Origin of the sequence: Cryobacterium roopkundense, from assembly GCF_014200405.1 — a bacterium.
Classification (GTDB): Bacteria; Actinomycetota; Actinomycetes; order Actinomycetales; family Microbacteriaceae; genus Cryobacterium; species Cryobacterium roopkundense.
The window spans coordinates 1-55793 of sequence record NZ_JACHBQ010000002.1 but is presented as its reverse complement, the minus strand read 5'-3'; the positions used below and the strand labels follow the sequence as shown (position 1 = coordinate 55793).

Annotated in this window: 57 protein-coding genes (1 of these 57 running past the window's edge); 37 read left to right on the top strand and 20 right to left on the bottom strand. The window is 62.8% G+C overall.

Features of this window, described 5'->3' with window-relative positions:
- A protein-coding gene (mobF, locus tag BJ997_RS21010) for a MobF family relaxase (RefSeq protein ID WP_052542036.1) crosses the window boundary here: on the top strand, window positions 1-3806 show its 3' portion. The gene continues 88 nt to the left of window position 1, outside the view; 3806 of the gene's 3894 nt are visible here — the last part of the coding sequence; the start codon falls outside the window, past its left edge; the stop codon is at window positions 3804-3806.
- 76 nt (window positions 3807-3882) lie between these two features.
- Here the strand turns inward: mobF and BJ997_RS21005 are convergent, their stop codons facing one another.
- The gene (locus BJ997_RS21005) at window positions 3883-4377 is read right to left on the bottom strand and encodes a hypothetical protein (protein ID WP_152602101.1); all 495 of its coding nucleotides are present in this window, start codon (window positions 4375-4377) and stop codon (window positions 3883-3885) included.
- 288 nt (window positions 4378-4665) lie between these two features.
- On the opposite strand from BJ997_RS21005, the gene BJ997_RS21000 reads away from it, so the two are divergent.
- From BJ997_RS21000 to BJ997_RS20990, 3 genes are all read left to right on the top strand, one after another.
- Window positions 4666-5436, top strand: coding sequence for a hypothetical protein (locus BJ997_RS21000; RefSeq protein ID WP_035835698.1), 771 nt, complete (start codon window positions 4666-4668; stop codon window positions 5434-5436).
- A 184-nt stretch (window positions 5437-5620) separates the two neighbouring features.
- Complete coding sequence (locus BJ997_RS20995) at window positions 5621-6190, top strand: hypothetical protein (protein WP_035835699.1); 570 nt, start codon at window positions 5621-5623, stop codon at window positions 6188-6190.
- A gap of 465 nt (window positions 6191-6655) precedes the next feature.
- On the top strand, window positions 6656-7051 hold the full coding sequence (locus tag BJ997_RS20990; protein ID WP_035835700.1) for a hypothetical protein: 396 nt from the start codon (window positions 6656-6658) through the stop codon (window positions 7049-7051).
- A 31-nt stretch (window positions 7052-7082) separates the two neighbouring features.
- Here BJ997_RS20990 and BJ997_RS20985 read toward each other — a convergent pair whose 3' ends face one another.
- From BJ997_RS20985 to BJ997_RS20975, 3 genes are all read right to left on the bottom strand, one after another.
- On the bottom strand, window positions 7083-8267 hold the full coding sequence (locus BJ997_RS20985; RefSeq protein WP_035835702.1) for an ATP-binding protein: 1185 nt from the start codon (window positions 8265-8267) through the stop codon (window positions 7083-7085).
- Window positions 8268-8502: 235 nt separating this feature from the next.
- Window positions 8503-9207: a hypothetical protein gene (locus BJ997_RS20980; protein ID WP_035835703.1), complete on the bottom strand. Its 705-nt coding sequence runs from the start codon at window positions 9205-9207 to the stop codon at window positions 8503-8505.
- A gap of 842 nt (window positions 9208-10049) precedes the next feature.
- Window positions 10050-10601 (bottom strand): DUF6578 domain-containing protein, encoded by a 552-nt coding sequence (locus tag BJ997_RS20975; RefSeq protein ID WP_035835704.1) that lies wholly within the window; start codon window positions 10599-10601, stop codon window positions 10050-10052.
- Window positions 10602-10765: 164 nt separating this feature from the next.
- Between BJ997_RS20975 and BJ997_RS20970 the strand changes: the two genes are divergently transcribed.
- The 4 genes from BJ997_RS20970 (at window position 10766) to BJ997_RS20955 (ending at window position 12932) form a co-directional block, all read left to right on the top strand.
- On the top strand, window positions 10766-11275 hold the full coding sequence (locus BJ997_RS20970; RefSeq protein ID WP_052542037.1) for a GNAT family N-acetyltransferase: 510 nt from the start codon (window positions 10766-10768) through the stop codon (window positions 11273-11275).
- Window positions 11276-11577: 302 nt separating this feature from the next.
- A complete protein-coding gene (locus tag BJ997_RS20965) occupies window positions 11578-11970 on the top strand; it encodes a VOC family protein (RefSeq protein WP_035835705.1) in 393 nt (130 codons plus the stop codon).
- Window positions 11971-12077: 107 nt separating this feature from the next.
- A complete protein-coding gene (locus BJ997_RS20960) occupies window positions 12078-12578 on the top strand; it encodes a GNAT family N-acetyltransferase (RefSeq protein ID WP_035835706.1) in 501 nt (166 codons plus the stop codon).
- Window positions 12579-12698: 120 nt separating this feature from the next.
- The gene (locus BJ997_RS20955) at window positions 12699-12932 is read left to right on the top strand and encodes a DUF2283 domain-containing protein (protein ID WP_052542039.1); all 234 of its coding nucleotides are present in this window, start codon (window positions 12699-12701) and stop codon (window positions 12930-12932) included.
- Between the two features lie 164 nt (window positions 12933-13096).
- Here BJ997_RS20955 and BJ997_RS20950 read toward each other — a convergent pair whose 3' ends face one another.
- Entirely contained in the window at window positions 13097-13573 is a 477-nt protein-coding gene (locus tag BJ997_RS20950; protein WP_035835708.1) for a winged helix-turn-helix transcriptional regulator, read from the bottom strand.
- A 109-nt stretch (window positions 13574-13682) separates the two neighbouring features.
- Between BJ997_RS20950 and BJ997_RS20945 the strand changes: the two genes are divergently transcribed.
- On the top strand, window positions 13683-14207 hold the full coding sequence (locus BJ997_RS20945) for an SRPBCC family protein (RefSeq protein ID WP_084141093.1): 525 nt from the start codon (window positions 13683-13685) through the stop codon (window positions 14205-14207).
- A 629-nt stretch (window positions 14208-14836) separates the two neighbouring features.
- On the opposite strand, the gene BJ997_RS20940 is transcribed toward BJ997_RS20945, so the two are convergent.
- From BJ997_RS20940 to BJ997_RS20885, 12 genes are all read right to left on the bottom strand, one after another.
- Window positions 14837-15430, bottom strand: a complete 594-nt coding sequence (locus tag BJ997_RS20940) for an LOG family protein (RefSeq protein WP_035835709.1) — start codon at window positions 15428-15430, stop codon at window positions 14837-14839.
- A complete protein-coding gene (locus tag BJ997_RS20935; RefSeq protein WP_035835710.1) occupies window positions 15430-15834 on the bottom strand; it encodes an NUDIX hydrolase in 405 nt (134 codons plus the stop codon). The genes BJ997_RS20940 and BJ997_RS20935 overlap by 1 nt, the downstream gene beginning before the upstream one ends.
- Before the next feature lie 200 nt (window positions 15835-16034).
- The gene (locus tag BJ997_RS20930; protein WP_035835711.1) at window positions 16035-16463 is read right to left on the bottom strand and encodes a hypothetical protein; all 429 of its coding nucleotides are present in this window, start codon (window positions 16461-16463) and stop codon (window positions 16035-16037) included.
- 124 nt (window positions 16464-16587) lie between these two features.
- Complete coding sequence (locus tag BJ997_RS20925) at window positions 16588-17100, bottom strand: DUF4913 domain-containing protein (RefSeq protein WP_052542041.1); 513 nt, start codon at window positions 17098-17100, stop codon at window positions 16588-16590.
- Entirely contained in the window at window positions 17093-18847 is a 1755-nt protein-coding gene (locus tag BJ997_RS20920) for a type IV secretory system conjugative DNA transfer family protein (RefSeq protein WP_035835712.1), read from the bottom strand. The genes BJ997_RS20925 and BJ997_RS20920 overlap by 8 nt, the downstream gene beginning before the upstream one ends.
- Window positions 18847-19920, bottom strand: coding sequence for a hypothetical protein (locus tag BJ997_RS20915; RefSeq protein WP_035835713.1), 1074 nt, complete (start codon window positions 19918-19920; stop codon window positions 18847-18849). Before BJ997_RS20915 ends, BJ997_RS20920 begins: the two co-directional genes overlap by 1 nt.
- Window positions 19921-19927: 7 nt before the next feature.
- On the bottom strand, window positions 19928-21463 hold the full coding sequence (locus BJ997_RS20910) for a hypothetical protein (RefSeq protein WP_052542043.1): 1536 nt from the start codon (window positions 21461-21463) through the stop codon (window positions 19928-19930).
- The gene (locus BJ997_RS20905) at window positions 21460-23175 is read right to left on the bottom strand and encodes a hypothetical protein (RefSeq protein ID WP_035835714.1); all 1716 of its coding nucleotides are present in this window, start codon (window positions 23173-23175) and stop codon (window positions 21460-21462) included. Before BJ997_RS20905 ends, BJ997_RS20910 begins: the two co-directional genes overlap by 4 nt.
- Entirely contained in the window at window positions 23168-24604 is a 1437-nt protein-coding gene (locus tag BJ997_RS20900) for a hypothetical protein (RefSeq protein ID WP_035835715.1), read from the bottom strand. Before BJ997_RS20900 ends, BJ997_RS20905 begins: the two co-directional genes overlap by 8 nt.
- Entirely contained in the window at window positions 24604-25326 is a 723-nt protein-coding gene (locus BJ997_RS20895; RefSeq protein ID WP_035835716.1) for a hypothetical protein, read from the bottom strand. The genes BJ997_RS20900 and BJ997_RS20895 overlap by 1 nt, the downstream gene beginning before the upstream one ends.
- An 11-nt stretch (window positions 25327-25337) precedes the next feature.
- Complete coding sequence (locus tag BJ997_RS20890) at window positions 25338-25670, bottom strand: hypothetical protein (RefSeq protein ID WP_221244290.1); 333 nt, start codon at window positions 25668-25670, stop codon at window positions 25338-25340.
- 2 nt (window positions 25671-25672) lie between these two features.
- Window positions 25673-26869 carry a MinD/ParA family ATP-binding protein gene (locus BJ997_RS20885; protein ID WP_052542044.1) on the bottom strand — a complete coding sequence of 399 codons (1197 nt, stop codon included), beginning with the start codon at window positions 26867-26869 and terminating at the stop codon, window positions 25673-25675.
- Between the two features lie 320 nt (window positions 26870-27189).
- Here BJ997_RS20885 and BJ997_RS20880 point away from each other — a divergent pair, with 320 nt between their 5' ends.
- The 4 genes from BJ997_RS20880 (at window position 27190) to BJ997_RS20865 (ending at window position 30532) form a co-directional block, all read left to right on the top strand.
- Window positions 27190-27513, top strand: a complete 324-nt coding sequence (locus BJ997_RS20880; protein WP_035835717.1) for a hypothetical protein — start codon at window positions 27190-27192, stop codon at window positions 27511-27513.
- A 272-nt stretch (window positions 27514-27785) separates the two neighbouring features.
- A complete protein-coding gene (locus BJ997_RS21680) occupies window positions 27786-28130 on the top strand; it encodes a helix-turn-helix domain-containing protein (protein WP_084141094.1) in 345 nt (114 codons plus the stop codon).
- A 61-nt stretch (window positions 28131-28191) separates the two neighbouring features.
- Window positions 28192-28428 carry a hypothetical protein gene (locus BJ997_RS20870; protein ID WP_152602102.1) on the top strand — a complete coding sequence of 79 codons (237 nt, stop codon included), beginning with the start codon at window positions 28192-28194 and terminating at the stop codon, window positions 28426-28428.
- 175 nt (window positions 28429-28603) lie between these two features.
- Entirely contained in the window at window positions 28604-30532 is a 1929-nt protein-coding gene (locus BJ997_RS20865) for a hypothetical protein (protein WP_183323855.1), read from the top strand.
- Window positions 30533-31445: 913 nt separating this feature from the next.
- On the opposite strand, the gene BJ997_RS20860 is transcribed toward BJ997_RS20865, so the two are convergent.
- A complete protein-coding gene (locus BJ997_RS20860; RefSeq protein WP_160175849.1) occupies window positions 31446-32270 on the bottom strand; it encodes an MEDS domain-containing protein in 825 nt (274 codons plus the stop codon).
- A gap of 675 nt (window positions 32271-32945) precedes the next feature.
- On the opposite strand from BJ997_RS20860, the gene BJ997_RS20855 reads away from it, so the two are divergent.
- From BJ997_RS20855 to BJ997_RS20840, 4 genes are all read left to right on the top strand, one after another.
- A complete protein-coding gene (locus tag BJ997_RS20855; RefSeq protein ID WP_035835723.1) occupies window positions 32946-33575 on the top strand; it encodes a dienelactone hydrolase family protein in 630 nt (209 codons plus the stop codon).
- A gap of 232 nt (window positions 33576-33807) precedes the next feature.
- Window positions 33808-34017: a hypothetical protein gene (locus tag BJ997_RS20850; RefSeq protein ID WP_152602104.1), complete on the top strand. Its 210-nt coding sequence runs from the start codon at window positions 33808-33810 to the stop codon at window positions 34015-34017.
- 240 nt (window positions 34018-34257) lie between these two features.
- On the top strand, window positions 34258-34908 hold the full coding sequence (locus BJ997_RS20845) for a hypothetical protein (RefSeq protein ID WP_035835724.1): 651 nt from the start codon (window positions 34258-34260) through the stop codon (window positions 34906-34908).
- Window positions 34909-35070: 162 nt separating this feature from the next.
- Window positions 35071-35436, top strand: a complete 366-nt coding sequence (locus BJ997_RS20840) for a hypothetical protein (RefSeq protein WP_035835725.1) — start codon at window positions 35071-35073, stop codon at window positions 35434-35436.
- 112 nt (window positions 35437-35548) lie between these two features.
- Here BJ997_RS20840 and BJ997_RS20835 read toward each other — a convergent pair whose 3' ends face one another.
- Entirely contained in the window at window positions 35549-36040 is a 492-nt protein-coding gene (locus BJ997_RS20835; protein ID WP_152602105.1) for a hypothetical protein, read from the bottom strand.
- Between the two features lie 152 nt (window positions 36041-36192).
- Here BJ997_RS20835 and BJ997_RS20830 point away from each other — a divergent pair, with 152 nt between their 5' ends.
- From BJ997_RS20830 to BJ997_RS20780, 11 genes are all read left to right on the top strand, one after another.
- Window positions 36193-37635, top strand: coding sequence for a ParB/RepB/Spo0J family partition protein (locus BJ997_RS20830; RefSeq protein ID WP_160175850.1), 1443 nt, complete (start codon window positions 36193-36195; stop codon window positions 37633-37635).
- Between the two features lie 422 nt (window positions 37636-38057).
- A complete protein-coding gene (gene dprA / locus BJ997_RS20825) occupies window positions 38058-38993 on the top strand; it encodes a DNA-processing protein DprA (protein ID WP_052542049.1) in 936 nt (311 codons plus the stop codon).
- 237 nt (window positions 38994-39230) lie between these two features.
- The gene (locus BJ997_RS20820) at window positions 39231-40112 is read left to right on the top strand and encodes a DNA/RNA non-specific endonuclease (protein WP_035835727.1); all 882 of its coding nucleotides are present in this window, start codon (window positions 39231-39233) and stop codon (window positions 40110-40112) included.
- Window positions 40113-40482: 370 nt separating this feature from the next.
- Entirely contained in the window at window positions 40483-40626 is a 144-nt protein-coding gene (locus tag BJ997_RS20815; RefSeq protein WP_160175851.1) for a hypothetical protein, read from the top strand.
- A gap of 14 nt (window positions 40627-40640) precedes the next feature.
- A complete protein-coding gene (locus tag BJ997_RS20810; protein ID WP_052542051.1) occupies window positions 40641-41075 on the top strand; it encodes a DUF3846 domain-containing protein in 435 nt (144 codons plus the stop codon).
- 341 nt (window positions 41076-41416) lie between these two features.
- Window positions 41417-42358: a DUF3560 domain-containing protein gene (locus BJ997_RS20805; RefSeq protein ID WP_183323850.1), complete on the top strand. Its 942-nt coding sequence runs from the start codon at window positions 41417-41419 to the stop codon at window positions 42356-42358.
- 366 nt (window positions 42359-42724) lie between these two features.
- Entirely contained in the window at window positions 42725-43144 is a 420-nt protein-coding gene (locus BJ997_RS20800) for a DUF3846 domain-containing protein (protein ID WP_052542584.1), read from the top strand.
- 200 nt (window positions 43145-43344) lie between these two features.
- Window positions 43345-44142 (top strand): ParA family protein, encoded by a 798-nt coding sequence (locus tag BJ997_RS20795; protein ID WP_236629098.1) that lies wholly within the window; start codon window positions 43345-43347, stop codon window positions 44140-44142.
- On the top strand, window positions 44139-44513 hold the full coding sequence (locus tag BJ997_RS20790; RefSeq protein ID WP_035839010.1) for a hypothetical protein: 375 nt from the start codon (window positions 44139-44141) through the stop codon (window positions 44511-44513). The genes BJ997_RS20795 and BJ997_RS20790 overlap by 4 nt, the downstream gene beginning before the upstream one ends.
- Before the next feature lie 258 nt (window positions 44514-44771).
- Window positions 44772-45026 carry a glutaredoxin-like protein NrdH gene (nrdH, locus tag BJ997_RS20785; protein ID WP_035839013.1) on the top strand — a complete coding sequence of 85 codons (255 nt, stop codon included), beginning with the start codon at window positions 44772-44774 and terminating at the stop codon, window positions 45024-45026.
- Between the two features lie 215 nt (window positions 45027-45241).
- On the top strand, window positions 45242-45550 hold the full coding sequence (locus tag BJ997_RS20780) for a hypothetical protein (protein WP_035839016.1): 309 nt from the start codon (window positions 45242-45244) through the stop codon (window positions 45548-45550).
- Between the two features lies 1 nt (window position 45551).
- Here the strand turns inward: BJ997_RS20780 and BJ997_RS20775 are convergent, their stop codons facing one another.
- Window positions 45552-45779, bottom strand: coding sequence for a hypothetical protein (locus BJ997_RS20775; protein WP_152602317.1), 228 nt, complete (start codon window positions 45777-45779; stop codon window positions 45552-45554).
- Between the two features lie 312 nt (window positions 45780-46091).
- Here BJ997_RS20775 and BJ997_RS20770 point away from each other — a divergent pair, with 312 nt between their 5' ends.
- The 9 genes from BJ997_RS20770 (at window position 46092) to BJ997_RS20730 (ending at window position 55773) form a co-directional block, all read left to right on the top strand.
- Window positions 46092-46451 carry a hypothetical protein gene (locus BJ997_RS20770; protein WP_152602318.1) on the top strand — a complete coding sequence of 120 codons (360 nt, stop codon included), beginning with the start codon at window positions 46092-46094 and terminating at the stop codon, window positions 46449-46451.
- A 144-nt stretch (window positions 46452-46595) separates the two neighbouring features.
- Window positions 46596-47699 carry a coiled-coil domain-containing protein gene (locus tag BJ997_RS20765; protein WP_035839023.1) on the top strand — a complete coding sequence of 368 codons (1104 nt, stop codon included), beginning with the start codon at window positions 46596-46598 and terminating at the stop codon, window positions 47697-47699.
- Window positions 47700-47803: 104 nt separating this feature from the next.
- A complete protein-coding gene (locus tag BJ997_RS20760) occupies window positions 47804-48130 on the top strand; it encodes a hypothetical protein (RefSeq protein ID WP_052542585.1) in 327 nt (108 codons plus the stop codon).
- 238 nt (window positions 48131-48368) lie between these two features.
- On the top strand, window positions 48369-51161 hold the full coding sequence (locus BJ997_RS20755; RefSeq protein WP_084141594.1) for a CRISPR-associated helicase/endonuclease Cas3: 2793 nt from the start codon (window positions 48369-48371) through the stop codon (window positions 51159-51161).
- A gap of 14 nt (window positions 51162-51175) precedes the next feature.
- Window positions 51176-52873, top strand: a complete 1698-nt coding sequence (locus BJ997_RS20750) for a type I-E CRISPR-associated protein Cse1/CasA (protein WP_035839029.1) — start codon at window positions 51176-51178, stop codon at window positions 52871-52873.
- A gap of 3 nt (window positions 52874-52876) precedes the next feature.
- The gene (locus BJ997_RS20745) at window positions 52877-53380 is read left to right on the top strand and encodes a type I-E CRISPR-associated protein Cse2/CasB (protein WP_035839032.1); all 504 of its coding nucleotides are present in this window, start codon (window positions 52877-52879) and stop codon (window positions 53378-53380) included.
- Window position 53381: 1 nt separating this feature from the next.
- Window positions 53382-54506 carry a type I-E CRISPR-associated protein Cas7/Cse4/CasC gene (cas7e, locus tag BJ997_RS20740; protein ID WP_035839037.1) on the top strand — a complete coding sequence of 375 codons (1125 nt, stop codon included), beginning with the start codon at window positions 53382-53384 and terminating at the stop codon, window positions 54504-54506.
- The gene (gene cas5e, locus BJ997_RS20735) at window positions 54491-55183 is read left to right on the top strand and encodes a type I-E CRISPR-associated protein Cas5/CasD (RefSeq protein WP_084141603.1); all 693 of its coding nucleotides are present in this window, start codon (window positions 54491-54493) and stop codon (window positions 55181-55183) included. Before cas7e ends, cas5e begins: the two co-directional genes overlap by 16 nt.
- Window positions 55168-55773, top strand: coding sequence for a type I-E CRISPR-associated protein Cas6/Cse3/CasE (locus tag BJ997_RS20730; RefSeq protein ID WP_084141606.1), 606 nt, complete (start codon window positions 55168-55170; stop codon window positions 55771-55773). The genes cas5e and BJ997_RS20730 overlap by 16 nt, the downstream gene beginning before the upstream one ends.
- The last annotated feature ends 20 nt before the right edge of the window (window positions 55774-55793 follow it).

The window sequence follows — 55793 nt, the reverse complement described above, 5'->3', positions numbered from 1 at the left end:
GCCGCGAGCTGGGCGATTACTACACCGCCGACGGTAACCCTCCCGGCATATGGGTCGGCGGGGGAGTGGCCACGCTGGGTGTTTCCGGTGTCGTCACTGAGGAGCAGATGAAGGCTCTTTACGGTGAGGGTCTGCACCCGGATGCTGAAGCGATGATCATCGCTTTGCAGGCTCAGGGGAAGACGGCGGCGGAGGCGCACGATGCGGTGAAGCTGGGCCGCGCGTACTACGGGTACAGCACCGGTGGCACGGACCTGAGCGCGAATATTGAGGCCGGTTACGGTGACTTCACGCGGATGAATCATCGCGAGCCGAACGTGACCGAGCGGCGGGTGATTCGGGCTCGTGAGGGTGGGCAGGCGTTTCGGGAGGCGAAGGGTCGGCAGCCGGCGGACAAGGAAGAGCTGGGCCGGTTCATCACCGCGGCGACGCGTCCGACGCAGCAAGCCGTCGCCGGGTTCGACCTGGTTTTCTCCCCGGCCAAGAGCGTGTCTGTGCTCTGGGGTTTGGGTGATGACGATACCCGCACGGTGATCGAGAAGGCCCAGGAATCCGCGATCGCGGACACTGTCCTGTACCTCGAGCGTGAGGCGATCGCCACCCGGGCCGGCACGAACGGGGTCGCGCAGATCGACGTTGAGGGTGGCCTGATTGCGACGCGGTTCCGGCACTACGATTCCCGAAACGGCGACCCGCAGTTGCACGATCACCTGGTGGTGGCGAACAAGGTCAAGGGCAGTGACGGGAAGTGGCGCACGATCGACTCCAAGCTCCTGCACCGCCAGGGCGTGGCCGCGTCAGAGTTCTACAATCAGCGCGTGATGGAGAACGTCACCGACGCTCTAGGCCTTGTCACGGAGCTGCGCGAAGTAACCCCGGGTAAGCGCCCCGTGGTGGAGATCGCGGGAATCCACGACCGCTTGACGTCCCAGTTCTCGACCCGCTCGGCCGACATTAAGAAGGCCGTCCGTGAGCTGGAGAAGGACTACCGTGACAGTCACGGGCGCAGCCCCGACGCGGCTGCCCGCATCAAACTTGCCGACCAGGCCACACTCGAAACACGCCCCGCCAAACCGCACGCCCGATCCCTCGCTGCGCTGCGCGCGCACTGGATAACGGAAGCCACTGCGCGCGTCGGCGCGCACACCGTGGCTGCGCTGTTGGCCCGCGCCCGCGTGGTCGCGGATGAGTCACGTGGGCGCGGGCCGCGCCTGGTCGATGTCGACCGGGCGGCGCGGGACGTGGTGGCAACCGTGTCAGAACATCATGCGGTGTGGGGTCCGCACATGATCGAAGCTGAGGCGCGGCGGTGGGTGCAGAAGGAAAGCCTTCATGGGCAGGTCGTAGAGGGAACCGTCGAGCTGATCACACGCCGCGCCCTAGATACGGACTCCATCGCCGTGACACCGCCGGCACCGCACGGCTCGTTCCAACCGCTGACCCGCAGTGACGGAGCGAGTATTTACGATCACAAGGGCCGGATGCTGTTCACCTCCGCGGGCCTTCTCGCCGCCGAAGACACCCTCCTCGCCGCCGGGCGCACCCGGTCGCTGTCGCCGGTGTCGGTGGCCGAATTTGACCGGACGGCGGCGGCGCACCCGGGTCCACTGGACGCTGGCCAGCGCGCGCTCGCGCGTGATTTCACGACATCGGGAACCCTGCTCATCGTCGGCACGGGCCCTGCCGGGGCAGGGAAGACGACGGCCCTCGCGTTGGCGGCCAGGGCCACCGAACAAGCCGGCGGGCGCCTGATTGGTCTGGCGCCGTCGGCGACGGCCGCCGCGGTGTTCCGTGACACCGTCAACGTCCCAGCCGCAACTATTCACTCCTTCATCCGGGCGTACGAAACGCACGGAGATGTGGCGTCAGGCAGCGGCCACCCGGACGATCTGGTGCTCCGCCCGGGCGACATTGTTGTCGTTGATGAGGCGGGCATGGCCGGGACGATGAATCTGGCGAAAGTCACGGGCATCGCGCAGCGGCACGGCGCTCACGTGCGCCTGATTGGGGACGACCGTCAATTGGCCGCCGTTGAATCCGGCGGCGCACTGCGCTTGCTCGAGCGTGAGGTCGGGTCGATCAAGCTGGAGGAGATTCACCGGTTCACGGCGCCCGAGGAAGGCGAAGCATCACGGATGCTCCGTGACCCTGCGACGGTGGGCGACCCGTTTCGTTGGTACGTCGATAACGAGCGGGTGACTGGTGGCAGTATCGAGAGGATGACCGGGGATGTATTCGCGGCGTGGCAGCACGACGGTGAGGCCGGCAAGAACGCCCTCATGCTCGCGCAGAAAAACGTCACGGTCGCTGACCTCAACAGCCGAGCGCAGGCTTACCGAATGAGCTCAGGGATCGTGCGCGGGAAGTCGTCATCGCAGCTGCGTGATGGCCTCGCCGCGTATCGGGGCGACCGGGTCGTCACCCGCCTGAACGACGCGACGCTCCGCACCGGGCGCGGGACGGACCGGGTGAAGAACGGTGACGTGTGGACGGTCGACAGAGTCCAAGCGGACGGTGCGTTGAGTGTCACGCACACCGGACACGGCGGCCGCATCACCCTGCCAGTTGAGTACGTGGTGACGTCTGTCGAGCTGGGTTACGCGTCCACCATCCACCGGGCGCAGGGCATGACCGCCGATACCGCCCACGTCCTCGCCGACGCATCCACGTCCCGGGAGCTGGCTTATGTGGGTTTGACCCGGGGCCGGGAAGAGAACCGCCTGTATGTGGAGACGGAGGAGGCCCAGCCGATGAGTGAGGTGCTGGAGTCTATTGCTGGGCACAGCGACGGGATGCTGTCCGCGCACGAGAGCATCCGCGCCGAACAAGCCCGCGTTGATGACCTGACGACCCTCATCGACCAGTACGGTGACGTTGCCGAACGGGCGAACGAGATCCGTTTCGGCCAGCTCGTATACGAGGTTCTCGACGATGCCGACGCACGCGATCTGACCAGCTGTGACAGCTGGGGAGCGGTCACTGCGGCCCTCGGCCGCGCGGAGACTCACGGTCTGGACCCGGCAACGGTGCTGCGCGCCTCGCGGAACGAACGCGGCCTCGACGACGCCGACGATATCGGCGCGGTCCTGTCCTACCGGTTGGAACGCCGCATCGAAACGGCACCCACCCACCAGGGTGCGCCGGCCGCCCCGGTCGTGCCGGCCTGGATCGCCGACCGCAGTGCCCTGGACGCTCCGGGAACTGACCCGGCGTGGCGGGAGCACCTCACCGAACGGTATGAGTACCTGGCGGTGCGCCTCAACGAACGTGGGACCAGTGTCGCGGCAGAGCAGCCCGCCTGGTCAACCCAGTTGGGCGACGTCCCAGCAGACAGTGCTCGCCGTGACGCGTGGGTGCGGCTCGCCGCCGAAGTCGACGTGTTCCGCGACCGGTACAAGATCGACCCGGCCGAGGCGCAGGCCATCCCGGCAGCGTACCGGGAGCGCCCCGTCGGTGCGGAGCTGGCGGCCAGGGTGACGGCGCTGCACAAGTCGCAGGCCCTCAGCGACCGCCCGATCGAGACTGGGGACGACCGGCAGCGGGCAGCGGCAGAGGCGGCTGCGGCTGCGCAGACAGCGCGGGACGTGGCGACCGCGCTCACCGTCGAGCGTGCTGTACCCCGGGTGCCCACGACCCGAACCTCACTGGATGTGATGCGTGAGGCGAACCGTGCCAAAGCCCAGCAACAGCAGGAAGCCCAGCGCAAGGCGGGCCTGAATGTCAGAGGCACGTCGAAGACCCGAGGTGATCACCGCGTTCCGCGGTCGGAGGATCCCCGTACGCGTGAGGATGACCGGGAGCGTTAGTCAATCACGCGCTTCGCCGGTCTCGGTGGGCTCTTCGCGCTGTCGGGCGCCTTGAGGCGCCGCTTCCAGTCCGGGTTCAAATCCGATCAGCCACGATGAAATCACGATCAGAGGGCCGGCTATCTACACCGAACGAGGCCCACTCGGGGGAACCGACTGTGCCGCCGATCTGACATACGCTGGCCATTTCTTTTGCTGTCTCGTTGTCGATTGTCTCTATGTAAATGCCGATCACGCCGTCGTCCCTGACGGCGGTGATCGCTTCCTCAAATGGTGCCCACGTTGCGGAGTAGCTTTTCGAGACATAGCTGATCGTCTGGGCCTTGCAGAGTGCATAGACCATGACTGGATCGAGTGGGTCTGTGGGCAACGTCCCGGAAGTTGCGTCCGAAGCTGAGCTCGATGCGGGAGTTGACGGCGCAGCTCCAAGCGTTTCAGGCGGCGCGAATGAGGTAGGCGCTTCGTCGGCGGAAGTGGTCGGGTTGGAGTCGCCACCAGCGGTGCTCGAGCAACCGGACAGGATTATGGTGGTCGCTATCGCGCCAAGGAATATGGTTCCGAGAAGTTTCATGGGTTGAATTATGTTGGTCTGCCTCCGGACATGTTGTCTACTGTCCGGAGCGAGAGTGATTCCTGAGTCTGGTGCTGTTATCTCGTCAGTGGGGCTTCAGCCTGCTAGCGCAGCGAGCCGCCGGCCTCGCCGTGAAGGCCAGACAGGCCACCCGTGGTGAACAAGGATGCACAGACCGATGACCCGCGCTCCAGGGATGACGGTCGCGAACGGTAGAGCGCCGAATGACCGCAGGGTCGGGGTCCGATAGCGTGGGCGCATGCTGGCTGCGGGAAAGGACTCACTTCAATGTCACAGGAATTGACGTATTGGATCGGAGTTGTCCTCGACTTCACGAAAATCCTTGTTTGGCCGCTCATCGTGTTGGGCCTGATCTTCATGTTCCGGAAGCAAATCCGCAGGATTCTGAACGGGCTGAGGAAGATGACTGCCGCCGGTGTGTCCATTGAGACTGATGGCCTGCTCGAGATTGAGAGCGAATTACGCGCTGGCGTGGGGAAAGAGGTTGAGGACACAAACTCCCTTGTTGCGAAGTCAGAAACCGAGCGACCTTTCCAGGAAGCTGCAAACGCCCAACTCGCTCTTCCGACCCAAAGCGCTCCTGTCGACATCGGCAGTTCAATTGGGCGGATGGTCCAAAACCAATACCAAAGCATTGTTAGAGGAGACGACTACCGGCGGTCGCTTGATGATCTCGTCCAGGCGGCAGCCAGGTGGGGACATGCTCGAGCCCTCATTGGCGCCGACACAACCGGAGCACGCATCGACTGGGACGGACCAACGCCGACGCTGCTGGCTCCCGAACCTGACCGGGATCGCGCGGCACGAGCCTCGGTCGCGCAGCGCCGACTTCTTGTTCTAACCGACGAGGACGACGCGGAGCGTCTGCAGAATCTTGAGCGCCGGGTCAAGGAGCTGCAGCGAGAGTATTCACGTACGCGGGCAGACAATAGCTTGGCGCCGTATGCCCGCAAGGAGGAGCTGGGAGCTATAGACAACGACCTCAGAGTCGCGATTTCGAACCTGCGATCCGCGTACCCTCAATCCGGTCTTATTTGATCTTTCAAACCGGTGGAAATCCCAGCCAAGCAGCGGTTCAGGCCGAGATCGACTAAAGAAATTTGACTTGTGCTGAATCTCGCATGGGCTCGAACCACGAAGTTTCCCGGCGAGTGTGTTCCTGGCGGTAAGACCAGGCGAGAACATCCGGAAGCCCCAACAAGGGCTCCCGCGATGGCTGACAATGGTGGCCAACCGCGTCGCGCCCAATCTTCCGGTCCGCTCGCAGATCGCGAATGGTACGCAGATCGAGCTCGTTCTGGGTTGGAGTAGTGCGCTTATCAAAGACGAAGACTCCAGTCGCGAATTCCTCATGAATCTTTGGGATTACGAAACTAAGGCACGCTGCCCTCGCGGCATCTCCATGCACGTCATGCTCAGGAATGGGCGCACAGACCACAATATCGAGACCGTCATGCTCGGCAGCGACGAGAACGGTCGCCTGTCTCAGCGTCTCGAATTCGCCACGACGGTACATCGGGCCGGCGTGGAGGGCATCGCCGCTGTAGAAATCTGTGAGAGTTTTTCGCGTTGCAACCATTTGATCGCAGTCGACAACGGCAACGCCAACAATGTAGAACGTTCGATCGCCGTCAATTTCGAAACTCTCGTCAATGAACGCGACTGGCGCATCATTGTCTGCATAGAGTCGCGCGAGCTTGTCGTGAATGTGGCCCCACCGTCAACGGTTAAAAAAAGCAGCCCCAGGCAGTCCGTAGACATCTGGGGCATAACGCCTCACCGGCAAGAATAAGAATATTCGAGCGAGTTACCCGCGTTGCTTAATGTCAATGTAGCACAAGTCCCTGACGGCGCTCGGCCGCAGGTCTTTCACAACGAGCGTAGCGGGTAAAAATACAACTTGATCAGGTATTCACCTCTGTACCCAGTAGGCTGCGACCGCGTAGCGGCCTCGGAGAGGTACTCGCAGCCTACTGGGTACTCAAAACTGATGCATTCACAAAGCCCTCTTCGAAACGTGTCCAAGACGCGTCCGACCGGTACTCGGCCTGCGGTTTCGCACGTGCAAGCGTGGCCTTCAACGTCAAGTGGAGCAGTTATCAGGGGAGTCCTATTCTGCAACTTCTGCAATAGATGCACTACCAATTGACATAATAACTATTATCGGGCATATTGGGTGTTATATTACCTGTGATATTGGGCGTGAAAACAGTAGTGATTCTTGCTACCAAGTTCGTGACGCGGAAGACTGGTGGGCATGAGTATTCCCGTCCCCGCCTCGCAACCAGGTCACCGCGCGTACGAGGACTCTGTGCGGCTGGACATCGGCGGGATCGTCACGGGCTTGCGCGAGATCCTCGGCGCCCAGCTCGTCGCTTGTCTGGGCAGGGTGTCGAACACTCGCTCTGTGCGTGAATGGGCGGAAGGCTCCCGTGCGCCGGGCGCGGACGTCGTCCAGAGATTGCGTACCTCCTATTACGTGGCGGGCATTCTGAGTGAACGGGAGAGCGGGACGGTGATCCAGGCGTGGTTCCAGGGCATGAACCCGGAGTTAGGCGACAAGTCCCCTGCGGCCTTGTTGCGCGCTGAGCGGTTGGACGTAATCGGGCCGGACGTCGTCGCAGCGGCACGGTCGTTCATCGCGCACGGGTAGATGCCGGCCTCGGCCCAGGTGCCTCGGTGGGCTACTCGCCTTGCCTCGCGATGAAGTCGGCCATGCCGGGCACGGTGAACGCAACGAAACCGCGTTCGGGCGTGTAGATGTGACCGCTCCGGATCAAGTCTCGGCGATTGACGGAGAGGTCCGTGGTGCGCTTCTTTCGCAAACGGGTCACGAGTTCGGCCATTGATGAGGGGGCATCGTCGTCGACCGCCATCGCGGACATGAAGGCCCGTTGGGTTGGGGTTGCCCGTTCCCATCTCGATTGGTAAAGACCCTGTTCCACTTCAGTTCGCGCTGACTCGATGCCGATCTGGGCGTCTTGAAGACTGATGGTGTCCGTGGCCCTGACCGCCCAGACATGGCTTCCACACGCTTGGATGAAATATGGGTATCCCCCGGTCGCGGTCACCGCCGCCGCTAGGGCGTCAGGCTCCCAGTCGACTCCGTTGGCGCGTGCCGGAGCAGTGAGGGCGTCAGACGTTGCGGTTGTGTCGAGCAAGCCGATCTGGCGGTAGTCGTAAAGGCGCTCCGCGTAGCTGGTCGCATCGGCGAGCACCGCGGGGAGGGACGGCAGCCCCGCTCCGACGAAGACGACGGGAACGGGGAAGACATCCTGCCCGAGATTATGCAGGGCGACATTGAGGGCAGCGAGGTCGCCGGATGAGGCCTCTTGGAGCTCGTCGACGGCCAGCAGAATGACTGTATTGGCCCCACGCGCAGCCAACCCGATGGTTTCCAGCAGCTCCTGGAGATCGACGGCGAGATCGCCGCTATCGGCCACGCCGCGCTCGGGCTCCACGTCGACAGTGAAGGAGTATGTCCCTGACGGATCGACACGAATTTGAAATGACCGCAGCACGCTTGCGGCTTTGGACCACAGCGCTTTGGCGCGGTCAGAACTTGAGAGGACTCGTCGGAGTGCGAGGTGGAGCTCCTTGGCTAGCGCAACAGCCAAGGGCTTACTGCTTGATGCCTCGACTTTGACGAAGATCAGTTTAAGTTCGGCCGCATCGCGTCCCAGCTGATTGAGCAATACGGTCTTGCCCACCCCGCGGAGTCCAGAAAGGATCCAGGGGCGTTCCCCCTCGCCTGCCTCACGTGCCTGGTAGAGCCGCGTACGGAATTCGCTGAGCAGGTCGGAACGGCCGGCCAGAACCGGTGGTACTCGGCCCGCGCCGGGCTTGAAGGGGTTCGTCGCAAGGTCCATAACTAAAAGAATATAGCCGATAGTAAACGAATCGTTTACTCGGTTATATAAGTCTTTATCAAATTCACTAAGGACAGCCAACGTTGTTGCATTAGACGTGCCTTACCGGGATTTCCTTACGCGACAGGGCAAACGCGACAAGTTCGTTCAGGCGGGGCGCGCGGCCCCGTCATTGCGGGGGCGTTCCCGCTTGGGGTCCGCCTTACGGGCGCGTGAGGAGGGCCAATCTGTTGTCCTACCGTCGACGTCGACCCCTGATCGGCATTGACCGTCGCGGCGCGTCGTTGGCTTCCTTTAGAGCGTCAACAAGATTCCCGATCCCTTTGGCTATATGCTCGACGCGTTTCTCGTTGCGGTTGTTTATGTTCCAGTTTTTGTCGTCATAGTCGACGTCGGCGTTCGCTTCGCCCCATTGCTCGATGTTCAGCTCGAAAGTCTCCGTGTAGGTCACGGGTATCTTGGGCGTCCAAATTTTCCACGACGCAAGTCGCCGCAGCACTCGAGGGTCATCGTAGGAAGCGGTGACCTCGTAGTTGCGGGGGTAGTCGCCGGCGTAGTAGTCCGGCGCCCTATCGAACGTCCAATGAATTGACCGCCCCGGGCCAAGTTGCTTGATGCGGTACGCGTCGCTGAAGAGGCCGTTTAGGACGTCCGCTCGGCCGGCCATATGCCCGTCAAAAGGCTTGTCCACTGACAGGCGAATGTCGCTTGCTACCGCCCCAGATACGTTCCTAATTTCGATCATCATTAGGATCGACCGGAACTTGTAGTCGACAACCAAGAACGGTCGAGCAGCATCCTCTCGTTCCTTGATGTATCTCCGTAGCTGAATTAGCGCGAGTAGTGCAGCGAGCCCAGTCACCACGACTCCCGCGCCGGCAAAGACTGCTTGCCATTCGTCGGCTGTCGGCGCTCCGGCAACTCGCCACCACTCACTCATGACTGAAGTGTATTGACTATGGTGACGACAGCCATCACGCCGCGAGACGACCCCGAGAGTCCCAACTCTTTATGCGATCAGATACCGGGCAACGCGAGGCGCTCCGGTGAGGGTTCCTCCATCGCGGGATGCGTCTGTGGAGCAGTGTTCAGCAGCTGGCTGACGCGAGGGCGGTCGTCTGTTCACCACTCATCACTGGAATGCTCGTAGTTGATTTTCAGATTGTGTCGTTCTGACCGGAAGATGTCCCCCGCAACTACTCGTCGTCAAATAGGCGCCGTACTTCGGGCGAGAAATGAATAACATGGGGGCCTCCCTTCAGGATCTCGACCGATGCGGTTATTCCGATTCGTTCCAGAAGTTCACAATATTCATGCCAGGGGAGCCGCTCTCCGGCATCCTCTGTGACTCCCTCATCGGGCAGCATTGCCATCGCGACGTGATGCCGAAGCTCGGATTCGGTTAGCTTTCCCTGACCGCCGTGAGGGCGGTAGCTTATTCCAAACCCGCGATCACTTCGAAAGGCGACTCGCGAGGAGTCGTCAAGGCATGCAAATTCTTGAAGTGCAAAGGAGAGGGAGCCCTCAGACGCGTGGTCTAGTGAGCACGAAACGCCCAAGCCAACTACGTGCATCGCAGATCATTCCCATCCCTGTTCGTCCAAGCCTAACTAGTCATACCAAGTCAGTCCAAGGGCCCCTGCTCCGTCGTGCTGCTGTTTCTGAATCTGGAACTTCATAGAACTCGAATGGCAAGAACGACTGCGATGTACCCGGAGGGGGTGTTCTGCCCACTTGGAGCGCGACGAGGCCGTCCCATACACGGTTCCGCGAGCGGAAACTCTACGCGTGCTCCTCGACATCGACGAGCCACCCTTTCAGCGAGCGTCGGCGTTGCTCGGGTGGTGGACTAGCGGTCCCTTGGACGCGAGGAAGCGGTTCGTCGTCGTCATCGATGCGCAGCCGAACTCCCTGAGCAGAGGTTAGCCTCGCTGAATTCGCCACCGGCTCGATCTCGATCATGTATCGAGAGGGGGAACGGGCGAGGAACGCTCCATTGCCGAACTCGCGGCCGCCATCCGCCCGCTCGTCGCCGTCCGCCGCTTTGATCGATTCCGGCGGCGCACCGTGGCCGGGACGACGTAGGGACCAACGCTCGATGACGTCTTGCGTGACCTCGTGTACCGCGACTACCCGGCCGCGCACTCGATCGGTGAACTCTTCCTCATGGTGCGACTCCATCGCTTCCACCGCGGCGAATAGTTCGGGTCCGAGCATGTCAGCGAGAGCAGCATGCGACGTTCGCGTCTCGATACCGAAGTCGACCTCATCGCCGATGGCAAAAGCATCGCCACAGCACGCCCATTCCCATTCCGTCAGCCACACGCGCGTCATAACCCCACGCTAGTTCAACGCCCACATCGCGACGCAGCCGACTCGGTCGGGGATCCGTGAGCGCACCGCCGGCACGTCCCGGTGAGGGTTCCCGCACGGAGTTTCAACCAGCTGCCCAGGATGCCGGATGAATCGACTCAAATTAGCTTCGCTAGGCTCACGGGATGATCACATCAGAATTCGTTATCCGACCGACAGCCGATGACGACTGGCAAGAGATCCGTGAACTACGTCTTGAAATGATTCGGGATACCCCGACGGCATATACCGAGACGCTGGAGTCTGCGCTGGGCTATGACGAGGCTGAGTGGAGAATGCGCGGACAGCGCGGCGCCAGCGGACACGGCGTCGCACTTGCCGCGATCACTGAATCAGGACGCTGGGTCGGGACCATGGCCGGTTTCGTGCCGGATGCAGAGACCGGCGCGATCCTGGTAGGTGTGTACGTGTCACCGGATTTTCGCGGCACCAGGATAGGCGTGACGGATGCGCTACTGAGTGCCGTTGAGAACTGGGCGCGAACCGAGTGCGACCAGCTCACTCTTCACGTACACGAAGACAACATACGTGCACGAAAGGCTTACGAGCGCAGGGGCTTTGTGCCCACGGGACACAGCGCCGCGTACAACCTCGACCCCAGCAAGCAGGAACTTGAAATGGTGAAAGCACTCTAGCTATCAATGGCTTCCACTTAAGGGCTTGTCGGAGCAGGTCGGCAACCCAGTCCGACAACGACCGCCGGATGCAGCCCGTCGTTCGGATGGGCCTAGATCCATAGGATTGCCCTCATGCTCTTCGCCACTGATCTCGAAATGCCGATCAACTGAAGTCATTGAGCCAATAAAGCTGGCCCGAAAGGTGCGCGACACGTTGCTCAATTAACAGTCGGTCACGGCCACTCAGCTGCCCCTTGTCCTGGTCCCGTAGGGGTTCCCCTGTGGGAAAGGGCCCTCGAGGCTCGTGGAACGATAGCGATATGGCAATTGGTATGCACCACATTGAGATTTGGGTCGCAGACCTGGTCAGCGCTCGCATGTCGTGGGGCTGGCTTCTCGCGGAACTCGGATGGTCCGTTGACCAGGAGTGGGACAACGGAACCTCCTGGCGATGCGGGGACGTCTACCTCGTGACCACGCGACCGCCAGCCCTCTCTGGTAGCGCACACGACCGAAGGCTGCCAGGAATCAACCACCTCGCGCTTCACGGAGGATCCGAGGCCGACGTTGACCGCGTCCTGGGTGCAGCGGCGGACAACGGCTGGAATTCGCTGTACGCGGATCGCTACCCCCGCGCTGGAGGCCCCGACCACTACGCCGCGTATCTTGAAAATGAAGCCGGCTTCAAGGTCGAAGTTGTGGGCCAAAACTGAGCACCAACGCATTCCCGTTCAGGGTTCCGCTTACGGGGCCGGCCGATACTCCCAGCGATTAACAGCCGGATCGCTCTAGGGGTACGTCGACCTCTTAAGCTCGAACCATGGCGTTCCCTCATTCAGACCGGTTGAATTTTCGAAACATGACCGACGACGACCTCGAAGTCATGTCTGCCATGCTGGCTGACCCAGATGTAATGGAGTTTTACCCGCGACCAAAGAGCCGCGAGGAGACCCAGACCTGGATCGACTGGAACAAGAGCAACTACGCCGAACACGGCTACGGTCTTTGGATCATCGAAACGAAGGCAGATGAGTTTGCCGGCGACTGCGGCCTAACTTGGCAGGACGTCAACGGCCGACCCGAACTTGAGGTTGGCTACCACGTGCGGACAAAGATGCAGGGACGGGGCTATGCAACCGAGGCTGCACAGGCTTGCCGGGACTACGCGCGAGATGTCTTGGAGACCGCTCACCTAGTCGCGATCATCCACCCCGACAACACTGCTTCGAGACGAGTAGCAGTAAAGATCGGGCTTGAATTCGAAGAGGATGATCACGGCGGAGCAATAGATATCCGATCGGTATACGGCTCACGTCTTTGACGCCCGCTAACCGTTCCCCGGTGACGCAACGTCGGCACCTTCGGCCGCCGGTTGATTTGGTCCCAGATCTGTCGTGCTTGTCGTCCGCCTTGTGGGTGCCTGTTACCGTATTCTTGCGCCGTGAAGAAATTGCGGCGAGGCACTTATGACCGGTCTGCGGATGCGGCTTATTTCAACATTTCACCTCGGATAAACGCCGGGGAGGCCGTTCGGCAGGACGTCCACGAAATCGACGGCCGCGGCGAAGTCATTCTCGACTTCGATGAAGACGGCAAGCTTCTAGGGGTCGAGATCCTCGGTGCCAAGTGTCTGCTGCGCCCGTCCACCCTGAAACAAGCCAAGCGAATCGGCTGACCCAGTGGCCCCCGGTCCTATGGCCGTTCCCCTGTGACGCAACGTCGGCACCTTCGGCCACCGGTTGATTTGGTCCCAGATCTGTCGTGCTTGTCGTCCGGCTTGCGGAACGAGGGTGAGAGAGTGGGTTCTCCGGGACGAGTCCCAGCGGCCGCGGGGTTTGATCAACCCGCGCGGGTTCCTCCGCGTCGCCCGGCGAGGTAGTCGGCCGGCATGCCGGGACCGATGCGGACGGCGACCTCCTCCGCGGGCACGATGCCGCACGTCTCACAAGTCGCGACCGCGTGCACCGCGCCGTCACCGCAGGCGGCGTGTCGGTACAGGATCGGTGGTTCGATGGGGGACGCCCAGGCGTTGCCCCACTCGGTGAGGGCGATGAGCGCGACCGCGAGTGCGCGGCCCTTGGTCGTGAGGATGTAGTCGGCAGAACCTTCGCGCTCCATGATGCCGCTCGCGACGAACGAATCCAGCCGCGAGGTGAGCACGTTGGTCGCGATCCCGAGGTTGTGCTGGAAGTCGCTGAAGCGCGTCACGCGAGCGAACAAGGCGTCGCGGATGATGAGCAGACTCCACCGCTCGCCGACGAGCTCGAGTGATCGCGCGATCGAGCACACCTGCGTGTCATAAGCCTTCCCCAACATGGCTCGACTCTACCACTTGCATGATGCAAGTTGTTCGGGTTACGCTCACTTGCATCAACCAAGTTCAGGAGGCCTCTCCACCGAGGGAGGCACGCAAAGGAGCAGAGAAATGAACGCGAACTTCACGACGACGATCACTGTAGATGCCACGCCGCAAAAGGCGTTCGACGCGATCAACGACGTCCCCGGGTGGTGGGGGCGGATCACCGGCTCGACCACCGCAGTCGGCGACGAGTTCGTCTACGTCGTCCCCGGACTGCACTACAGCGGATTCCGGGTCACCGATATCGAACCGGCACGACGCATCGCATGGCTCGTCACGGGCAGCTACCTCGACTTCACCGCCGACAAGCAGGAGTGGAACGGCACGACCGTCCGGTTCGACATCGAGGAGGCATACGGCGGAACGCTGGTCACCTTCACCCACGAGGGCCTCGAGCCCGAGGACGAGTGCTACGACGTGTGCTCGAACGCGTGGGGCATGTTCGTGAACGGTAGTCTCAAGGCGTTTATCGAAACCGGGGAAGGCAAGCCGTACTCATTTGACGGCGACGAAACGCTCACCGACGCCGATCACGCAGAGCTGCACCATCAGGTGGCCGAGGCAGCCAGGCTCGCGAACAACGCAAGCTGACGCGAACCTGAGTCCCGACAGCAGCAATCACTGCCGGGCCTCAGTAACGTCAGTGCGCGGGGCCGCATCGTGCTGACCCAGTGCATCGGCCCGATTCCGATAGATTGCGCACCAGAGACACCCTCAAGACGGAGGTCCACGTTTGATCTGCGGTGGAAAGCGGCGTGCCAGTTTGCGTTGACGGAGACCGCGTTCCGCCCGACAAATCGGCTCATGCGGGCCTGCCCTTAATACTGAGCGCAATGCGGATCGCTCGGGCCTCGTCGCAACTCGAACGCGTAGTGCCCCGGCGGGGATACGACGGCGGACGAGCCCGCACACGGGTGAGCCTCACCCCGCAGGGAACCAGTGCGCTACGGATCGAGGTCGATATGTTCCGCGATATCGTAGACCGCGTGCAACCGTCACAGCAGTGATCGCAGAGACGTTCTCCGCCGTTCTGACCGGAGCGTTTCGTTCCTAGCAGATGTTGACCCGGGACCGCGGCAGCCGTTCGCGCGAGACTTCGTGCCCGGCATCGGTCCCGCTGAGGGTTCGGCTTACGGAGTCGCCGAGACAGATTGAACGCCTGCATGGGCGTCACGGTCGCCCTATCGCTGTCGGATGTCATTCGGCGCTTTGGTGAGACTTTACGGCAGAGGGACCACGGGTGTTGTGCTTCGTTCATTCCATTTATGCGGTGCTGGCTCCCAGACCGTGAGTTGTTTGAGCAAGTCTTGAGCGTTGTCGGAAATGATCAGCGCGTCCCGATAGGTCCTCCGGAGAAATCCTGCATCCACGCCGGCATCGATCGTCGCGATGAGGGGACCCCAGAAGCCAGCGATGTTGTACAGGCCTACTGGTTTGTTGTGGATTCCCAGTTGCTGCCAGGTCCAGACCTCGAAGAATTCCTCCAAGGTTCCGGTCCCGCCCGGAAGAGCAATGAAGGCATCGGACAACTCTGCCATCCGCGCTTTGCGCTCATGCATGGACTCAACCATTTCCAGCCGAGTGAGGCCCGGATGGGCCAATTCTCGGTCGACGAGAGATCCCGGCATAACACCGATGACGGAACCACCGTGGCTGAGTGCCTCGGTCGCGATGACGCCCATCAAGCCAACATTGCCGCCGCCATAAACGATCCCGATGCCTTGCTCAGCTAACGTGCCAGCGAGTAGGGCTGCACCTTCAGCAAACACTGGACGGTGACCGGATGCGGATCCGGTGAAGATTGCGACCTGCATTAGGCGGCCAGGGCGGGGAACACGAATTCGAGGAGCAGCGGCGCGACTGGAACGTCCAGTTCGGTCGTGGCGGTGGGATCTACCCATCGCAGTTCAACAATTTCCGCCGACGCTACCGGCGCGATGACGACATCGCTGCGATAGACGGTCGCGTCGACGATTGTGTCCAGCTCGTTTGCGGCGGCGGCACTCCAACTGCCCAGCAGGGCGAGGTCTTCCTTCGCGACCGTTACGCCCAGCTCCTCATGAACCTCCCGGAGAGCGGCCACACCGGGAGTTTCCCCGGGCTCGGATTTGCCGCCGGGCAGCATGAAAAAGCGTGTACCACGCTTACGGACGGTGAGTATCCTGCCGGCGCCGTCGCGAAAGCACACCGCAGCGACAACGAGCGTTTGAGTAATCATCCCGTCACGCTATCAAGCCTCCGCCCTCAAGACGCGTCCCACAGAGGGTTCGGCTTACGGGCTGAAATCCTTGCCATTGGCGAGATGTCGGAGGTCGGGGTTTTCCTGCCGACCCGGAAAGTCTCAGTTCGCCACGTCACGCCAAATCCGGACCGGATTTGCCTCCGGCAGCAACGCTGGAGGTGTACCCGACCCCCGACCTACCGCTCGCGTCCAGGAAGTAACTTTCCGGGATTGGCGAACTTCGCGACACTCGCGTCCAGAGGACCGCCATGCCCCATTCCAATCGTCGGCACCTGGAAATCCGGTTCATTCACGAAGGCGCTGTGGGGCTTCCCGACACCGACCAGATAGTTTCTCAGGCGAGCGAGCCGGCGAATCGCCACAGTAATGACTGCGACACCGCCGATGCCGGCTGCACCGCCAAGTGCGACAAGTGGTAGCGATTCGGTTGTCCCGTGCGACACGATATCGAAAATTCCCCGCGGCCAAAAGACCAACGAGCCGCCAACCAAGCCGATCCCGAGGATCAAGAACACCCTCGCGAAAGCCCTGCAGCGAATCCGGATGTCATCTGCCGCAGCCAGTGCGACGGCGGCCGCCCGTTTCGATGTCGAATATTCCTTCACACCCGACAGAATACTGAAACGTCCCGCGCTCCGCGCCCCCGTTCTTTCCCTGAATGGATTTGGTCATGCCCAACAAATATCCCTTAGATTCACCTTAAAGGCGCCGTGTCCGCTGGGGGTTCCCTTAAAGCTCCACATTGTCGGGTGGCCTCATCGCCGAAACGATCGTTGAGGTTTTGTCTTTGCGGCGATGAAGGTGCCCTTCATCGGGGTCGCAGTCGCGGAATGGTCCGGTGCTCTTATCAAAGATCACAGCAGCGTGACGGTCCCAATGGTTGATCCACCAGGACGACACTGCACCGGCGTCGCCGTCTTGCACGCTGGCATCGGCTTGCATGCTGGCTTGCCAGAGAGATTTGAAACGCGCGACGACTTCAGGGTGCAGCCACCACTGCGCGCACCACGGTGTGGGTTTCGTTCCGACAACTTCCACCGTGCGCAGGTGCGGCGTGAGCCAATCGAGAAACAACTCCCGAACGTCCGGGTCTTCCTGGTCGCTGCTCTCTTCTGCGTCGTCGCCCGGTTCCTGAGCGGGAATGGTGGTGTCGGCGTTGGGATCCTTTTCAGTCGTTTCGGCGTCCCAGTTCTCGCGCTCGACCTCGTCAGTTGGAACGTCGGCAAGAGCGTCGTCAGCCACGGGTAGCCACTTCCTCCGCGGCTACGTCCTCGATGCCTGGTTCATCTGGGGTCAGTGGAATGGCGCCAGCGACGGTCGTGGGTGGGAGCGGGCGGTTGATGACGGTTTTGAGTGCCTTGTCGCGGAACCAGGGGATGGTGTCCACCATGACGGGGCGGCATTTGGAGGTGAAGATGACGGCTCTCCATTCGGGGAGTGAACCGAGGGCAGCGATGTCGAGGGTATTGACTTTGCGGGTGTTGGTTGAGGTGGAGGTTTGGCCGTCGCGGCTGGTGGAGCTGCCGTAGGTGATTTCGTCGTGGTCGCCGATGAGTGCTGCGAGAGCACGGAGGAAGTCGTCGTCGCCGGAGCCGCCGCCATAGACGCGGTGTGCGGCGGCGTCCCAGAGGGTTTGCCAGCCGTCTTTGCCGAACGCGTCGATCGCCTGCGCCCGTGATTGGAAGTACGAGTTGAGCATGATGCCCATGGACCCGTAGTAGGAGTACACGGAGGGCAGTTCAGGCCAGCGAACGATGTTGGCGCATTCGTCCAGCTCCATCACCAGCGGGACTTGCAATCGGCCGCCGTTTTTTTGAGCTGTGTGTTCGGCGGTCTTGCAGATCGCGCGCACGAGCGCGGTCAGGATCGCCCCGCCCGATCCTTCCCCTTCTTTGGAGAGCAGGATGAGCGTGTCGGAGCTGTTGATGAACTCTTCCGGGTTGAACGACCGGATTCCGGGGGTGTCGGTCCAGGCGAGCAGGTCGTCGTCGGCCAAGGCCGAGGCCATACGTTGTGCGGTGGCGTAGACGCTGCCCTTAGTTTTTTCCGGCCAGCTGAGAATCCCTTCGATGGTGGCTGCTGGCCCTTTCTTGCCGTGCCGGCGGAGAATCTGCTCGGGGAGGTGCCCTTCAGCTCGGGCGAACCAGGCGAAGACTTGAGAGAGCGGTTCGTGTTCGAGGGCGGCGGCGAGAAAGAAGTAGGCGAGCATGTCACGGCCGGCGGTATCGAACTGGGAATCGCCGCCCCGATCTGAAGCTTTCCGGGTCGACGCTTCAAAGATCGCGGCGAGCTCCCGGGCATCGGAAGCGTTTTGAATGTAGTCGAGGGGGTTGAATACGAAGTCAGGGAGAGTCTCGCGGCGGTAGATGCGGTTCGGGTCGAAGATGAATGACGTCCCCCGGCCGGCGCGGCCGGCGAGAGTTTCCTGGACGCCGTCGACTTTGTTGGAGGTCATGATGGCGGCGCCGGGGGCTTCGATCATGTGCCGGATGACGAGGCCGGACGTTTTGCCGCGCCCGGTACCGAATACGTAAACGCCTAGGTCGCGCCACCCTTGGTAAACCCAGCGGGTACCGCGGCCGACGAGAATCCCGACGCGCTCACCCGGAGGCAGCTGCTCCGCGTCGGGGTGGAGGTACGTGGCTTCTTTCGCGCGGGCTTTCGCGCGCAGTACGGCGGACTGGCGTTTGGTGGCCATGTGCGCCAGCGCCCCATTGTTGCGTTTACGCGTGGCCCATTGGGCCTGCTTGGCCATGATGAACGAGAACAGGGCCACGACGAGGATCATGGCCGCGAACGAGGTCCAGGTCGCAGCCTCCGGCCACGGTGCGCCGTGGAGCAAGAAACCGCCCGCCAAGGCGGCGGGGTTCCAGGAGTACACGGTCCCCGTCGGGGTGATCGCCGCGCCGACGTGCACGGCCACGAGCAGGCCGAGGATGGCGAGGACTGCGAGCAGGCCCGTCATGATCCGGGCTTTCCAGTCGACCATTATTGTTCGCCTTCTTTCATGGGTTCTGTCCCGTACGGGTCGACGGCGACGTGGACGTGGTTGCAGGAGTCGCTGAATTGCGTCATCGACAGGTCGAGGGTGACGCCGGCATCGGCGCGGCACTGGGACTGGCCGGTGCCAGAGCCTGCGGGCATCACCGGGCTGAGCGCTTTGAGGAGCTTCAGCGCGCTGGGGTCGGCGCCGGTGGTGGGTGTGCGGTTGAAGGCGTAGAAGTCGACGGCATGCCCACCGCCGTTGGCGTAGTGCGGGGAGTTCACGCCCGCACCGAGGAGCGTGCCGGTGCAGGCCCGGTTGATGTCGGAGATCCCGACACTGTCGAACATGTTCGTGGCAATGGTGATCACCTGCAAAATGCGGGTGTCGATGCCGCAGTTCTGGTGAACTTCACCGTCGGCGATCCACCGGATCTCGCGGAGGTGGTCAGGTGAGAGCCCGGTGATTTTCCCCGCGTCGATCTTGTGCACGAGGGCCTGCGCGAGGACCGGGGCGTCCCCGCTGAGAGTTGCGGCGCACGCCGCGTCCGCGTTGGTGAGTGCGGACACCACGGACTGTGAGCCGCCGTAGTACTTCGTGTAGTGGTCGGGGTCCTTGTTGATCTGCACGGCGTGAGCAGCTGCAGAGGGCGTGAGAGTTTCCCAGTTGGGCACGTTCAGAAGGCGCTGGAAGAAGAACGTGGCCGCTTGGGTGGGGTTCATCCGCTCCGCGAGAGTGCCCCAGGTGTCGCGCTGCTGGAACAGGCCCCGCGAGTCGGGTCCGGCGGCGTCGCCGTACTCGAGGTTGCGTAGGGAGCTTTCGCCCATGGCGGTCATCACGGCGATGATCTGACCGTGGACGTTGACGCCGAGGGCGGCGCCGGCGTTCATGATCGATGCGGCGTTTACGAGCTGGTCGCCGACGTACCCGTCGACGGGTTCGTGCGTGGCCGCCGCCTGGGCGTTGGCCGCCACGGCAGCGCACGCGGAATTGGGCCCGCCGCTTGTGATGAGCAGCAGCCCTGTGAAGAGGATGACGAGGAGCACCACCGCCCCGGTCCCCAAGATCCCTTTTCCCATGAGGGGTTCAGTCCTTGGCCGCGGCTTCGCCGGCGGCCATGGCGGAGTCGGTGTTGGTCACTTCGATTTCCCAGTCCGAGCGGACGTGGTGAATGTGAGCTTCGGGTTTGGACCCGGTTTTGAAAATGCAGTTCCCGGGGTTTAGCCCCATCAGTGTCTGGGCGGTGTCGGGGGCGAAGTTGAAGGTCTCTTGCGCCCACCGGGCGTCTTCCGGGCGGTCCTGACGGAACGCGTACACCGTCTGCGCTTCCTGCACGACGGCGTAGCCGGGACTGTCCATCGGAATGTCAGTGCCCTTGTGCATCACGAACACGTTCGAAATGCCCAAGGAGCGGGAGAGCTTCTGGTTGGATTTCACGAGCTGCGCGGAGGGACCGCCGATCATGTGCCAGCCCTCCTCATAGATGACGTTGGTGATGTACCCGCGCTCCTCACGGAGCCGGCCCATCAGCCACATGTTCCCGATCGCCATGACCGTCGGGATCGCAGGACCGGAGTCGGGGAGCTGGGAAATATCGAACGTGGTGAGCTTGTGCGACAGGTCAACGCTCTTACTGGTCTCGCCGTCAAAGACGCCGGCGTAGGTCTCCAGCAGGTTTTCCAGGCCGAACCGGATCGACAGGCCTGCCTGGTGGAACCGCTCGCGCGCTCCCTCCGACAGCTCCTGATCGAGCGGCACCGTGCCGAGGTAGGGCATCAAATCGGTGGTGGTGGAGACGCGGGTGGTGTCCTGGCGCTGCTCGAACATCTGCTGCAGGGCATAACGGGTGGCTTTTTCCTCCCACTCCGTCGCAGCGGTGTCATCGCGGGCGATACGCGCCACCGCGTTGATGAGAAGCATCTGCCCCTGCAGGCCCGTGCCGCGGACAATGAGCGGGTCGATGAGGTTGAACCGGGTTCCGGAGCCGTCAGGGTCGAACCGGAGCGGTTCGGCGCCCATGCGCCGGGTCAGGCGGGCGTATTCGCCTTCGCCGCCTTCGTCTTTCTTGTCAAACACCACCGCGCGGTGGTTCCTCAGGAGCAGCGGCCGCATGACCATGACCGTCTTGGTGAAGGAGGACTTCCCCGACCCGACGGTGCCGAAGATGATCACGTTCGGTGACGTGACCTTCCGCGGCGTGGCGTTATACGCGGTCGGTGCGTCATGGCTGATCATCGTCGAGGAGAGATTGTCGGTGCCGTTGACGACCCCTTCAATCCCGGTCGGAGCGCCGATGATCCCCGTGTTCAGGATCTCCGCCTGCCGCGTCGTCGTCGGAGCGCCCGCCAGCTTGGGCGCGTACCATCCGCGCGCCGCCGCGCCCGTCGAGGAGCGCAGCACCGACCCGGGCCGGGAAAACGGCGGCACGTCCACCGCACGCCGGGCGACGCCCGTCGCGCCGGGCGCAGTGTCATCCTCACCGGTCAACAGGGTCGTGTCCGGTGCCATGGGCGTCATGAAGAGCCTGAGGCCCGGGACGCTGGCATACCAGGGCGCCTTCGGCGCAGCGGCACGCTTGCCGTGCGTGTGCGTGCCGGGGGTGACCGGGTCGGTGTGGGTCATGAGATCGCTTCCTTCTCGGAACGGCCAGCGAGACGATTAATGGCGCGCGTTGCCAGCGTCGAGGCCGAGGGCCGCAGGCCGCGACCGATCGGCCAGGTGGAACCGGACGCCCCAGACTGGAAAGAGTCCTGCCAGTCCAGGCGCTCGATCCCGAGGCCGGTGGCGCACACTTCCTCGAGCTGGCGAGACGCCTGCCCGAGGTCATCGCGCGTCGGGGCGGAGATCGTCACGAACCCGATCCAATCGACGCCATGATGATGCGACCCCGCAGCAAGGTCAGCGGAGCGGCGCTGCGCGGCCGACATGCGCATGGTGCTGTCGTCAGATATCAGCCGGCCCTTCTGCCGATCAGCGAGCACACCGGCTTGGTCACGCACCAAGTCAGCGCGAGCCTTCGACTTCGCCTGACCTGCCGGGACCAGGTGCAGGTGGAAGGACACGGATCGGATGAACGTCAGTTCCCGGCCGATCAGCAAGTCCAAGCACCACAGCGGACTGCGCCCACCCACGGCCAAATTCTCGCCGTGGATCGCCGCAGTGCGGTGCCACCACGTCACCGCCGGCGACGTCGGGCCGTCCTCGTTGACGACGACGGACGTCGAATCGACGCCCTCCACGATATGCGCGGAAAACTCGTCATGCGAGGCGATGCCCGCGCGCAGCGGGTCGACGTTGCGGGTGAGGTCGATGGGCAGATGCGGGTTCTGCTGGTGCAGCATCAGCGCCGTGGTCTGCTTGGCCGTCAACGCGCGAACGTCGCCCATTTTGGCCTCGTCCAGGCCGCGCTCCGTGGCGCGGATCTGGGTGGCCATCAGCTCCCGCCACGAATCGCGCCGGCCGCCTTCGCTGCGCCCGAATTTTCCGGCAGCGTCGGTGAACTGCTGATCAAGCGGCCAGGACACGACGACGTAGTGACGCTGCACCATCGAGTCGACACTGGACTTACGGATCACCTCGTCATAGGAGAGCTTCTGCGCCTCAAACGACTCCCGCTGCGCGGATGTCCAGTGGGGCTGCACCGTTTCCAGACGCGTCTTGACCCACAGCTGCTGCCTCGCTGAGTCGGGAGGGAGCACGCGGGTGAGCGTCTGCACGTCACTGATGAGGGACGACGGCGCTGCACGGCGGGCCAGGAAATGCCCCCACCCGTTGGCCGCCCGCGTCAGCGTCGCGGCGGTCTCCATTCCGCGCAGCTGCCCAGACACAGAAAAAGCCACCGACAAGTACGGCTGCTCCCCCACCGGGGCATGCCACGCTATCCCGGGGACGTTTGCACCGTACTGCAACCAGCCCATGCCATCGGCACCGTCCGGGTTGGCCCGCATCCGCAAAGCGAGGCCCTCCGCACTGCGCTTCTCATCCTTGGTGCCGCGAGTGATTGCTTCCTGCAGCTGGTCCCACGCGCCGACTTCATACGGCACGAATTCGTCCGTGCCGAGGCGCTTGCGCGCGCGCCACCGCGCACGCTTGCGGCGGCGCTCTAGGACCGTGCCGCGATGCGTTCGCGCGGTAGCCAACATCGTGATCCCGACCCCCGCCACGGCGGCGACCAGGGCCGGAAGGCCCAACCCCAGCACCATGCCGACCATGCCGCCGACGATGAAAAACCCCAGGAGCATCACCCGGGTCTTGGAAGCCGTGCCTCCAAAAAACCCGCGGTGACCCGACTCGCCGCCGAGGTACCGCAGGTACGCCGCCCGGGTGTCACTCATGAGTCGAATCCTTTCCGTAGTGCGCCTCTTCGTCATCGACCGGCGACACGGCCGCTTCACTCACCGAATCGGTGACCTTCTTCGTGGCGTCAAAGCTCGCCATGGCACCAGCGGCGAGCATCGTCGGAATGCCAATGGCCGCCCCGACACCGGTCGAGGACTCGGCCGCACCCGCAGCAGCGAGACCACCCTCAGCGGCAGCCGCCCTACCTGCGGCCCCTGCCCCAGCAGTTGACGCGCCAGCGCCGGCTTTACCGCCGATGGACGCTGCCTCAGAAATAGACGACGTCGCCGGTGTCCCCTCCGATGACGCCGTGACCGGGCTGCCCTTGCCGCCGGTCGTGACAGGCGAGCTGTCCGAGTCGTCCGAAGACGACGAGGACTTGTCACCAGTCGACGGCTTGCTTCCCCCACTGTTGTCATACTTCGCGTCAGCTTCCTGCATCGACTGGGCGCCGATGTTCGGACCGGTGGGCGCGTTGCCGATGCCGCCGCTCGGGATGATCGGGGCGAACTTCGTCAGGGCGACCGGGGCGAGCCCGGCCATGAACAACGCCAGGATCGACACGACCAGCGTCACCGTCTTCTGGAGGCTGGGTGTATCGGAGAGCGCATTCAGCTGCGCTGTCATCATGCTGTACGCGATCGCGAGCAGGAAGAACAGCAGCGGGTGGGAGGCGAGGACGCCGAACCAGAGATAGACGATCTTCGACCCGAAGGCCCGTTTCTTGGGATCGACGATCCACACAAAACCCAGCGGGAACAGCACGCCGGAGAAATACAGGGTGATGAGCTGCACCACCAGGATGAGCAGCACGATCAGCAAACCCAGAATCATGAAGAACATGAGGATGACACCGAGCACGGCGCCGCCGGCCAGGCCGGACCCGTCGTCCTCTGAAAGCATCGTGGAAAACTTCTCCACGATGCTCTGCGAGTTGTTGGTGACACCCCAAGCGATCAGTGAGTCCGACAGGGCGCCGAAAAACCTCACCAGGAATGCGCCGAGGGCGGGGCCGAACGCTGCGCCGATCATGAACGCCGGGGCGTACAACGTCAGGGACTCCCCCAGCTCACGGCCGGACTGCGTACCGCGTGCGACTCGGACGATCTGAGGAATGAGCAGGGCGACGAGCACGAAGATCGACAAGGCAAAAGACACCCTGTAGGCGCTGATGAACCAATCAGCCGTGAGGTCGGGGAGAGTCGCATGAGTGAGAGCTGGCAACACCGTATCGGAGAGGCCCTTGGCCGCGTCCTGCAACATGATGAAAGAGTTGCCTGCGGGATCGGACCAGAAATCCGCGATCCCCTTCGCCGTGTTCACGGCGCCACCCACACCCTCGACCGCGCGCACCGCGCCACAAACGATCCAGGTGTCTACGCAGTCGGGATCCTCGATGGCGGCAAACGCGATCGTGGGAATCATCAGCAACCGCCGGTATAGCGAGTTCCACCGTTACTGAGCTTTGCCTGATCGGGAGTTCCACCGCTCTCGAGATGCCACGCTCCCTCTTCCCAGACCATCGTTAGTGAGATGACGGCGGCCTTCGTGGGGCTGAGCTCGCCATTGATGACGTATCCCACGGCCAGGTTCACTTCGACCTTGTCGGCGGTAGAACCCTCAGAGACCATCCAGAGTCCATTCGTTGTTGAAAGGTGGAACGGCGTGCTGGCGGGAACTTGACCCGAGGTCATGTCTGCCTCAGCGAAACCCTCGTAGGCAGATGAGAGGTCTCGAAACGAGGCGTTGGCAGTCGAGGCCATGATGCCCGCGCTCACAGCGTCGGCGTCAGCGGACACAGGATGTGGGTACTGCCAGCCCCACCGATAAAAGGCCGTTGCGACTTCGACGGCTCCGAAGGTCGTGTGTTTGGCTTCTGCTTTCGCGGCTAGCACCATGGCAGCTGTGCGGTCCGGACCACCGAGGCAGCCTGTAGGGGCCACGTCGTCCTCGTCGTCCCCGCTACCCGAGCTTCCTCCAGACGCTGCCGCTGTGGGCGTTGGGGTGCTTGAGGTGGGGGCGGCGTTGGATTTCGAATCGGGGCGGGTCACGGTGTAGGCGATGCCTCCGCTGATCGCGATGACGAGGATGGCGGCCCCGATCACGTGGGGCCAGCGGCTGCGCCCTGATGCTGTAACCATTCGCATGCGTGTGTCCTTTAGATCGAGGCGACGGCGGGGGAAGCGAAGGTGAGGACTGCGCCGACGATGATGGCCAGGCCAGCTAGAGAGGCGAGTGCGATGCCTGCCCACACTGCTTTGCGGCGCCCTTGTGAATGCGCTTGAGGGTTGGGGTTGGTCTCACCGGAGGCTCCTGACATCGCCACAATTCCGAAGATCAGGTACCCGATGGCAACGAGGATTCCGATGGCCCAGAGGGCCGCGATGAGTTTCTGCCACAGGGCCGTAAACTCGGCTCCGCCGAAGGAGAAGTCGGGGAGGATCCCGTCCAGTGGGTTGTCTATCGCGGCGAGGAGGATGAGCTCGTGCATGGTTAGGCCTTCCGGTTTTGTGAGGGTGCGGCCGATACGGCGGATTGCAGAGAACGGACCACGCTTGCGGCGGCGGAGGTGAAGGCGTCCCGGGTCGCTGGGTTCAGGTTGCCGAGGGTGATTTGGCCACGCTCGGCGATGTGGGCGTCATAAGGGATTTCGTGCAGGGCGCTCACGCCGGCGTCCTTCAGTAGTCGCTCGACTTCCTGGCGTACCGCGTCGTTCTCCGGCCGACCGTCCGTCAATCGGATGGCGATTGCTGTGTCTGCCAGCTTCGCTGAGTCGCCACCTGCGGAGCGCAGCTCGTCGAGCAGTTGGATCGCCTCGAGGACGGAGTCGCCGGCGTTCATGACGGGGATCACGAGCACGTCGGACACGGACACTGCGCCTTGGAAAGCTGAGGACGTTGTGACATTGCCTGAGTCCATGACGCGGATTCCGTAGAACTCGTCGATAACACTGGTGACAGCGATCACGGAATCTCCCGTCAGTCGTTCGCGGCGACCGGTGGAGCCGATCACCGATGCGAACGACGTTTGGGGGGCGGTGTAGCCGGCGAGGTGGCCGGCCGTGCGAATCTGGGTGACGTCGCGTACCAGCTCCCCCAGTCCGAGCTGCGGGTTGCCTTCGGCGCGGAAGTTTAGTGCGCCGGGGTCGTCGGACACTTCGAGGATCGCGACGGATCCGCCGCGGATCGCGGCGAGCACTCCTCCGAGTAGTAGGGCGGTAGGGGTTTTGCCTGTGCCACCCTTGGGATTGTTGATCAGGATCGACACCGCGCGTGTCCACGTCGCCTGCCGGACTGTGGTCTCGTCAGCGGTACGCAAATCAACGCGCTGCCGTTCAACGACTTCCGCTGGCCCTGGGGCCACCGGTAGTCCCAGGCTGGCCAGAACACCGCGGAAACCGACGCTCGCTTTCGCGGGGTTACTCATGCGGGACGCTGCCGCGAGGCCCGCGGCCGGACTGCTGAAAAGTACGGACGTGCTCGACCGGTCGACAGCCTCCGGGAAGATAGGTGATGCAGGAGTGGGCGTGGTCTCCGGTGTAACACGTTCCGTATCGGCGACGAGCGTGGTTTCTGCACGCCGGCGAGGAAGTGTCGGGGCGAAGGGGGTGGTGTCGTCTTCGATGTAATCTCCGGCGCGATCAGCGGCACCGAAAACGCCGCTTGCGTTCGCGTGACTGGTGTTACTCATGGGTATTATTTCCTCTCGAGTAGCTGTTATACACTCAAGGCACCTAATCTCACCCAGAGGTGACATAATTTTCCCACCATCTGCCCCGTGATTCTACCCCCCGAAAAACCCCGCCGCGATTGTTTAACGCTGCAATTTTCCTTGATTCGATGCTGTTTTAAGTGGTTTTGGTCGGTGTCTTAAGTGGCGATGCGAACTGTACCGCCGGCCACTGACATTACTGGACGGTATTTTCTATAAATAAATAAATGCGTTCGCATTCAACACGCGGAGATGCGCGAAATGACCGTCTCACGCGGAACTGCGCCACAATTGGTGCCATGGCACGGTCTGAGATTTTGATGAAGGACGCCCCGGCGCGGGTCAAAGTGTTTCAGGAGTTGTTTGCTGCTCCCGCTCGTGTCCTGGTTCTCCGCGCGCTGCTCCCCCGGCCCCTCAACTACGCCGAGCTTTTTGCAGCATTGGGTGATGTCATGAGCCGTCCCGCTATTCATGGCGCACTGGTCGATCTTCGAGCGCTGGGCTACATCGAGGACGATGCGCCTGACGACGTCATACGCAGGCCTTCTACGACCAAGCTCGCTGCGCGTCGCGATCGCATCACTCACGACTTCGGCCAGGCACTCGAATACGTCCTCGGCTGAGCTGCGGCGATCGGCCCGGCGCGTCTTGTGTGAAGCGGAGACGAGCGACGCGGGTGCATCTTCGCTCTGTACGCAGTGATCATGGCGATACCTCTCGGATAAAACAACCTGGACCGAGTGGTCGCCAAACACTCCCCCGCGCGCCCAATCGCTCGCGCTCCTCTGCTCCTGCGGGCAGGTCCCCGCACTCGTAGTTTGAGCGTGCTTCAGGCGGCTCATGCTTGACCTCCGCCCGCACCCTAACATTAAGTGTTAGTGTGAGCTGGTGTCTTATGCAATTACGGCAGAATGATGGGATGCCGCGCTATGCATCCTCTGCAGGACCTCCGCCGCTTACCGCGACGAGGGCGATGATGGTGTTCGGCGTGAACCCAGTTCGTGGGGCGATCATTCATCTTCTCTCTCGTCATCCAGAAGGGATGACCTCAGGTGCAATCCACAGAGAGCTCAACGCGACGTATCAAACAGTCTTACGGCACCTCCAAGAGCTGGAGTCCTCTGGCGCCGTCACCACAGACGCCGGCGAGAAGAGGCAGGGGCAGCGAGTCATCTACGTGGCCAACCGAGATGCTGTTCGCTCAGCCTTGGCCGGCTACGAAGAATACCTGCTCGGATAATAAAGCAACACGCCGACGCAGGTATGTATTAATATTGTCGCTCTCTGCCAGCCTTGCAATCATGGCAATGGAACCAGGACGTGCCCGGCGGAGAGTCAACGCTCCGACCGTGTTATTGCAGGTGCGCGTTGACCCGGAAATCTTCGAGCTTGTCAACGAAGCTGCCGCTGCCAGCGGCGCTGCCAAGGCTCTGTACATGCAGACCCTGCTCCACGACCTCGCCGCAACGGGCGGAAGACTGCCCGTTCTCGACATCGGCCGACCTCAGCTAGAGGAGCTGCCCATCCCAGCCGCTTAACGAAAAAAGCCCATCGCTTTCGCGACGGGCTTTTGCAAGTTTCGTAGCTCAAACCCTCACAGCTTCCCGGCACCGAGGTTAGAGCTAATCCAGATCACCAGCCCCTAGGGGAGGTTTCTCTATGCCACAGAGCATAGCGCACAAAACAGTAGACGCACTTGAAGGTGCGTTCGGCGTGTCTGCTTCTGCGTGGACGCCCTGGGATTTGTCGCGCCGGCTGAGCCCGCGCGACCAGGTGCGCGTGATGAAGCGCGATGCATACGGCCGTCTGGACGAGAACAGCTACCCCCTCATCTACCGCGTCGGGCCGACCGAGCCCACGACGCCGTGGCTCGTGCGTCTGGCCGACGACGCGGGTATTTTCCGTCTGTTGTGTTTTGACTTCGACGGCAAAGAAGCCGGCGTGGTCTCTCCTGATCTGATGGAACGCGCCGTCGACGACTGCGACGCCCTCTCCGGGCTCCTCGACCGCCTCGCGATCGCACACGTGGTTTGCCAGTCCTCTGGCACCGGCGGTCGCCACATCTGGGTCGCCCTGCACGGCGGCGCGCCGGCCGCCGTCGTGGCCGCTCTCGCGGGCGCGGCGCACGCCAACTATTCGACTCTTGACCATGGGATGCTCTGCAACCCGCGGGAGGGTGGAGCACGCCCTCCGCTGGCTCCGCACCGCGACGGCAGCAGTTCGACGATCCTCCGCGGCGCCGTCGAGGACCTTCTGTCGCCGACGGCGACCAGCACCGACCTTGACACCCTCACCCGAGTCCTCGACCAGGCGAAGCCGGCCTCGAGGCCCTCCGACACGACACCGTCGGGCCCCATCGATGCTCGGTACAGCGCGCACCGCCCCCTGAGCGCGTGGGGCCAAGGGCACATGGCGACCGTCAACGGCGGCAGCAACCCGAGCTGGACGGGGTTCATGTGCTTGCTCGCGGCCGCATCAGCCGGGTGGACCCTCGCCGACGCCTCCCAGGAGGCGCGTACGGCGCCGGGGATGGAGCACTACCGGACCAAGAACATGAGCCGAGGAGCCCGCAAACCGCGCACCGAGGCCGAGGCCACCGCGCGCCTGGAGCGCCAGTGGGCCAAAGCCCAGCAGTACTCGGCACTACAAGCACCGCTCGGATCCTCGCGGACTCCCGCCGATCTCGCGGAGCTTGGCGTCATCGTCGACACTGTCGATGACCTCCTGACCCGGTTCCGGGCCTCCCCCGGACGGTGGGGCCAGAGCGAAGCGGCGACGTCTCGTCGTACGATCCTGTCCGCGGTGGCGTACCTGACCTTGCAGACCGGTAAGCGGACGGTAGCGGCGTCCATCAGGGATCTGGCCCTGATGGTCGGCCTCAGTCGCGACACCGCCAGGCGGGCCCTCACCGCCCTCGCGGAGGACGGGTTCCTCGTCCGGGTGTCGCTGAGTGACAGTGGCAATGCCGCTGAATGGCGGCTCTCCACAGACTTTTCCACAGCCTCTCGTACGGTTGCGTCACAACCACTTAATAACCCCCGCCCCCCCTCCGAGCTCTTCAATCTCCGCACGTCGTTGGTGACCAACCTGGAACGCCAGCTCACCGACGGCCGGCACGATCTCTTCACCCGTCCTGGGCTCGGGCACCTCGCCGGCAAGGTCTACGCTCTCCTCGCCCAGCACCCCGCCCTGACCCTCGAGACGGCTGCCCGCTTACTTGGGGTCAGTACCCGCCACATCGCCACGATCTTCAGTCGTCTCCGCCACCACCGCTTGATCGTCAAGCATGTGGATGGGTGGGCTCGGGCGAAACGGGATCTCCGAGACCTAGCTGCTCGTATCGTCGGCGTCGCAGGGCTGCTCCTTGATCGAGCGAACCGGTATCGAGCCGAACGGGAGGTGTGGGAATGGTGGCAAGCCGAAGTCGCGACGATGAACGCCGCTCCCCGGCGCCGTCCGAGACGGGTGGATGTGTCGAGTCGGCCGTTGTTTCGTGATGTGAATGCGCCTGGTGAGCGGGTGTGGCCGCGTTACCCGCGCTCGAGCGATCAGCGTGGTGATCACCGGTCTGCGCGGGAGCTCGTCGATCTGGGCGTGCTCAATCCTGAGAATCGTTGGCAGTACCTCGGAGACGCGGCCTAACCACCAGGTGTACCCCTGGTGGGAGACCCTTGGTCTCTGTCGAGCTATCAGGTTGGTGATACGCGTTGGATCGGGGTCGTTTCGATGGCGGTGTTGATACGTTCAGTGTTGTGGTGGTTGGGACGGGATTTAAGGGATTGGTGCGGTCGGTGAAGTGTTGCCGGTAGGCCCGCTTGGATTGGAGGGTCTCGGCGAATCGCTCGGCCAAGCATTGGTCAGGGCAGTGCAGCGTGATGAAGTGGAGCGGCCGGGGCATCGTTGACGGCGTGAGAGTTGTGGTTGGGTGTGGGTTGTTGGTGAGGCTTGGTTGACTCATACAGTGACGCTGTGTTCGAGGGCTGCAGCCTCTTTTGGGGTCCTTGGCAATGCAGGGGTTGCGTCACAAAATGGAGCAATCGTCCCTGCTGATTGGAGGACATTGTGAAATTTGAGCGCCATACGCGTGTGAAATTGCTCGGGCGGAGTGTGATGAAGAGGTCGACGAAGATCTGGTTGAGAGTGAATGATTTTGGGCAACTGCCCACCGTTCTCGTCAATCCGAGGAGCGCGCATGGTCGGATTGTCCCCGGTATCTGGTTGGGCGATCCTCAGGATTTCACGGTCGACGGAACGACGTATCGGTGGCTAACTGCGTATTTCGACTCAGTGGGGCTGAGTGGGGATCCGTGACGCTACGTGATCTGGGCCAGATCATCACACGTAGTTTTAGGGCACTTTAGTGTCCTGCGACGGACGTTCGGTTGAGAAGTCGTTTGAGGGATTCGAGGATTTGTTCTGCGGATTTGGTCCAGATGAATGGCTTCGGGTTTTCGTTCTACGCTTTTACCCAGTTGCGGGCGTCGGCTTCGAGTGCTTGAGAAGAGCAGCCCATTGCCTGGCCGGTGCAGCGCGCGGGTCGGCTGTTGCGGTGGATCTACTGTGGTTCCGGGCCGTTGAACCGCAGCTGTCGGCTGACAACTTCTTTGGCAACTTCCTCTAGGGTTTGGCCGCGACTGGCGGCGAAGACGCGGAGTCGGTCTAGGGCGCGGGCCGGGTCGACTCCGAGTTGAACCGACACCATGCCCGAGGCTTGGTGTACTTCGGGCCGCAAGTGCAACAGGGTTAGTGCGGTCAAGGGGGCTAAGGTTCCAGACATCCGAGCCGCGGACGGTTGTCGGGGCCGAAAATTCCGCTTGGCCTGGTGGCGGTTATCGACCACATCGGAGTGCAGCCCACAGATGACCCGTCGGGCCTGGGAGTGCTCGGCCCCGGCGACGGACAGGCTCAGGTAGGTGCACAGCCGCGAGAAGTCCAGTTCGCGGGTGAGGTCATTCCACAGTTTTTCAAGCTCGATCGCGGCGGTGATGGCACCGGCGTCCCACAGCAGCGCCGCCATCGAGCCGTGACAACGAACTGTCCGCCCGGTCCGCGCGGCGATGTGGGCAATGATGCCGCCGATCACGGTGTGGAACTTGCCGGCGTCGAGTTGCCCGTCGGCGTAGAAACGGGCAAGGGTAGCGGCCGCATCGATGCTTACAAATGTCTCGACCCGCCGGGCCTCAACGACATCAATTTCGGCAGCTTCGAGATGGGCGGCAATCGCAACACGCTGATCACGGGTTGCGACGACGAGCGCAGCATCACCAGCTTTGATCGCCGCGGCCGCATAGCCGCCCACTGTGGTGATGAGGTCCGCGTTGTCTTGGTGAAAATGGACGACGTGAGCACCAGTCTCGAGCGTGATGGCCTCGATCGCCATGACTACCTCCTGCACCCTGCCCTGCAGCGCCACCATACTCCTATCACGAAAAGTCCGACGACATCTGTGAGAACTGGCCAGACCGTTGGCACGACACGACGTCGATGCGGGCATGTGCTTTCGTGACGTATGCGGTGCGGTGAACGCGCTGATTCGTGAGCATCGAGGCGGCAGTTCGAGCTGAACGGTTGCCGGCCCGAGTGCGGCTCACAGTGTGTGGCGGCCAGGTCGGTGATCTCCGTGCCCACCGGCATGGTCAGAAGACCGGAAGCAATTGTGCCGCCGCCAATGAGAACCGTGGCACTCACGACGGTGTCGCTGCTGTAGCTGCTTGCGCCGGAATGGTCGGCCTTCGGTTGCTGCGACGAGATCGCGCTCACGCTGGGTGACGGCCGGGTAGTGCGGATCGTGGATTTGGCCGATCGTGGTGGGGGTGGCGCGGGTGCGCGGGTAGTCGGGTGCCACGAGCGGGGGTGGGCACGACAGTGGGATCTGCGCACCCGCCCGTGGGATACGCGGTGTCCGAGGGGTGCGCGGGGTTGCGGAGTCCGGGCTGGTACCGGCGGTATCTTCCGGGTATGGCGGAAGTGCTGTGATTGCTTGGCCGAGTACCTCGAGGTCAGTCAGAATTTCAAGAGCTATCGACAAGGTAGACGGGATGGTTAGGGTGTTGGCATGGCCATCGTCCCCATTCCATTTCGAGGGACGACCCTCGAATATGGCCTGCCAAGTCAGCCGTTGGTTATATTGCTGCACGATTGGTTCGGGCGGCTGAACGGTATGGAACATTATGGTGTTTCTCTCGCTCGGCGCGGCTTTCACGTGCTCATCCCGGATCTTTACCACGGGTGGGCTGCCACCGACGAGGAGGATGCGGCAGTTCTTGTCGAGATCAATCTTCCAATGGCATTGAACACTCTTCACGAGATAGTGCGCATCGGACGGGCATACGACGTGCCAGGAATAGGCGTGGTTGGGTTTTCGATGGGTGGCTGGCTCGCTCTTCTTTTGGCCCGATCCGGGAACGTCAACGCGATCGTGGTCTATGACGCGATACTCAGCGACGCTGATCAAGGTGTGCTGCCTTGCCCAGTTCAACTACATCTTGCGGGGGTGGACACGCCTGATTGTGCGGCTTTCATCGTCCGTCTCCTCGATGACGGGACGACTCTGGAACGCTTTAACTATGCCGGGTCAGAGCAAACACCCGCACACGCAATCGCTCCCCGCACATTGACGGCTGCATCTGCAACTCAAGCTTTCGCGCGCTCGACATCGTTCCTGAAGAGGTACCTCGTCAACTAGCCATGGTCCGCACAGAGTGAATTTGATGTAGCTAGTGCGCAGAAGCGTCCTGCTGCACAATCAACTGATCGCTGCCAGCACCGCGGCCGCCATGGGGTGGCTTGTGAATTCGTCGAATGTCCCACACGAAGGCCTACGCCGCGATCTCGGCGGGAGTCCTCGCCCAGATCGAATGGATCGTTATCGAGCCGAACGCGAAGTGTGGGAATGGTGGCAGGCCGAGGTAGCGACGATGAACACTGCCCTTCGGCGCCGTCCTAAACGGGTGGATGTGTCGAGTCGGCCGTTGTTTCGTGATGCGGATGCGCCTAGTGAGCGGGTGTGGCCGCGTTACCCGCGCTCGAGCGACCAGCGCGGTGACCACCGCTCGGCGCGGGAGCTCGTCGACCTGGGCGTACTCAACCCTGAGAATCGTTGGCAGTACCTCGAAGACGCCGCCTAACCACCAGATGCACCCCGGTGGGGAGACCCTGCGGGTCCTGAGACCGCTTCGCGGCGGCCCTTTTCCATTTTCTATCTGTCTGGCCGGTCATCGTAGTTCGCTCCCGTGCCTACGTGCCCACCTGGTCGGGCGCGGTCGCACGCTCCCTTACTTCGCCCGGCCAGCCGTGCACTTCGGCACTCCCGCTCTCAATCGATTCTCTTGCCGACAGGCAAAAAAATCAGTTGAGCGGAGAGTCTCATGCCCCAGTTCCTCGTTGTCACCCGTCCCGAACGCACCAGCGATGACATAGCCGCCGATCGCAAAGCCGCTAACGCGTTCTTTGCCCGATACATGCGGACAAACGGCACCACGGCCCAGCGTGACCTCGACCGAGTCATCCAGTTCTACAGCCACGACTGGAACCTGATCTGCTGCGCCATTGAGGCCAGCCAATGGTCACTAACCCACGTGCACGACACCGCCGCGAGGCGGGCCGCTGCACGGGCTGAACGGGCCGTCGCGAACGAGATCCCCGCCCGCGATGGTTCCCAGCTCCGCCCCTACGTCCACGCGACGACCACGAAGCGCATGCACCCCGCAGGCGTGACGCCACGGCCCGTCGCCGAACGACTCGCTGCACGAGCCGAAGCGGAACTATTTTGGCACCGCTGCCACAAACCGTCCGCCCGATACCGTTCCGCCGTGCTCAGAGACGATGTGCCCTTCCCGAGGTGGCTGATCCTGCACCCCGGCTACGGGCCGCAGCAGGACGCCCCCGAGGGCTACGCCGGAACGCTCCGACGGCCCAAAGCCCAACGCTTCGTGCTGAACAAGGTTCGACCCGCAGGAATCAGCTACGACCGCGCACTGGAAATCGCCCTCGCAGCCCTCGGCCCGACCACACACTGAGCGCAGGCTGAGGCCGCCCGCCGGGCGGCCTCAGCCGTGAGGGGGAACTTCCCCCTCACACTCCCCGGTAGCGCGGCGTTATCCACAGAACACCCCGATCGCCGCCGGCCACGCCCACGTTCGCCATAGCGTCAAGGCCTACCAACTCGGGAAGGACCCATCATGCGCTACCTGAAACTTGCCGTCACCACCTACGGGCACGACCGCTCACGGCCGACGATCGGCGCCGACGACATCTGGATCAACCTCGACCAGGTCGTGTCCATCGAAGAACAGCTCGACAGCAATACCTTCACCGACGCGGTTCGAGAAGGAATCGCGCCGGAAGAGCACTATCCGTGTGCGGAGCTGACCACCTCGAACGGCAGCACTCACCTGGTCTCCCTCGGCGTGTATCCGACCCAGGCCGCCGGCTTCGCCGCCCTCACCCGATTTATGCCCCTACTCCTCCAGGGCGGCACCGACGCTGACACCCGCCTCGAGGAGCTCCTCGCGGCGGCACCTTCGGGTAGGCCATTCCGGCCCTAGGACCGCTGCGCGGTACTCGATCGAAAGAGGCATCCTCGATCACAAACAAACTCGTTATTGGGCCATGATCGGTATGCAGCTCGCTTCGTTGTCGAGCGCCGCATAATTTGCCCTAGCTCAGGTGAGTTTGTTGGTTCGATCCGAATGTTGTCCAGCAGACAGAAACGACTGTAATTACAGCGTTCACTATCGTCACCACGAGCGGGAGCGTGCCCTCGGCGTTAAGACTGACGATGAACGCCGCGACCAGACCACCAAGAATTGCGAAGACGCCGATCCAGAAACTCGTTGAGGTTTGAATTGTCGCTGCAAAGATGCCGAAAGCGAAAATCGCAAGCGCAGTTCCGATCGCTCCATCCATCTTGTCGGGGGCAAGCAATGCGATGGCGACGAGAAGGACAGCAGCGAGAATCCAGGAGGCTATGGCCGCCCATTTGCGCACGAATTTTCCCGATGGGGTCAGATCCGGAATTTGGGCTTGCTGAGAGGCAGTTGATGACATTGTTTGATCGTATCGACACAATAAACAAGTCAAAACGTAAGCCAAGACGCGGAGTCGCTCCGCGACCTGTTTTTTGAATTTTTTATCTGTCTGGCCGGTCATCGTAGTTCGCTCCCGTGCCTACGTGCCCACCTGGTCGGGCGCGGTCGCACGCTCCCTTATTTCCCCCGACCAGCCGTGCACTACGGCACTCCCGCTCTCAATCGATTCTCTTGCCAGACAGGCAAAAAAATCAGTTGATGGAGAGAGAACCAATGACTAACAGCACCGCCCGGATGGGCACCATAGAACACCTCGACCCGAACCTGATCGTGGTCGAGGCCAACGTGCGCACCGCAGCGAACTTGCCGCGTGAATTCGTCGCCAGCATCAAGCAGAACGGTGTCCTGACGCCGATCCTCGCCCGGCGTGATGAGCAGGGCACCGTGATTGTGCGGGCCGGGCAGCGCCGCACTCTCGCCGCGCGGGAGGCCGGACTGGCGACGATTCCGGCGTACATCGTCGACGCCGACGAAGCCACCGTGGACCGCATCGTGGTGCAGATGGTCGAAAACGACCACCGTGAAGCGGTCACCGACGCGGACCGGGTCGCCGCGTTCCAACAACTCGCCTTCGAAGGGCTGACTCCGGCAGTGATCGCCAAGCGCACCGGCAGCAAGCCCGCAACGGTGAAGGCCGGGATCGCCGTCGCCGCGAGCAGCACGGCGGCGTCCGCGATCGTCAGTCACTCGTTGACGTTGGATCAGGCGGCGGCGTTGATTGAGTTCGAGGGTGACGACGAGACGGTCAGTGACCTGATCGACGTGGCCACGAGCAGGCCCGAGCAGTTCGCCCACGCGACGCAGCGCGCCCGCGATGACCGCGCGGTCGCCCTGATCAAGGCCGAAGCGACCGCCGACCTGATCGGGCGCGGGTTCATCGTCTTTGACCGGGAACCGAGCTACTACGAAGCAGGCGCGCCCGTTCGTCTTAGCGAACTGGTCACAGTGGACGGTGCACGCGTCACGCTCGAGGACATCACAGACACCGTGGGCCGTGCCGCGTATGTTCGGGCGTACCGGGCTGGTGAGGAAGCGAGCGTGAGTTACTTCCTGACCGATTTCAAGGCAGCCGGGTTCCGCAAGGAAACCAGCAGTGGCGCGGCCAGCGGCCCGATGACTGAGGAGCAGAAAACCGAACGGAAGACCCTGATCGCCAACAACAAAGCATGGGCCTCCGCCGAGGTCGTGCGCCGGGAATGGTTGGCCGAGTTCCTCAGCCGGAAGACGCTCCCGAAAGACACCGGCAAGGTCATCGCGCAGGGCCTGACCGTGCACCGCTCCGCTGTCGGTAGCGCCGTCACCAACGGCAGTGTCCTCGCGCACGTGCTGCTGGGCATTGAGCGGGGCGGGTTCTGGGATGTGGACAAGCTCGCTGCGCTGGTGGAGCACTCCCCCACCAAGGCGCAGCACGTTACCCTCGCCGTGATCCTCGGCGGCATCGAAGACAGCACGAGTAAGAGCACGTGGCGCTACCCCGACGCCAGCAAAGAACTGTACTTCCAGCAGTTGGCCGCGTGGGGCTACGGCCTCAGCGACGTGGAGCAGCTCGTCGTCGTGACACCCGAAACCACCGCCACCGAAACACCCGACGACGCACCCGGAGACAACGTCGAGGGTGTGGAGGATGCGGAGAGTGAGGACCAGCCCCTAGAGTAACGATCAGTCCGGCGTGACAGTGCCCCAACTGTCACGCCGGGCCCTTCCCCGGCACCGGCACGGAGGCCGGAACCTCAGATCACGACCCCATCCCTGACGGGAAGCCCCTGCGGGGCGGACAAGCGGAAGCAGCGGCGCAGCCGCCGCTTCGTTCCCCCGTCATGGAACGGCGGCGCGGCCGCCCTGCTGACCTGCCAGGGCGGAGCCGCTTCGCGGCGCTGTTCTATTGGTGCCTTTTTTGACCATTCCGGCCGGTCATCGTAGCTCCCTCCGCGGCTTCGTTCCGGGCTTTCGCGGCATATCCTCACTCGCTTCGCTCCCTCCGGTATTCCACGACCCTGCACTACGCCGCTCACGGTCGCTATCGATTTCTCTCGCCGGAAGGCAAAAAAACAAGTTGTCCGAGGAGAGAGAGAAACACCATGAACGCACTCACCATCACCCGCCACCTCACCACCGCGACCGCCGCACTGGCCAGCCAGAACCTCAGTCCCGACGCGATCGCCCGCGCCGTCTGGACCACCATCGGAGAACCCGGCGACACCCAAGCCGGAGCACTCATCAACGCAGTCGGAGCCGCCGACGCGCTCACGCTCCTGTGCCAGGGCGACGGTAACGCCGCAGGACTGGACCTGACGAACTTGAGGGGGCGCGTACTCCCCCGCGTCGCTGACAGCGGCATCGTAACGGCAGTTCATGCCGCCGAAAAAGTTGATGCGGTGCTGATCACGTCGGAGCACCCGCACTGGCCGACCGGATTCGCTGACCTTGGATCGAGCGCCCCGCACGCCCTCTGGGCCCGGGGCAACACCGCCCTACTGGTCGCCCCTAAAAGCATCGCCGTCGTCGGCGCGCGAGCCGCCACCGGGTACGGGGAGCACGTGTGCATGGACATCGTCGGCGGGCTCGTGGGGCGAGGGCACACCATCGTGTCCGGGGCCGCGTACGGGATCGACGGCATGGCGCACCGCGCCGCCCTCGCCAGCGACGGGCAGACCGTCGCGTTTCTCGCCGGAGGTGTCGACCGGTTCTACCCCACCGGACACGACGCCCTCCTCACCCGCATCGTCACCGATGGGGTCGTCGCCTCCGAAATGCCCTGTGGATCCGCGCCGACCAAATGGCGGTTCCTGATGCGGAACCGCCTGATCGCCGCCGGAAGCAACGCGACCCTCGTCGTCGAAGCGGGCTGGCGTTCCGGGTCACTGAACGTCGCCGGTCACGCGAAAGCACTCGGCCGCCCGCTCGGCGCCGTCCCCGGACCGGTTACCTCCCCCACCAGCGCCGGATGCCACCGCCTGATCAAAGAATATGGAGCACGCATCATCACCGACACCGCCGACGCCGCCGAACTCTAGGCGCGTGGGGCCGGCCAGCCTTCGGGCTGGCCGGCGAGGGGTATCCCCTCGCGCTCCCCACCAGGGCAACCGGCATGGGTGGCGTGTGAATTAGTCGAATATCCGGCGTTAGCGTTCTGTCGGGCCGGGAAAACCAGCTCATGACACCGGATCGGCAGTACCCCGAATATCCGATGTGTCGACACGGTGCGTGAGGACTGTGGCGGTCATCTCCCCCCGCACGTGCTTTGCTGAGGCATGGCCATTGAACTCGGATATGCCCCCAGCTTTCTCACAATCGATGTTCCACTGCCTCTTCCCCAGGAGGGACACGTCGTGCGACAGCTCGACTACACGCACTTCACTGTGCTGCTGGACCCGTTCCGACGGCTCGCCGCGGCAACCGGGGTGAATATCGATGGCGCGGCGCTCGTGGATTTGGACCGGACCAACGACTGGCGTTTCGATCCCCGAGTGCCCGAAAGCGAACAGGCCGGGCCTCGCCTCTACGAGCAAAACGACCTCGACCGTGGCCACCTCGTCCGACGCAGAGATCCCGTCTGGGGTGCCCCCGAGATCGCCGCGCGAGCCAACAGTGAGACCTTCATGTTCACGAATGCGGCACCCCAGGCGAAGAAATTCAACCAGGGCCCCGAGCTGTGGGCAGGGTTGGAGAACTACGTCCTTGACCACGCACGTGTGCACCGGGCACAGCTCAACGTCTTCACCGGCCCGGTCTTCGATCCGACCGACCCGATTTACCGGGACATTGCGATCCCCCGACTGTTCTGGAAAATCGCCGTCTGGGTTCACGTCCCGGCCAACGTTGACCTGAACGCGGACGACTCTGTCGAGGGACTCGTTCTCGCAGCGACCGGCTACGTTCTGGACCAGACCGCGCAGCTCGACGACCTCGACCTGCAAACCGCCCGTGCACTCGAAGCCGGCGACACGCCTCCTCTGGGCCCGTTTCGCACATTCCAGGTCCCCATTGCCGACATCGCCGCCCTCACCGGTTTCGACCTGCGTCAACTCGTCGACGCGGACCGGCTTCCGACCCCGGCAGTGCCCGGGGCAGTGGGCCATGCTGGACGGGCGCTGTGGGTACTCCTCACGACCGGTGAGGACATAACTCTCTAGAACGACCCGTCGCATCGGCCGCTGAGGGACCACCACGGCGGCCCGTTGAAGCCGTCCCTGCGGGGCGGACAAGCGGAAGCAGCGGCGCAGCCGCCGCTTCGTTCCCCCGTCATGGAACGGCGGCGCGGCCGCCCTGCTGACCTGCCAGGGCGGAGCCGCTTTGCGGCGCTGTTCTATTGGTGCTTTTTTGACCATTCCGGCTGGTCATCGTAGCTCCCTCCGCGGCTTCGTTCCGGGCTTTCGCGGCATATCCTCACTCGCTTCGCTCCCTCCGGTATTCCACGACCCTGCACTTCGCCGCTCACGGTCGCTATCGATTTCTCTCGCCGGAAGGCAAAAAAACAAGTTGTCCGAGGAGAGAGAGAAGATCATGACGTACGACTACGAGAACACCCTCCCGAGTGACCGGTACGCCGACGGGTGCGCGTGCAGCGGCTGCCGCAGCCAAGGCCGATTTGACACCGGCCCCGACGAAACATGCACCGTCACCCGCTACGCCGACAGCAACGCCTAACCCCGGAGACGATCATGACCAGCACCCACGCCACCGCCCTCCGCGCGCTCCGCATCGGGTTCCTCCACGACCTCGAAGAGACCACCCTCGACCCGGCCCGCATCGTCGAAGCCCTCGACGAGAGCGTCGGGTGCAACAACTTCGACGTCGTCGGCCTCGAAGACGACATCGACCTGTTCGTCGATGATGAAGGAGCACTCAACGGGTCACGGCTGAACCTGCGCGCGACGATCATCGCCCACCAACTCGGCACACCCACCGTGCTCTTTGGCAACGCCGTGGCGCTGGGCTGTAACCCGAACACCGGCGACAGCATCAGCCTCACCACCACCCAGCTGCACCGCCTCCGCACCGCTCTCGTCACCCGCCCCGCCCCAGCCATCATCGACCAGCTCGCAGTCGGCCTGACCGCATTCCCCGGACTGGTCGCCATGCTCCGCCGCCACTAACCGCCACGGCTGGCCTGACCCGACCTGAGGTCAGTCCAGCCGTGAGGGGACGGGCCCCCTCACACTCCCCCACACCACGAGAGCAACACCGTGGAACGGCGGCGCGGCCGCCCTGCTGACCGGCCAGGGCGGAGCCGCTTCGCGGCGCTGTTCTATTGGTGCTTTTTTGACCATTCCGGCCGGTCATCGTAGCTCCCTCCGCGGCTTCGTTCCGGGCTTTCGCGGCATATCCTCACTGCGCTCCGGTATTCCACGACCCTGCACTTCGCCGCTCACGGTCGCTATCGATTTCTCTCGCCGGAAGGCAAAAAAACAAGTTGTCCGAGGAGAGAGACAAGATCATGAACGCATTGACCATCACCCACACGCACGCGGAGGGCACCCTGATCGACGGCACCAGCAAAGGCGACGGGACCGCCGAGGTTCTCACAGTCAGCGGGTGGCGCTGGGGACGCAGCATCAGCGCCTGGTTCATCCCCCAGTCCCGCGACCGCCTCCCCAAGCTCGGCACCATCGAACGCACCACCACCGCGCTGGAAGCTGCAGGGTTCACCGTCACCACCAGCATCGACCACACCCACCGCCCCATGGCCGAGGTGGAGGCCGGGAAGGCGCAGCGGCAGGTCGACCGGGTCGACGCCCTCGAGCAGAAGGCCGACCGCAAGGCCACCGCCGAAACGGCCGCGTGGGACCGCGAGCACGCAGCCCTGCGGCGGCTGCCCGAAGGCGGCGAACCGATCAAAATCGGTCACCACTCCGAAACCCGCCACCGCAACGCCATAGCCAAAGCCGACAGGGCCACCCGGGCAGCCCTCGACGCGACAGCCGACACTCAGCAGGCCCAGGCCCGCGCCGACGCCGCCACCCACACGACAGGGGCCCGCTACTCCCCCGTTACCGTCGCCAACCGCATCGAAACACTGAGCGCCGAGCTCCGCAAGCTCGAGCGCAGCATCACCGCAGCCTGCTACGACAACGAGCGCGGGTACATCGACGCCACCGACACCCAAAAGCAGGCCCGTGCGGTGCGCCTCGCGCCGAGCATTGCTGAAAAACGCGACCAGATCACCTACTGGGAAAAAGTGCGAGCGGAGCAGATCGCCACCGGACAGGCCACCGGCCACAGCCGCGCCACCATCCAGAAAGGCGACCGGGTCAAGATCCGCGGGCAGTGGCGCGAAGTCGTCCGCGCCAACACCAAGACCGTCAGCGTCACCACCGAATACAGCTGGACCAACACCGCCCCCTACGCGGAGATCCAGCAGCACCACCGCCCCGAATAACCCCGAACCGAACGGCCGGCCCGCCCCGGGCCGGCCGTGAGGTGGCGGCGCCCCCTCACACTCCCCCACCAGGTGAACCGGCACGCCGGCCACAAGGAAGCGGCTTCGCCGCTGCCGCCCTCGTAAAGAACTTTTCTTCCCTTGGTGGCCGGTCACCGTAGTTCGCTTACGTGCCTACGTGCCCACCTGGTCGGGCGCGGTCGCAAGCTCCCTTATTTCCCCCGACCAGCCGTGCACTCCGGCACTCCCGCTCTCAATCGATTTCTCTTGCCACCAAGGGCAGAAAAACGGTGGATGAGCACACAACCACTGCCCCGAGAGCTCGGGACCCCGCGCATCTCACCACCACAAGGGAGAGAGAACCCCATGACCACCATCATCCGCAGCGTCCACATCAACCCGGCCGAAACCATCACCACCCAAAACCTCAACCCAGACCACATCGGGCAGGACATCGCCGCCGCCATCGGCTGCTCCATGTTCGACGTCGTCGGCCTTACCGACAACATCGACCTGTTCGTCGACGACGAAGGACTCATCAACGGCTCCCCCCTCAACCTCCCCGCCACCGTCCTCGCCCACCTCCTCGGCAGCCGCACCGTCATCTTCGGCACCGCAATAGCCGTCAGCGCCAACGACGACGGCGAAACCATCGGACTCACCGACCACCAACTCGAAAGGATCCAGACCGGACTCGCACAAAAACCCGACGACCTCACCATCGAGAAACTCGTCGACAGCCTCTCCCCCTTCCCCACCATCGTCGGCATGCTCCGCAACATCTAGCCACAACCACCGGCTGGCCCGTCCCGGGCCAGCCGGTGAGGGGAGACCCCCTCACACTCCCCATGATCAAATCCGCCTGCATTCTTTCTTTTTTTCATGCATGAATGCATGAAAGAAAGAAAGAAAGAAAGAAAGAAAGAAAGAAAGAAAGAAAGAAAGAAAGAAAGAATGCAGGAATGAAAGAAAGAAGGCTTGCATTCATGCATGAATCAAAGCATGATGAATTCATGCAAACACTCATGGTCTACAGCGAGTCCGGCGGAGTGACTAAGACGACGACCGCCGTCTCGATCGCAGCGATCGCCGCGTCGCAGGGGCGACGCACGGTCCTGATCGATCTCGACCCCCGAGCGGCCTCGACCAAATGGCTCGACGTAGTCCCGGCCGAAGAGGGCCTGCATGTTGGCGCAATTCTCGGCGACGAGAACCCTGAAGGATGGGCCGAGGACCTCGCCATCCAATCGTCATGGTTCCCCGAGCTGCGCATCGTTCCCTCAGCTCGCAACGTCTCAAACCGTGAGGCGGACCGCGCCGACCACGCCGAGCTCCGTCTCCGTACGTCGCTCGAGGGCCTCAACGCCGACCTGGTCGTCATTGACTGCCCCAACCGCCAAGGCGGCCCCTTGACCCTGTCAGCGCTCAATGCCGCAGACACCATCCTCTACGCCTCCAGCGCCTCAGGAGACGGCGTTGACGGCGTCGCCGGCGCCCGCCGCACCGTGGAGCAGTTCCGAGCCAGTCGGCACCGCATCGGAGCACCCGCAAACCTCACCGAAGCCGGCATCGTCTGCGGGGGAGTGCGCGAAACGATCATGTCCCGAGCCGCGACCGCCAGCATCGACGACTTACGCGACACCGGAATGCTCCTCGTTCCCCTGGTCCCGGACCGCGCCATCGTCCAAGAAGTGCGACTCGTGGGGGAGTGGTACGGCAAATACCGGAAAGGAGCACCCGTGCTAAACGCGTACACCGAGATAGTCAGGCAGGTCATCCGATGAGCACCCAAGAAGACCGCCCCTCCCTCGAATCCCGCAAACGTCGCACACCACGACCCGCCCCCGACGAATCCGTGGACCCCATCGACTACAGGCCCACAGAAGCAGCCCCGGCCACAGTGCAGCCGGCACCACCTTCCACGCCGCCCGCGCCAGTAGCAGAGACGCCGGCCCCACTGCCAACATCCCCCGCAGCCTCGCCAGCACCCACCCCTCGCGGGCGACCGCGCCGCGAAGTCACCCTGCCATTCAGCACACGCCTATCCGTGGACGTCCTCAACCTGATCGACGAAGCCGTCGCCAACGGCGAAGGCGGAGGCGTCATTCGAAACGTCGTCGAAGAAGCGATCCGTGCACGCTGGGGCACCAAATAACCACCAAAACGACACACCTCCTACGTCGGCACGGAGGCCGACCTGTAATTGATCCGCTGCGCGGCGCTGTAAGTGCCCTTCGTTTTTACCTGTCTGGCTGATCACCGTAGCTCCCTCCCGTGCCTTCGTTCCGGGCTTTCGCGGCATATCCTCGCTGCGTTCCGGTATTCCACGACCCGGCACTACGGCACTCACGGTCGCTATCGATTTCTCTTGCCAGCCAGGCAAAAAAATTGTTGGTAGAGAGGAAGCAAGATCATGACCGAGATGGTGACGGTGTACAGCAAGCCAGCGTGTGTCCAATGCACGATGACCTACAGAGCCCTCGACAAAGCAGGCGTGACCTACACAGTGGTCGACGTGACCTTGAACGCAGCGGCCCTCGAGTACGTCTCTGAAGACCTCGGCTACAGCGCAGCACCCATCGTGGTCGTTGACGAACACAACCACTGGGCCGGCTTCCGGCCCGACCGCATCGCAGCCTTGGCACAGAGCAGAGCTCTCAACGCGTGAGCCCAACGCGCGACCCGGCGCAGGATTCTGCGCCCCACAATCAACGCCCCGGCCGTCCTCTCTCCCGGCCAGGGGCGTTTCTCTGTCGTGACAGGACGAAGCAATCATCGCCGGACATGAACACGTCAACGCCGGGTCAGACTGAGTGACATGGATTAGAGAGCGCGAGAATGCTGAGTGAAGTGCAAGCGAATGAGCGTGGATAGGCTGCGGGGATGAGCAAACGACCGTATCGCCATGTAGCCGCGTCAATGGGCGTGTCTCTTCTGGCCCTTGCTCTAACTGGGTGCTCCAGTGGCGGTGATCCGGAGAGCGTCTGCACAGATGCGATTGCCGAGCACCTGGGCGAGGTGTTCACCGACGTTCAGATCACGGAGAGTATCGAGACACCGGTCGCCGTCGACGTCCGGGGCACATACGCCGGCGGCGGAGGGTTCGCGTGCGGGCTGTCGCTCCACCCGGTGACGTTGGAGCAGGCGCTCGTGTTTCCTTTCGATGGGCCGATGATCACAGTTGAACCGTGACTCAGGGTTTGAATGAATCCATGTCTGTGCATGCCGGGGTCGCTTCGTAGCCGCTGCAGTATATTTTGAGCGTCATCGCATCGAGGTACAGGCCATCTGTCAGGCCGTAGACGTATGGGTATTTGACGCCGCCCGCGTAGAGGTCTGCGGGGCTCTCGCACGCGTCGAAAAGTGGGTCCAACGCTGCCGTGAATGCGACCTCGTCGTTCTCACGGCCACTGTCGTACATGGTGTGTAGGTCGACTTCCGACTGCTCGAAGGCGGAAGCGCAAGCGGTGGTCAACTCGTGCGCTACTGCGGACGACTGTGTAGTTGTAGTCGGCGCTGGCTCCTCGGGCGGGATGTTTCCTCCGGTGTTGTTAGCGCACCCCGTCAAAGCGAGTAGTAATAGAGCTGCCGCGGATGCGGCGAAACGGATCTTCATGGTCCCCCGATTTTTTGGCCAGCTTAGCGCCGATGCGCCGGTAGATTTCTTCGGCTCCCGTGCGCCCACCAGAAGGGATCCGTGCGAAAACGTCGGCGCCGGGCCAGACTGAGCGACATGGATCTAGACAGCGGGGGAGTGATGAACCGAAGCGACTTCGAGGAGGCCCTGTCCCGCGCCGTCGCAGGGGAACCCCTCACCGATACCGGAACGGTTCCGTTCAACGTCGCACTCCAAGAGGTGGCGGACTCACCGCCCGGCTCGGATGCTCGCGCCGACGCGATCGAGGTCGCCCGCTTGGTCTTCGATGAGCTCGACCCGAAGTACGACGGGATCCCCTGGAGCGGGACGGCCTGCCCCGCCTGCGGCACCGAGATGAACGTCGAGATCATGCGCACCGGCAAAGGGCGCAGCGGATGCCAGCGCTGCCCCCAGTGCAACCTCGCCCTCCTGATACCGGACCTGTTCGCCATGTAGCCCCGCGGCGACGCGCAGCCGCCGAGTCACACCACTCACGATCCGCCCTGCCCGGTCGGATCGAAACCGCACGCCCAAAAGCGTTTCGTATTTCGTTACGTATTGTGTATTCTGTTACGTGTTTCGTCATGATAGTGTGACGTTATGAGCGATCAGCTGCAGCAGATAGAGCCACGCACGTGCCGGTTCCCCGGATGCGAGCGCCCCGCCGTCAGCGCGGACGCCGGCACCGGTCGGCCCCCCGAGTACTGCGACGACGAGGGACACAACCGCGCCGCAGCCTGGCGCGCACGGCGCCGACTCACCGCCGAGCCCACCCGGAACGTCGACGATGAGAAGCGCCCCGTCGATGCCGCACGTCAGCGCGCGGGAGAACTACGTGGACAGGTTGCCGGCATGGTCGAGCACCTCGGCCAGCAACTGACCGCTCTCGTCGAGGAGTTGCGCACCGTCGCCGACCCAGACGCCGCAGAGGTGCAGATCGAATCTGTCACGACCGAGGCCGCCGAACGCGTCGCCGCCGCGACAGCACGAGCGAGCCGCGCCGAGCAAGCTCAGCGCCAGGCCGAGGCCGAACGGGTGGAAGCTGACGCCGCCGCCACGGAAGCATCCGAACTCGCCGAGCAGCAACAGATCGCCCTCACAGCAGCCCAGCAAGAGCTGGGGGAGCGGACGCAGGCTCTCGACCAGGTGACCGCCGAGCTGACCGCCGTCCTGACCGCGGCCGAGACTCAAAATGTCCAGGCGCAAGCCGAGCTGACGCAGATGCGCGAGCAGCTCGCGACCGTGCGCACACGTTTGGGGGAGACAGAGCACGAACGCGACGACGCCACCACGCGCGCCGAAGCGGCTTCCGCCGCGCGAGCGGAAGCCGAGGAGCGAGCTCGCGGCGCGGTTGCCCGCGCCGACGACGAAGCGGCCCGAGCGCAGCGGGCAGAGTCGGACCTGGCCAGGCTTCGGGACCAGCTCGAGCAGAATCGCGCAGCCCACGATGCTGTGCGGGAGGAAGCGAGCTCACTGCGCGAGCACTTGGCGACCGCGATCGTTGAACGTGACGCAGCGCGTACCGACGCAGAACGAGAACGCACCCACGGCGAGCAGCGCGTAAGTGATCTCCGTACCACGCAAGACCAGCAAGTGGCCCAGCTCCGGGTCGAGATTGCGGAGCTGCGGCAGGAAGCGCGTGAGCAGCGCAGCCGCGCAGATCGCGCAGAAGCCAGTCCCGCCGGCGCGAAGCCGGCGAAGTAGGCGGCCGGGCGCACCTGCTCTCGGCGCAGCCCTCTTCGGTGGTCCCGAGTGGAAGAGGGTTGGTCGGTCTATTATTTTATTAGAAAGTATGTTCTAATTTTGAGATGGGCATAAACAGACGTGACTCTGGCCTCACGCAGCAGTTCGACCAGATTTCCGCAGACAAATACGAACCCGTCGAGCCTCCACAGCTCGACGCGAATTCGCCGACGCCGATCAGCCTGACTTGGGAAGAACGCGGCGGCGCCGGCGAACCCATCACGATGGCCACCGAGCCTATTTCCGTGCTCGCCTGGGTGAGATACCCGAAGATCAGCACCCACGTCGACGGCCACGCTCTCGCGTGGACCCGTCGCGCTGTCTACGTCGAATGGCAGAGCAGGGGAGTGCATCGCCTCTGGGTCTGGGCATCAGCAGTCGACCGGCTGTAACGTCAAGTATTTGCTCCGAGCTAATCGTGGACCCGAACAATCGGCGTTCGGAGGCGTCCCTGTCTAGGTTGGGTTGGTGAGGATCGGCCGGACGGGTGGGCTGGTTCGAGGTATCGGTGGAGCCGACGCGGAGAATTCCGCTTGAGGACTTGATGGAGTGTCCTACGGCCACCACGCGACTCATTGTGCCTGATTAGGTTTTTGCGGTCGGATTATTGTGTTGCGTTCCGGCCCCGGAATGCAGTGTCGGTGGCCGCTCCTAGACTGTTCGAAACAAAGGTCGGGAGCGCGGGGGGTTATGAATTTGGATGATTCTGGACACCGTCCAGAGACTCGTGGGGGAGTCGATCCTCATCTGTGGGGGAAATTGGACGCGGGAAACGGGCGATACCCACTTCTGTGCCATCTCTTGGACACTTCTGCTGCGGCGCTGGAGCTTTGGGACAAGTGGCTGCGCCCTGGCTTGCGGCACCTGATCACGGCAGCAGTATCGCCGGGTGATGAAAAAGGCGCACGCGCCCTTGTCGCGAGCGTCGCCGGACTTCATGATGTTGGAAAAGCCAACCGAGTGTTTCAGGGCCAGCTCTATAACAGGCGAGGTGCGGCAAACCTCGCACGTATCGTGAACGAGCTCGCACGGTCCGGATACGATTTCACCCTTCCCAATAGCGGCATTGAGGGTATTTCCGTGCCATCGCAGTACACAACCGTTCTGCGTCGGCACGAAGCAGTGGGACTTTTCGTCACGACGGGAGACTGGCCAGACGCCAATGATGCTGTCGTTGATTCGTGGGTCGGGGCAGTGGTGGGCGGACATCACGGGTACTACCACCCTCGTTTTGGAGCCGCCGGCAAACTGGCGAGGACGTCACCGACCGTAAGTTATCTTAAAGGACTCACGGCTGGTGCCTGGGGAGCACAACAGGACGCCCTCGTTGATGCTGTTTTGGTGGCGAACGGGTCGACGCGGCAGCAGCTGCACCGTCCGTTGAGCGGCGATAAGAGCACGACGGCGATACTCCTGATGACTGGCTTGGTCATGCTGGCCGACTGGCTTGCCTCGGACGTCAAATCTGTCGCTCATGGACAGTCTCTGTCTATCGACCCGGTTGCGCTCCCGGCGGAATGGGTGAAGACACGCCGCGCCTATTTTCAGGCTTCTGTCCCGAAAACGCTGGGCGTCTATCGAGATCTGGAAGATCCACTGCACTCCATCATGGGTGAGTTCGCAAGCCACCTGTCGCCTCTACAGCAGGCCGCTCAAAGCATCGGTCGTGGCCTGTGGATCGCGACGGAGACCACAGGGTCCGGCAAAACGGAGGCGGCGATGCTCCGTCACGCTGCCGTTCCCGGTGAGGGAATCCTGTTCGCTTTGCCCACTAGGGCCACGACGGATGCCATGTTCGAGCGCATGAGCGGGTATTTCTCGGCGTCACAAAATGCTGCGGCGCTGTTGCACGGTCATCGCAGCTTGAACAGTTTCTACACCAATGCTGCGCAGGCCGAGAAGGGACTGCACGCCACGTCGTGGTTGGCCGACACTCGAAATGCGTTGTTCGCCCCGGTGAGCGTGGGAACCTGCGATCAGGTGCTCTTAGGTGGGCTTCGCCAGAAGAACACGCCCGTGCGTTTGCTCGCGTTGGCCAACAGGCATGTGGTCATCGATGAGGTGCACACGTTCGATCACTACCAGGCAAAGCTGCTGGAGGAGATGTTGGCGTGGTGGGGTGACACCGATACCCGAGTGACTCTGTTGTCGGCTTCTTTGCCGGCGGCGGTGTCCCGGCGATATGCTCAGGCCTTCCGAGGAGCAGAGATTGAGGTGACACCTCAGTACCCCGGCCATTTATCCGTTACGGCATCGGTGGCCGCAAGCTGCAAGGTGCCCTCGCAACGCAGTTACGAGCTGCACGTCAGTGTGCACCCCGTGGTGGCTTCTGACCTTCTGGATGAACACGTCCGACGAGTTTTGGAGTACCGGCGTCTGTCGCCAGATGCGCGCATCGCTGTGGTTGTCAACCAGGTTTCTCGCGCTCTGGAGGTGGGTCGGCGCCTGGCAGAGTCCGGGCATCGAGTTATCGTTTTGCATTCGCGTATGGCTGCAGGACACCGCAGTGAAATCGCACGTGATCTTCACGACGTCGCCGGGAAAGGCAGCAGTGCGCGAGGCGTGATCGTGGTCGGTACACAAGTCATCGAGTCGTCCCTTGACTTGGACTTTGATCACATGGTTTCTGATTTGGCCCCGGCGCCGTCGCTAATCCAGCGTGCAGGACGGCTCTGGCGTTCAACGACCGTTGTCGACGGCGTGTGGGGCGAGCATCGTTTTGCCCGACCGACGAGTGCTCCCACCTTCGATGTACTCATGGCAACGGACGCGACGGGGGCATTGGACCGCGTCTGCTCGTTGCCGTACTTGCCTGGTGAGTTGCAGCGCACGGCTGATGCTTTGCGTGACATGGGCGTGAGGGTTCGTATCCCTGATGACGTACAGCACCTCGTCGATACGGCCTCGTTCAATGCCCGCGAGCCGGACCTGGGCGATGCTTTTGGTGAGTTGGAACTGATCGCCGCCGGCACGAAGCTCCGGGATGCTAACGATGTTGTTGTTCCCTTTCATCATGACCACGGGTATGACCGGATCCTGGGCCGGGAAACAACGCAGTTGCAGTTGTCGACGGTGACTGAACGCGACGAGCTTGCTGAACACTTCACGCGGCACATCGAGCGGCCGACGGTGGACTGTTTCATCGTGAGTGCTGACGGACCGTCCAAATGGATGTGGCGCGGCTTGACTGAGGCCGCCCTATATTCTCGGGATCCCAATGTGATGAGAGCAGTTCTTGCCCTCACGTTCCCCCTTTCGCCTAGCGCGTTGGGCGAGCGAACCGGGGTGGAAGAGATTGCGGGGTTTGACCGTAATGATGAAGCAGAGATACGCAGACGTGGCCCGATGCAACGGAACGTGATTCCCGTTCGTTTGCGGGACGGCGCTGTGTACGACGATGTACTGGGGGTGCGGTTTCGATGACAACGATAGTTTCGATGGACGACGATGCGGATGCGGACGGTGGTGTGCCGAGTCCGATGGGCAACATCCGCCAGTTGGCGTGGCTGCCGATAATTGACAGTTCGGGGCGGCGCCGTGTGGGGTTGGATGAGCTCTTCACTCGCGCACATCTCATTGAGCGCATTGATGTTCGAGCGCCGATCGAGAAGGCAGGAGTGCTGCGTTTTCTTACGACGGTCACCGCACTCATCGCCCGGGCGCAAGGAATCATGCCTCAGACAGCTGAAGGTGTGGCTCGGGATGGCTTTGCCCCGGCGGTCGTCGCCAGCGTGTTGGACGGTATCGACGACAGATTGTGGCTCATTCACCCGAGCACCCCGTTCATGCAAGAAGGCCGATTCCGGATGGCGACTTCCGCCGTGAAGACGGCAGCGAGTATCCGGTCCACGTCGCCCGGCGACTCGACCAAAGCGTGGTGGGGACGCCCCGGCGACGGTTTCGCTACAGGCCATTTGGACCTGGCAAGTGCGCCGGCGGCGTTGATGGGGTTTTGGTTCTACTCCGTTAACGGAAATGGTGCGGTGGTACTTGATGGCATCTCGATCCCTGTACAGGGATCAGCTGCGGGGAAGGTCATAGCTGCTGGTGTTCGGTTGTGGAAGACGGGTGAGAACCTGGCCGCGACGCTGCTGATGAACACCCCGCAGGAGTGGACCGAAGGGGCCGCACTCCCGGCGTGGGCTTCAACCATGGAGGTATCGGGAGAGCTGAACCCCCTCATCGCCGCAACGATTACCGGCAACGCAACTTTGCTGCTTCCGGAGCGAGTGGGCGAAAGTGTGGTCTTTGTAGGAGCGCATATCGGCTCGGCCCTTCGCCGGGGAATCCCGCCCTCTGCCGCGGACTATGCGGAGATGACCTCAGCAAAGAGCAGAAACAAAAATGCGGTAACGGAGAATAAGCGGTTGAAAGCGGCGGGCGAGCCGGCGATCGATTTGGAATCACTGCCTGTCCTTGGAGTGGACGCCCTCAAAGGTTCTCTCGTTCATGCATGGCGCGATGACCCGCAGGTTGTCTTCCGTAGGCCGGATCCGAAGAAGAACAAGGGCGCACAAAAAGATGAGGAAATCCGTGCTCTCAACGATGTAGATGCCAGCACGAGCGTTCTGCACAACCTTCACGGCTGGTACCTCCGCGCATTCAACCCCGAGGTACCGGGACGCCGGAGCATCCTGGTCCGACGCGACTTCACCACAGAACTTTTCTCCATCCAGTTCAAGCAGAAGGGCTCCTACGGGGAGCTGTCGGGTGCGTCCTGGCTGTCCATGCCTCCAGGAACGATCGGCGGTTCCCCGGCAGTGCAGGAGGCCTTGGCGCGGTTCGCTGATTTCGCCTACGAGCGTGTTCAGAGCGCCCTGTATTTCGCCGTTCGAACTGTCGTGGCCGATCGGGAAGGCAAAGTGAGCAAAGCCGACAAGCCTTTCATTACCTCCACCCATGAATTCGCTGTGGCCCGGTTCAGTGCTCTCGCCGATGGCGTGGTGACAGACGTCATCGCGCTGGCAATAACGGGGAAGCCGTTCACTACTGCTCACATTCGTGCGTGGTCAGCGGCCGCGGTCGCCGCATTCGACGAGGCCATAGAACCTTTCGTGACGTCTCGACGGCTTCCCGATATTGCGCTAGCCCGCCAGAAACTTGCTCTGGCCCTCCACAAGACAGAAAGCGAGTAATACATGGCACTTCCTGAAGAGCTCAAAGCCTTCACCGGGCGGCTGCTGGCTGTTCGAGCCACCGATGCATCGCTGGCTTCAGATGTTGCTCGGGGCATCACCGAAACTACTGAGCGTTACGCTTACGCTCACACCGTTGCGGCGACGGCAGGGTTGCATCGCCGGTCAGCCATCATCGGCGCTACGCGAGCATTGGCAATGGTTGCAAAATACAAACGAACGCCGCAGAGCGCGGGAACCCTTGGGGAGTGTTTTTCCCGGATCCCCAGCAAGAGCGAGGGGGTCGGCGAACGGCTTGCCCTCGTCGTTGACCTTGACGTCGAACAAGCTGCCCAGATACTCGAAGGGCTTGTGAGCCGAGCGCTGTCGGTGAACTTCTATGCCCTTGTGGAATTACTCACCTTCTGGGATACCGGCGACCTCGACCGTGACATCAAACATCGTTCTCGCCTCGTCTATGACTTCTACGCCCGTGCCGCCAAGACGTCGACCAAGAAAGCTGACTGAAATGACTGAAAAAAACTTCCTCACCATCCACTCACTCACACCTCTGCCGTGGCACAACTTGAATCGTGATGACCGGGGGTTGCCTAAGCAGGTACGGGAGGGTGGGAAAGCACGAGGACGCCTGTCGTCACAATCCCTCAAACGCGCCATTCGGGTGGCCTATGAGGTGGACTCTTTTGCAGACGGCACGGGATCCTTGCGGTCCCGAGACCTTCACAAGGAAATCGTTCGGCGCGCAACGCTGACTGCGGAGAAATCAGGCACACCGTTTGACCCGAAAGAGGCCCTGAAAGCGGCAGCCAAAGTTGTGAAATCTCTGACGGCCAATGACAAAGACACCCCTGAAGCCGAGAACAGCGAAACCGCAGCGGGCGACACCATCACCTGGTTGTCCGCCGATGAAATTGATGCCCTCGCGAGTGCCCTCGCTGTCGGCGGCGGACCCATCAGTGTCGCCAGCGTGGTTCAATCCCGCACCGGGAGCCTCAGCATCGCCGCCTTCGGACGCATGTTCGCCGCCCACAGCGACTTGCAGACTGAAGCCGCGATTGCGGTGGGACCGGCAACGACGACGCACCCGATCACCATTGAAGTGGACTACTTCACCACCGTCGACGACTTGCAAGAAGACGGGGCCGGCCATCTCGGCCAAGCTTTCTACACATCAGGTGTCTACTACCGCTCCGTCACCATTGATAAGAAGCAATTGAAAGACTCGTGGACAGGGTGGGACAGCCCCGACGCCGACGACCGGCTCACCCTTCTGGTTCGCTCCCTCATCAATGCGCTGCCAACCGGGAAAGATAATTCGTCAGCGCCGAACACGAAACCGGCGTTCATCATCGCAGAGAGGCAAGCCCACCGAACCGCCTACGAGTTTCACGAACCCGTCACGGCCGACACCGAGGGAGGCTATCTGGCCGGCTCCATCGGCCGTCTGGTCGGGCAGGCGGCTGCCGCCCGAGACTACGACCCCACCGAATTCGGCACAACACTCGTCTCAGGGACGACCGTAGCATCCGGCGCCGTGCTCACCTCCGTAGGCACGGTCCCGATCGCGTTCGAGCACAGCACCAGTAATCTCCCACAGCTCGTTGAGCAGGTTGTCGCATGGCTTCGGCAGTGACCAGCACCCTCTTGCTGCGCTTCGCCGCACCGCAGCAATCGTGGGGATCAACGGAATTAGCAGATCGCAACACCGAGGCCGTGCCCACTCGCTCAGGAGTGATAGGCATGCTCGCCGCTGCCCTCGGTGCACCGAGGGGTAGCTGGCCGGGGTGGCTGTGGGCGACAGAAATCTGGGCGAGAGTCGACCGCACCGGCGAGCTTGCCACCGACTTCCACACCGTCGGCACACCATCTGTAGCAGCTCAAGCGGTTCGCACACGACACCGCGCAGCCGTCGGGGGGAGGGGGGAAGCTGACTTCATCATCCCGCTGGGCAGCGGGGCTAAATGGACTGTCGGTGGAGGCACACTGGTCACGAACCGCCAATACCTAGCCGATGCCGAGTTCCTCGTCGCCATCGGTCATGCTGACACCGAGCGAGTGCAGCAACTCGCGCAAGCCACCCACAACCCCGTCTTCATGACGTACCTCGGGCGCAAATCATTCTCGCCCTCATTTCCGTTTCATCTGGGCGTTCGGGACAGTGATCCTCGGCAGGTCTTGACGACTCTGCCCACCCACACCCGCAACGAACGTGGTCTCACGCTGCACCAGCTCCTCGGCGACCGGAACTACGCCACCGACACTGTGCACCCGCCCGTCAGCGCCACACTCACAGCATGGTCAACGTCATGAGCCATCTAACAATTGTCCCCGCGACGTCCCTTCGAGTGAAGGACTGGAATGACTACGGTGAGCTGCACCGAGTCGTGATGAGCCTATTTAACTCCGCTCAACTGCCTGGACCTCCCGCGGAGAAACGCCTCTCACGGAATATCCTGTTTCGCGTGGACGAAAGCACCGCCGGAAAAATCATTCTTATCCGGGCGGATGTCGCTCCCACCAACTTGCCTGCGGCAGCAAAAACGAAGGACGTCGCAGTAGGTGCGCCAGCGATCGACACCCCCATCCGGTTTCGCCTGGCCGTCAACGCAATCCGGCGCACGATGCCATCAGGGCCAACAGTCAAGCGTGGCCACGGCACATCGCCAGTTGATCACATGGCCGAATGGGTGGCCGCCAAGTTAGATGCCGGGGTAAGAGACGTCACCATTTTCGACCACGTTCGCACAGTGGCGTCCAGCGGGCGTGCCCCCCTGCAGCTGGACGTTGTTGATGGGTACGGGATTGTGAGAGATGTTGCGGCTTTGGAAGTGCTGTTGCAATCCGGGATCGGCCGGTCCAAGGCTTTCGGCTGCGGTCTGTTGACTGTGGCTCGAGCGTGAAGGTCGACTGTGACGTATTC

What these genes read in the sequence shown, in the direction of transcription:
- BJ997_RS20900 (WP_035835715.1), bottom strand. Translation starts at nt 24,604, where the DNA reads ATGATTCCCACGATCGCGTTTGCCGCCATCGAGGATCCCGACTGCGTA.
- BJ997_RS21000 (WP_035835698.1), top strand. Translation starts at nt 4,666, where the DNA reads ATGTCACAGGAATTGACGTATTGGATCGGAGTTGTCCTCGACTTCACG.
- BJ997_RS20845 (WP_035835724.1), top strand. Translation starts at nt 34,258, where the DNA reads ATGCCCCAGTTCCTCGTTGTCACCCGTCCCGAACGCACCAGCGATGAC.
- BJ997_RS20790 (WP_035839010.1), top strand. Translation starts at nt 44,139, where the DNA reads ATGAGCACCCAAGAAGACCGCCCCTCCCTCGAATCCCGCAAACGTCGC.
- BJ997_RS21680 (WP_084141094.1), top strand. Translation starts at nt 27,786, where the DNA reads ATGCAATTACGGCAGAATGATGGGATGCCGCGCTATGCATCCTCTGCA.
- BJ997_RS20755 (WP_084141594.1), top strand. Translation starts at nt 48,369, where the DNA reads ATGCAGTGTCGGTGGCCGCTCCTAGACTGTTCGAAACAAAGGTCGGGA.
- cas5e (WP_084141603.1), top strand. Translation starts at nt 54,491, where the DNA reads ATGGCTTCGGCAGTGACCAGCACCCTCTTGCTGCGCTTCGCCGCACCG.
- BJ997_RS20890 (WP_221244290.1), bottom strand. Translation starts at nt 25,670, where the DNA reads ATGCACGAGCTCATCCTCCTCGCCGCGATAGACAACCCACTGGACGGG.
- BJ997_RS20770 (WP_152602318.1), top strand. Translation starts at nt 46,092, where the DNA reads ATGGATCTAGACAGCGGGGGAGTGATGAACCGAAGCGACTTCGAGGAG.
- BJ997_RS20880 (WP_035835717.1), top strand. Translation starts at nt 27,190, where the DNA reads ATGGCACGGTCTGAGATTTTGATGAAGGACGCCCCGGCGCGGGTCAAA.
- BJ997_RS20970 (WP_052542037.1), top strand. Translation starts at nt 10,766, where the DNA reads ATGATCACATCAGAATTCGTTATCCGACCGACAGCCGATGACGACTGG.
- BJ997_RS20940 (WP_035835709.1), bottom strand. Translation starts at nt 15,430, where the DNA reads ATGCAGGTCGCAATCTTCACCGGATCCGCATCCGGTCACCGTCCAGTG.
- BJ997_RS20745 (WP_035839032.1), top strand. Translation starts at nt 52,877, where the DNA reads ATGGCACTTCCTGAAGAGCTCAAAGCCTTCACCGGGCGGCTGCTGGCT.
- BJ997_RS20750 (WP_035839029.1), top strand. Translation starts at nt 51,176, where the DNA reads ATGGACGACGATGCGGATGCGGACGGTGGTGTGCCGAGTCCGATGGGC.
- BJ997_RS20775 (WP_152602317.1), bottom strand. Translation starts at nt 45,779, where the DNA reads ATGTACGACAGTGGCCGTGAGAACGACGAGGTCGCATTCACGGCAGCG.
- BJ997_RS20990 (WP_035835700.1), top strand. Translation starts at nt 6,656, where the DNA reads ATGAGTATTCCCGTCCCCGCCTCGCAACCAGGTCACCGCGCGTACGAG.
- nrdH (WP_035839013.1), top strand. Translation starts at nt 44,772, where the DNA reads ATGACCGAGATGGTGACGGTGTACAGCAAGCCAGCGTGTGTCCAATGC.
- BJ997_RS20975 (WP_035835704.1), bottom strand. Translation starts at nt 10,601, where the DNA reads ATGACGCGCGTGTGGCTGACGGAATGGGAATGGGCGTGCTGTGGCGAT.
- BJ997_RS20895 (WP_035835716.1), bottom strand. Translation starts at nt 25,326, where the DNA reads ATGCGAATGGTTACAGCATCAGGGCGCAGCCGCTGGCCCCACGTGATC.
- BJ997_RS20795 (WP_236629098.1), top strand. Translation starts at nt 43,345, where the DNA reads ATGCATGAATCAAAGCATGATGAATTCATGCAAACACTCATGGTCTAC.
- BJ997_RS20960 (WP_035835706.1), top strand. Translation starts at nt 12,078, where the DNA reads ATGGCGTTCCCTCATTCAGACCGGTTGAATTTTCGAAACATGACCGAC.
- cas7e (WP_035839037.1), top strand. Translation starts at nt 53,382, where the DNA reads ATGACTGAAAAAAACTTCCTCACCATCCACTCACTCACACCTCTGCCG.
- BJ997_RS20815 (WP_160175851.1), top strand. Translation starts at nt 40,483, where the DNA reads ATGACGTACGACTACGAGAACACCCTCCCGAGTGACCGGTACGCCGAC.
- BJ997_RS20965 (WP_035835705.1), top strand. Translation starts at nt 11,578, where the DNA reads ATGGCAATTGGTATGCACCACATTGAGATTTGGGTCGCAGACCTGGTC.
- BJ997_RS20945 (WP_084141093.1), top strand. Translation starts at nt 13,683, where the DNA reads ATGAACGCGAACTTCACGACGACGATCACTGTAGATGCCACGCCGCAA.
- BJ997_RS20855 (WP_035835723.1), top strand. Translation starts at nt 32,946, where the DNA reads ATGGCCATCGTCCCCATTCCATTTCGAGGGACGACCCTCGAATATGGC.
- BJ997_RS20950 (WP_035835708.1), bottom strand. Translation starts at nt 13,573, where the DNA reads ATGTTGGGGAAGGCTTATGACACGCAGGTGTGCTCGATCGCGCGATCA.
- BJ997_RS20760 (WP_052542585.1), top strand. Translation starts at nt 47,804, where the DNA reads ATGGGCATAAACAGACGTGACTCTGGCCTCACGCAGCAGTTCGACCAG.
- BJ997_RS20840 (WP_035835725.1), top strand. Translation starts at nt 35,071, where the DNA reads ATGCGCTACCTGAAACTTGCCGTCACCACCTACGGGCACGACCGCTCA.
- dprA (WP_052542049.1), top strand. Translation starts at nt 38,058, where the DNA reads ATGAACGCACTCACCATCACCCGCCACCTCACCACCGCGACCGCCGCA.
- BJ997_RS20810 (WP_052542051.1), top strand. Translation starts at nt 40,641, where the DNA reads ATGACCAGCACCCACGCCACCGCCCTCCGCGCGCTCCGCATCGGGTTC.
- BJ997_RS21005 (WP_152602101.1), bottom strand. Translation starts at nt 4,377, where the DNA reads ATGAAACTTCTCGGAACCATATTCCTTGGCGCGATAGCGACCACCATA.
- BJ997_RS20995 (WP_035835699.1), top strand. Translation starts at nt 5,621, where the DNA reads ATGGTGGCCAACCGCGTCGCGCCCAATCTTCCGGTCCGCTCGCAGATC.
- BJ997_RS20835 (WP_152602105.1), bottom strand. Translation starts at nt 36,040, where the DNA reads ATGACCGGCCAGACAGATAAAAAATTCAAAAAACAGGTCGCGGAGCGA.
- BJ997_RS20780 (WP_035839016.1), top strand. Translation starts at nt 45,242, where the DNA reads ATGAGCAAACGACCGTATCGCCATGTAGCCGCGTCAATGGGCGTGTCT.
- BJ997_RS20830 (WP_160175850.1), top strand. Translation starts at nt 36,193, where the DNA reads ATGACTAACAGCACCGCCCGGATGGGCACCATAGAACACCTCGACCCG.
- BJ997_RS20765 (WP_035839023.1), top strand. Translation starts at nt 46,596, where the DNA reads ATGAGCGATCAGCTGCAGCAGATAGAGCCACGCACGTGCCGGTTCCCC.
- BJ997_RS20915 (WP_035835713.1), bottom strand. Translation starts at nt 19,920, where the DNA reads ATGGGAAAAGGGATCTTGGGGACCGGGGCGGTGGTGCTCCTCGTCATC.
- BJ997_RS20860 (WP_160175849.1), bottom strand. Translation starts at nt 32,270, where the DNA reads ATGGCGATCGAGGCCATCACGCTCGAGACTGGTGCTCACGTCGTCCAT.
- BJ997_RS20730 (WP_084141606.1), top strand. Translation starts at nt 55,168, where the DNA reads ATGGTCAACGTCATGAGCCATCTAACAATTGTCCCCGCGACGTCCCTT.
- BJ997_RS20910 (WP_052542043.1), bottom strand. Translation starts at nt 21,463, where the DNA reads ATGACCCACACCGACCCGGTCACCCCCGGCACGCACACGCACGGCAAG.
- BJ997_RS20920 (WP_035835712.1), bottom strand. Translation starts at nt 18,847, where the DNA reads ATGGTCGACTGGAAAGCCCGGATCATGACGGGCCTGCTCGCAGTCCTC.
- BJ997_RS20800 (WP_052542584.1), top strand. Translation starts at nt 42,725, where the DNA reads ATGACCACCATCATCCGCAGCGTCCACATCAACCCGGCCGAAACCATC.
- BJ997_RS20850 (WP_152602104.1), top strand. Translation starts at nt 33,808, where the DNA reads ATGAACACTGCCCTTCGGCGCCGTCCTAAACGGGTGGATGTGTCGAGT.
- BJ997_RS20980 (WP_035835703.1), bottom strand. Translation starts at nt 9,207, where the DNA reads ATGAGTGAGTGGTGGCGAGTTGCCGGAGCGCCGACAGCCGACGAATGG.
- BJ997_RS20935 (WP_035835710.1), bottom strand. Translation starts at nt 15,834, where the DNA reads ATGATTACTCAAACGCTCGTTGTCGCTGCGGTGTGCTTTCGCGACGGC.
- BJ997_RS20870 (WP_152602102.1), top strand. Translation starts at nt 28,192, where the DNA reads ATGGCAATGGAACCAGGACGTGCCCGGCGGAGAGTCAACGCTCCGACC.
- BJ997_RS20885 (WP_052542044.1), bottom strand. Translation starts at nt 26,869, where the DNA reads ATGAGTAACACCAGTCACGCGAACGCAAGCGGCGTTTTCGGTGCCGCT.
- BJ997_RS20805 (WP_183323850.1), top strand. Translation starts at nt 41,417, where the DNA reads ATGAACGCATTGACCATCACCCACACGCACGCGGAGGGCACCCTGATC.
- BJ997_RS20905 (WP_035835714.1), bottom strand. Translation starts at nt 23,175, where the DNA reads ATGAGTGACACCCGGGCGGCGTACCTGCGGTACCTCGGCGGCGAGTCG.
- BJ997_RS20820 (WP_035835727.1), top strand. Translation starts at nt 39,231, where the DNA reads ATGGCCATTGAACTCGGATATGCCCCCAGCTTTCTCACAATCGATGTT.
- BJ997_RS20985 (WP_035835702.1), bottom strand. Translation starts at nt 8,267, where the DNA reads ATGGACCTTGCGACGAACCCCTTCAAGCCCGGCGCGGGCCGAGTACCA.